Origin of the sequence: Corynebacterium sp. KPL1824 (assembly GCF_000478095.1) — a bacterium.
GTDB lineage: Bacteria > Actinomycetota > Actinomycetes > Mycobacteriales > Mycobacteriaceae > Corynebacterium > Corynebacterium accolens.
Map to the genome: position 1 here is coordinate 790,025 of NZ_KI515750.1, position 52,473 is coordinate 842,497.

General features: G+C 60.9%; 53 protein-coding genes, 3 tRNA genes and 3 pseudogenes (1 of these 59 running past the window's edge). 18 read left to right on the forward strand and 41 right to left on the reverse strand.

Annotated features, from left to right (window positions below; all coding sequences use genetic code 11):
- Window positions 1-461, reverse strand: partial view of an MsnO8 family LLM class oxidoreductase gene (locus HMPREF1267_RS09960; RefSeq protein ID WP_023016993.1) — the beginning only. It extends 484 nt beyond the left edge of the window; 461 of the gene's 945 nt are visible here — the first part of the coding sequence; the start codon lies at window positions 459-461; the stop codon falls past the left edge of the window.
- Between the two features lie 20 nt (window positions 462-481).
- Window positions 482-1,687, reverse strand: coding sequence for an Ig-like domain-containing protein (locus HMPREF1267_RS09965; RefSeq protein ID WP_023016992.1), 1,206 nt, complete (start codon window positions 1,685-1,687; stop codon window positions 482-484).
- Between the two features lie 209 nt (window positions 1,688-1,896).
- Between HMPREF1267_RS09965 and HMPREF1267_RS09970 the strand changes: the two genes are divergently transcribed.
- Window positions 1,897-1,969 (forward strand) — tRNA-Lys (locus HMPREF1267_RS09970).
- 104 nt (window positions 1,970-2,073) lie between these two features.
- Here the strand turns inward: HMPREF1267_RS09970 and HMPREF1267_RS09975 are convergent.
- From HMPREF1267_RS09975 to HMPREF1267_RS09995, 5 genes are all read right to left on the reverse strand, one after another.
- The gene (locus tag HMPREF1267_RS09975) at window positions 2,074-2,841 is read right to left on the reverse strand and encodes an ABC transporter ATP-binding protein (RefSeq protein WP_023016991.1); all 768 of its coding nucleotides are present in this window, start codon (window positions 2,839-2,841) and stop codon (window positions 2,074-2,076) included.
- Window positions 2,832-3,887 (reverse strand): iron ABC transporter permease, encoded by a 1,056-nt coding sequence (locus tag HMPREF1267_RS09980; RefSeq protein WP_005277826.1) that lies wholly within the window; start codon window positions 3,885-3,887, stop codon window positions 2,832-2,834. Before HMPREF1267_RS09980 ends, HMPREF1267_RS09975 begins: the two co-directional genes overlap by 10 nt.
- Entirely contained in the window at window positions 3,887-5,053 is a 1,167-nt protein-coding gene (locus HMPREF1267_RS09985) for an ABC transporter substrate-binding protein (RefSeq protein WP_023029170.1), read from the reverse strand. Before HMPREF1267_RS09985 ends, HMPREF1267_RS09980 begins: the two co-directional genes overlap by 1 nt.
- An 83-nt stretch (window positions 5,054-5,136) precedes the next feature.
- Window positions 5,137-6,414, reverse strand: coding sequence for a glutaminase (locus tag HMPREF1267_RS09990; RefSeq protein WP_005284487.1), 1,278 nt, complete (start codon window positions 6,412-6,414; stop codon window positions 5,137-5,139).
- Window positions 6,415-6,472: 58 nt separating this feature from the next.
- Window positions 6,473-6,751: a DUF3618 domain-containing protein gene (locus HMPREF1267_RS09995; protein WP_005277817.1), complete on the reverse strand. Its 279-nt coding sequence runs from the start codon at window positions 6,749-6,751 to the stop codon at window positions 6,473-6,475.
- Window positions 6,752-6,848: 97 nt separating this feature from the next.
- Here HMPREF1267_RS09995 and bcp point away from each other — a divergent pair, with 97 nt between their 5' ends.
- From bcp to HMPREF1267_RS10010, 3 genes are all read left to right on the forward strand, one after another.
- Window positions 6,849-7,316 carry a thioredoxin-dependent thiol peroxidase gene (gene bcp, locus HMPREF1267_RS10000; protein WP_023016989.1) on the forward strand — a complete coding sequence of 156 codons (468 nt, stop codon included), beginning with the start codon at window positions 6,849-6,851 and terminating at the stop codon, window positions 7,314-7,316.
- A 4-nt stretch (window positions 7,317-7,320) separates the two neighbouring features.
- On the forward strand, window positions 7,321-7,938 hold the full coding sequence (locus HMPREF1267_RS10005; protein ID WP_023029171.1) for a TetR/AcrR family transcriptional regulator: 618 nt from the start codon (window positions 7,321-7,323) through the stop codon (window positions 7,936-7,938).
- An 84-nt stretch (window positions 7,939-8,022) separates the two neighbouring features.
- Entirely contained in the window at window positions 8,023-9,009 is a 987-nt protein-coding gene (locus HMPREF1267_RS10010; protein ID WP_023029172.1) for an HNH endonuclease signature motif containing protein, read from the forward strand.
- A gap of 21 nt (window positions 9,010-9,030) precedes the next feature.
- Here HMPREF1267_RS10010 and bioD read toward each other — a convergent pair whose 3' ends face one another.
- Both bioD and HMPREF1267_RS10020 read right to left on the reverse strand, forming a co-directional pair.
- The gene (bioD, locus tag HMPREF1267_RS10015) at window positions 9,031-9,705 is read right to left on the reverse strand and encodes a dethiobiotin synthase (protein WP_023029173.1); all 675 of its coding nucleotides are present in this window, start codon (window positions 9,703-9,705) and stop codon (window positions 9,031-9,033) included.
- Window positions 9,702-10,976, reverse strand: coding sequence for an adenosylmethionine--8-amino-7-oxononanoate transaminase (locus HMPREF1267_RS10020; RefSeq protein WP_084539246.1), 1,275 nt, complete (start codon window positions 10,974-10,976; stop codon window positions 9,702-9,704). Before HMPREF1267_RS10020 ends, bioD begins: the two co-directional genes overlap by 4 nt.
- A 41-nt stretch (window positions 10,977-11,017) precedes the next feature.
- Between HMPREF1267_RS10020 and HMPREF1267_RS10025 the strand changes: the two are divergent.
- A pseudogene (locus tag HMPREF1267_RS10025) lies at window positions 11,018-12,402 on the forward strand (peptide MFS transporter).
- 4 nt (window positions 12,403-12,406) lie between these two features.
- Here the strand turns inward: HMPREF1267_RS10025 and HMPREF1267_RS10030 are convergent.
- The 5 genes from HMPREF1267_RS10030 to pflB are packed head-to-tail and all read right to left on the reverse strand — an operon-like array spanning window position 12,407 to window position 17,853.
- Entirely contained in the window at window positions 12,407-13,312 is a 906-nt protein-coding gene (locus HMPREF1267_RS10030; RefSeq protein ID WP_023029176.1) for an SPFH domain-containing protein, read from the reverse strand.
- A gap of 56 nt (window positions 13,313-13,368) precedes the next feature.
- The gene (locus HMPREF1267_RS10035) at window positions 13,369-14,607 is read right to left on the reverse strand and encodes an alpha/beta fold hydrolase (protein WP_034667220.1); all 1,239 of its coding nucleotides are present in this window, start codon (window positions 14,605-14,607) and stop codon (window positions 13,369-13,371) included.
- A gap of 11 nt (window positions 14,608-14,618) precedes the next feature.
- Entirely contained in the window at window positions 14,619-15,488 is an 870-nt protein-coding gene (gene pflA, locus HMPREF1267_RS10040; RefSeq protein ID WP_023029178.1) for a pyruvate formate-lyase-activating protein, read from the reverse strand.
- Between the two features lie 2 nt (window positions 15,489-15,490).
- Window positions 15,491-15,742: an autonomous glycyl radical cofactor GrcA2 gene (gene grcA2, locus HMPREF1267_RS13495; protein ID WP_005284503.1), complete on the reverse strand. Its 252-nt coding sequence runs from the start codon at window positions 15,740-15,742 to the stop codon at window positions 15,491-15,493.
- A 23-nt stretch (window positions 15,743-15,765) separates the two neighbouring features.
- Complete coding sequence (gene pflB / locus HMPREF1267_RS10050) at window positions 15,766-17,853, reverse strand: formate C-acetyltransferase (RefSeq protein WP_005277782.1); 2,088 nt, start codon at window positions 17,851-17,853, stop codon at window positions 15,766-15,768.
- 311 nt (window positions 17,854-18,164) lie between these two features.
- Between pflB and HMPREF1267_RS10055 the strand changes: the two genes are divergently transcribed.
- Complete coding sequence (locus HMPREF1267_RS10055) at window positions 18,165-20,072, forward strand: solute carrier family 23 protein (protein WP_023029179.1); 1,908 nt, start codon at window positions 18,165-18,167, stop codon at window positions 20,070-20,072.
- Window positions 20,073-20,124: 52 nt separating this feature from the next.
- Here HMPREF1267_RS10055 and HMPREF1267_RS10060 read toward each other — a convergent pair.
- Window positions 20,125-20,206, reverse strand: a tRNA-Leu gene (locus HMPREF1267_RS10060).
- A 96-nt stretch (window positions 20,207-20,302) separates the two neighbouring features.
- On the opposite strand from HMPREF1267_RS10060, the gene HMPREF1267_RS10065 reads away from it, so the two are divergent.
- Both HMPREF1267_RS10065 and HMPREF1267_RS10070 read left to right on the forward strand, forming a co-directional pair.
- Complete coding sequence (locus tag HMPREF1267_RS10065) at window positions 20,303-20,821, forward strand: hypothetical protein (protein ID WP_023016980.1); 519 nt, start codon at window positions 20,303-20,305, stop codon at window positions 20,819-20,821.
- Window positions 20,822-20,824: 3 nt separating this feature from the next.
- Window positions 20,825-21,175: a DUF3817 domain-containing protein gene (locus tag HMPREF1267_RS10070; protein WP_023016979.1), complete on the forward strand. Its 351-nt coding sequence runs from the start codon at window positions 20,825-20,827 to the stop codon at window positions 21,173-21,175.
- Here the strand turns inward: HMPREF1267_RS10070 and rdgB are convergent, their stop codons facing one another.
- The 8 genes from rdgB to clpS all read right to left on the reverse strand — a co-directional run bounded on the left by rdgB (window position 21,176) and on the right by clpS (window position 26,560).
- Complete coding sequence (gene rdgB / locus HMPREF1267_RS10075) at window positions 21,176-21,778, reverse strand: RdgB/HAM1 family non-canonical purine NTP pyrophosphatase (RefSeq protein ID WP_023016978.1); 603 nt, start codon at window positions 21,776-21,778, stop codon at window positions 21,176-21,178.
- Window positions 21,772-22,500, reverse strand: coding sequence for a ribonuclease PH (gene rph / locus HMPREF1267_RS10080; RefSeq protein WP_005277773.1), 729 nt, complete (start codon window positions 22,498-22,500; stop codon window positions 21,772-21,774). Before rph ends, rdgB begins: the two co-directional genes overlap by 7 nt.
- A 15-nt stretch (window positions 22,501-22,515) precedes the next feature.
- Window positions 22,516-23,277 (reverse strand): MBL fold metallo-hydrolase, encoded by a 762-nt coding sequence (locus HMPREF1267_RS10085; RefSeq protein ID WP_023016977.1) that lies wholly within the window; start codon window positions 23,275-23,277, stop codon window positions 22,516-22,518.
- Between the two features lie 76 nt (window positions 23,278-23,353).
- On the reverse strand, window positions 23,354-24,133 hold the full coding sequence (gene murI, locus HMPREF1267_RS10090) for a glutamate racemase (protein WP_023016976.1): 780 nt from the start codon (window positions 24,131-24,133) through the stop codon (window positions 23,354-23,356).
- Window positions 24,133-24,765 carry a rhomboid family intramembrane serine protease gene (locus HMPREF1267_RS10095; protein WP_034654209.1) on the reverse strand — a complete coding sequence of 211 codons (633 nt, stop codon included), beginning with the start codon at window positions 24,763-24,765 and terminating at the stop codon, window positions 24,133-24,135. The genes murI and HMPREF1267_RS10095 overlap by 1 nt, the downstream gene beginning before the upstream one ends.
- A gap of 13 nt (window positions 24,766-24,778) precedes the next feature.
- Complete coding sequence (locus tag HMPREF1267_RS10100) at window positions 24,779-25,693, reverse strand: P1 family peptidase (protein ID WP_023016974.1); 915 nt, start codon at window positions 25,691-25,693, stop codon at window positions 24,779-24,781.
- Entirely contained in the window at window positions 25,693-26,229 is a 537-nt protein-coding gene (locus tag HMPREF1267_RS10105) for a DUF2017 domain-containing protein (protein ID WP_023029180.1), read from the reverse strand. The genes HMPREF1267_RS10100 and HMPREF1267_RS10105 overlap by 1 nt, the downstream gene beginning before the upstream one ends.
- A 4-nt stretch (window positions 26,230-26,233) precedes the next feature.
- Window positions 26,234-26,560, reverse strand: a complete 327-nt coding sequence (clpS, locus tag HMPREF1267_RS10110; RefSeq protein ID WP_005277757.1) for an ATP-dependent Clp protease adapter ClpS — start codon at window positions 26,558-26,560, stop codon at window positions 26,234-26,236.
- Between the two features lie 116 nt (window positions 26,561-26,676).
- Between clpS and HMPREF1267_RS10115 the strand changes: the two genes are divergently transcribed.
- Window positions 26,677-28,005 (forward strand): nicotinate phosphoribosyltransferase, encoded by a 1,329-nt coding sequence (locus HMPREF1267_RS10115; protein WP_005284538.1) that lies wholly within the window; start codon window positions 26,677-26,679, stop codon window positions 28,003-28,005.
- Between the two features lie 18 nt (window positions 28,006-28,023).
- Window positions 28,024-29,988 carry an ATP-dependent DNA helicase gene (locus tag HMPREF1267_RS10120; protein WP_023029181.1) on the forward strand — a complete coding sequence of 655 codons (1,965 nt, stop codon included), beginning with the start codon at window positions 28,024-28,026 and terminating at the stop codon, window positions 29,986-29,988.
- Here HMPREF1267_RS10120 and HMPREF1267_RS10125 read toward each other — a convergent pair.
- The 4 genes from HMPREF1267_RS10125 to nrdF form a co-directional block, all read right to left on the reverse strand.
- The gene (locus HMPREF1267_RS10125; RefSeq protein ID WP_023029182.1) at window positions 29,954-30,676 is read right to left on the reverse strand and encodes a peptidyl-tRNA hydrolase; all 723 of its coding nucleotides are present in this window, start codon (window positions 30,674-30,676) and stop codon (window positions 29,954-29,956) included. The two genes, HMPREF1267_RS10120 and HMPREF1267_RS10125, sit on opposite strands and share 35 nt — an antisense overlap.
- On the reverse strand, window positions 30,669-31,775 hold the full coding sequence (serB, locus tag HMPREF1267_RS10130) for a phosphoserine phosphatase SerB (RefSeq protein WP_023029183.1): 1,107 nt from the start codon (window positions 31,773-31,775) through the stop codon (window positions 30,669-30,671). The genes HMPREF1267_RS10125 and serB overlap by 8 nt, the downstream gene beginning before the upstream one ends.
- 81 nt (window positions 31,776-31,856) lie before the next feature.
- Complete coding sequence (gene ctaD, locus HMPREF1267_RS10135) at window positions 31,857-33,551, reverse strand: cytochrome c oxidase subunit I (protein ID WP_005277744.1); 1,695 nt, start codon at window positions 33,549-33,551, stop codon at window positions 31,857-31,859.
- Window positions 33,552-33,873: 322 nt separating this feature from the next.
- Window positions 33,874-34,863: a class 1b ribonucleoside-diphosphate reductase subunit beta gene (gene nrdF, locus HMPREF1267_RS10140; protein ID WP_023016968.1), complete on the reverse strand. Its 990-nt coding sequence runs from the start codon at window positions 34,861-34,863 to the stop codon at window positions 33,874-33,876.
- A gap of 130 nt (window positions 34,864-34,993) precedes the next feature.
- On the opposite strand from nrdF, the gene HMPREF1267_RS10145 reads away from it, so the two are divergent.
- On the forward strand, window positions 34,994-35,680 hold the full coding sequence (locus tag HMPREF1267_RS10145; RefSeq protein ID WP_023016967.1) for a FadR/GntR family transcriptional regulator: 687 nt from the start codon (window positions 34,994-34,996) through the stop codon (window positions 35,678-35,680).
- Here the strand turns inward: HMPREF1267_RS10145 and nrdE are convergent.
- The 5 genes from nrdE to HMPREF1267_RS10170 form a co-directional block, all read right to left on the reverse strand.
- Window positions 35,677-37,839, reverse strand: coding sequence for a class 1b ribonucleoside-diphosphate reductase subunit alpha (gene nrdE / locus HMPREF1267_RS10150; protein ID WP_023029184.1), 2,163 nt, complete (start codon window positions 37,837-37,839; stop codon window positions 35,677-35,679). The two genes, HMPREF1267_RS10145 and nrdE, sit on opposite strands and share 4 nt — an antisense overlap.
- A gap of 54 nt (window positions 37,840-37,893) precedes the next feature.
- Complete coding sequence (nrdI, locus tag HMPREF1267_RS10155) at window positions 37,894-38,325, reverse strand: class Ib ribonucleoside-diphosphate reductase assembly flavoprotein NrdI (RefSeq protein ID WP_005277734.1); 432 nt, start codon at window positions 38,323-38,325, stop codon at window positions 37,894-37,896.
- A 24-nt stretch (window positions 38,326-38,349) separates the two neighbouring features.
- Window positions 38,350-38,589, reverse strand: coding sequence for a glutaredoxin-like protein NrdH (gene nrdH / locus HMPREF1267_RS10160; protein ID WP_023029185.1), 240 nt, complete (start codon window positions 38,587-38,589; stop codon window positions 38,350-38,352).
- A gap of 369 nt (window positions 38,590-38,958) precedes the next feature.
- Entirely contained in the window at window positions 38,959-39,081 is a 123-nt protein-coding gene (ykgO, locus tag HMPREF1267_RS10165) for a type B 50S ribosomal protein L36 (RefSeq protein WP_003847162.1), read from the reverse strand.
- A 127-nt stretch (window positions 39,082-39,208) separates the two neighbouring features.
- Entirely contained in the window at window positions 39,209-40,558 is a 1,350-nt protein-coding gene (locus tag HMPREF1267_RS10170) for a sugar porter family MFS transporter (protein ID WP_023029186.1), read from the reverse strand.
- Window positions 40,559-40,585: 27 nt separating this feature from the next.
- Between HMPREF1267_RS10170 and nadE the strand changes: the two genes are divergently transcribed.
- Window positions 40,586-41,407: an ammonia-dependent NAD(+) synthetase gene (nadE, locus tag HMPREF1267_RS10175; protein WP_023029187.1), complete on the forward strand. Its 822-nt coding sequence runs from the start codon at window positions 40,586-40,588 to the stop codon at window positions 41,405-41,407.
- On the opposite strand, the gene HMPREF1267_RS10180 is transcribed toward nadE, so the two are convergent.
- Entirely contained in the window at window positions 41,404-42,141 is a 738-nt protein-coding gene (locus HMPREF1267_RS10180; RefSeq protein ID WP_005284563.1) for a fructosamine kinase family protein, read from the reverse strand. The two genes, nadE and HMPREF1267_RS10180, sit on opposite strands and share 4 nt — an antisense overlap.
- A 114-nt stretch (window positions 42,142-42,255) precedes the next feature.
- Here HMPREF1267_RS10180 and HMPREF1267_RS10185 point away from each other — a divergent pair, with 114 nt between their 5' ends.
- The gene (locus HMPREF1267_RS10185) at window positions 42,256-43,053 is read left to right on the forward strand and encodes a GDSL-type esterase/lipase family protein (RefSeq protein WP_023016962.1); all 798 of its coding nucleotides are present in this window, start codon (window positions 42,256-42,258) and stop codon (window positions 43,051-43,053) included.
- Between the two features lie 48 nt (window positions 43,054-43,101).
- Here the strand turns inward: HMPREF1267_RS10185 and HMPREF1267_RS10190 are convergent.
- The 3 genes from HMPREF1267_RS10190 to HMPREF1267_RS10200 all read right to left on the reverse strand — a co-directional run bounded on the left by HMPREF1267_RS10190 (window position 43,102) and on the right by HMPREF1267_RS10200 (window position 44,476).
- Window positions 43,102-43,174: transfer RNA gene (locus HMPREF1267_RS10190), tRNA-Ala, on the reverse strand.
- A 76-nt stretch (window positions 43,175-43,250) separates the two neighbouring features.
- Window positions 43,251-43,976 (reverse strand): thioredoxin domain-containing protein, encoded by a 726-nt coding sequence (locus HMPREF1267_RS10195; protein WP_023029188.1) that lies wholly within the window; start codon window positions 43,974-43,976, stop codon window positions 43,251-43,253.
- 53 nt (window positions 43,977-44,029) lie between these two features.
- The gene (locus tag HMPREF1267_RS10200; protein ID WP_156906126.1) at window positions 44,030-44,476 is read right to left on the reverse strand and encodes a MauE/DoxX family redox-associated membrane protein; all 447 of its coding nucleotides are present in this window, start codon (window positions 44,474-44,476) and stop codon (window positions 44,030-44,032) included.
- 85 nt (window positions 44,477-44,561) lie between these two features.
- On the opposite strand from HMPREF1267_RS10200, the gene HMPREF1267_RS10205 reads away from it, so the two are divergent.
- From HMPREF1267_RS10205 to HMPREF1267_RS13500, 3 genes are read left to right on the forward strand one after another with little or no spacing between them, the layout of a single operon-like run.
- Complete coding sequence (locus HMPREF1267_RS10205; RefSeq protein WP_023029190.1) at window positions 44,562-44,864, forward strand: fluoride efflux transporter family protein; 303 nt, start codon at window positions 44,562-44,564, stop codon at window positions 44,862-44,864.
- Window positions 44,861-45,220 carry a CrcB family protein gene (locus tag HMPREF1267_RS10210; protein WP_023029191.1) on the forward strand — a complete coding sequence of 120 codons (360 nt, stop codon included), beginning with the start codon at window positions 44,861-44,863 and terminating at the stop codon, window positions 45,218-45,220. The genes HMPREF1267_RS10205 and HMPREF1267_RS10210 overlap by 4 nt, the downstream gene beginning before the upstream one ends.
- Before the next feature lie 53 nt (window positions 45,221-45,273).
- Window positions 45,274-45,396: a hypothetical protein gene (locus tag HMPREF1267_RS13500; RefSeq protein ID WP_005284578.1), complete on the forward strand. Its 123-nt coding sequence runs from the start codon at window positions 45,274-45,276 to the stop codon at window positions 45,394-45,396.
- Between the two features lie 3 nt (window positions 45,397-45,399).
- Here HMPREF1267_RS13500 and HMPREF1267_RS10215 read toward each other — a convergent pair whose 3' ends face one another.
- Both HMPREF1267_RS10215 and HMPREF1267_RS10220 read right to left on the reverse strand, forming a co-directional pair.
- On the reverse strand, window positions 45,400-47,940 hold the full coding sequence (locus HMPREF1267_RS10215; RefSeq protein WP_034667224.1) for an ABC transporter permease: 2,541 nt from the start codon (window positions 47,938-47,940) through the stop codon (window positions 45,400-45,402).
- Complete coding sequence (locus tag HMPREF1267_RS10220) at window positions 47,941-48,669, reverse strand: ABC transporter ATP-binding protein (RefSeq protein WP_023023749.1); 729 nt, start codon at window positions 48,667-48,669, stop codon at window positions 47,941-47,943.
- A gap of 106 nt (window positions 48,670-48,775) precedes the next feature.
- On the opposite strand from HMPREF1267_RS10220, the pseudogene HMPREF1267_RS12825 reads away from it, so the two are divergent.
- A pseudogene (locus HMPREF1267_RS12825) lies at window positions 48,776-49,335 on the forward strand (zinc-binding dehydrogenase).
- 255 nt (window positions 49,336-49,590) lie between these two features.
- On the opposite strand, the gene HMPREF1267_RS10230 reads toward HMPREF1267_RS12825, so the two are convergent.
- Window positions 49,591-50,487 carry a LysR family transcriptional regulator gene (locus HMPREF1267_RS10230; protein WP_034654218.1) on the reverse strand — a complete coding sequence of 299 codons (897 nt, stop codon included), beginning with the start codon at window positions 50,485-50,487 and terminating at the stop codon, window positions 49,591-49,593.
- A gap of 70 nt (window positions 50,488-50,557) precedes the next feature.
- Here HMPREF1267_RS10230 and HMPREF1267_RS10235 point away from each other — a divergent pair, with 70 nt between their 5' ends.
- On the forward strand, window positions 50,558-51,592 hold the full coding sequence (locus HMPREF1267_RS10235) for a YeiH family protein (protein WP_005277667.1): 1,035 nt from the start codon (window positions 50,558-50,560) through the stop codon (window positions 51,590-51,592).
- A gap of 369 nt (window positions 51,593-51,961) precedes the next feature.
- Here the strand turns inward: HMPREF1267_RS10235 and HMPREF1267_RS10240 are convergent, their stop codons facing one another.
- Together HMPREF1267_RS10240 and HMPREF1267_RS12830 are read right to left on the reverse strand one after the other, a co-directional pair.
- On the reverse strand, window positions 51,962-52,201 hold the full coding sequence (locus HMPREF1267_RS10240; protein ID WP_005277664.1) for a helix-turn-helix domain-containing protein: 240 nt from the start codon (window positions 52,199-52,201) through the stop codon (window positions 51,962-51,964).
- 64 nt (window positions 52,202-52,265) lie between these two features.
- A pseudogene (locus HMPREF1267_RS12830) lies at window positions 52,266-52,473 on the reverse strand (integrase core domain-containing protein); the annotation flags it as partial.

A 52,473-nucleotide genomic window follows, 5' to 3' on the forward strand; every position in this document is an offset into this window, starting at 1 on the left:
GAGTACTCGGGCCTCACCGTGACCGCCTCCTCGCCGCGCAGGTACCCCAATAGGGCCTCCACCTCGTTCTCGAACTGCTGCTTGAGCTCCAGCGGATCGCCCTGGCGCAGGGCCTTGCGCACCGGCGCCGTAAAGCCCACCGAGGAGCCCAGTCCGATATCGATCCTGCCCGGGTACAGCGCCTCCAGAAGGTTGATTTGTTCCGCGACAAGAAACGGCGGGTGGTTGAGCAGCATGATGCCTGCGGTCCCCACGCGAATGCGCTGCGTGCGCGCCGCTACGTGCGCGGCCAACATGCCCGGCTGGCCCGCTGGGATGCCCGGCACGCCGTGGTGCTCGGCCAGGAAAAACCTGCGAAACCCCAGCCGCTCCACATGCTGCGCATGCTCGGCTATCCCATCGAGCGTGCCCGCCGCCCCGCGGTCCAAAATAGAAAAGCGCATGGCCACCACTGTAGCCATGCGCCTAAAGGTTGTGCGGATTATTGATTAGCGTCCGCGTTGCCCTTGGACCATTCCTCCCAGGACAGGTTCCAGTCGCCCAAGCCATCCATGGGATTGAGCGTCTCGCCATAGGTATTGAATACGCGGACGATATCGCCGCGCTTGACGGTGTTCTGGAACCACTGCGCTGCCTCTGGCGTGACGTTGATGCAGCCGTGGGAGGTATTGGAGTTACCCTGCGCCCACACGGACCACGGCGCAGAGTGCACGTAAATGCCCGAATAAGACATCTGGGTAGCCCAGTCCACCTCGGTGCTATACCCGCCCGCATCGTGCGGCAACCCGAAGGTCTCAGAATCCATCAAGAGCGACTGGTGCTGATCTCCAATGACATAGCGCCCGTTCGGGGTGTCGTATTGGTAGTCGCGGCCCAGCGAAACCGGAATGGTGCGCAGGAGCTCCTTATTCTTGTAGACCTTCATGGTCTTGGTGGCGTTATCCACCAGCGCGACGGTGCGATCCCCAATGGTGAAATCCGTCCCCGTATTTTCCCCGCCGTAGATTCCGCCACCGAGGTCCTTGCCGTACTGATCGACCTTGACCTCAACCTTGGTGCCCGGCTCCCAATACTCCTTGGGTCGCCAGCGCACCTCTTGGTTATTCACCCAGTAGAACGCGCCTTCTACCTCTGGGTTGGTCTTAACCGTAATCGTGTCCTCTGCCGCCTTGCGATCGGTGATATAGGTACCGAAATTGACGCCGATGACCTGGCCCACGCCCACCTCGGAGCCCGGGATAGGCGTCATCGCCACCTGGGCGACGCCCGCCGCCTGAGACGTAGAAAAGCTCAGGTTCTTCTTATTGCCGTCCTTATCGGAGGCAACGATGGAATAGGTGTGGTTATAGCCAAGATCCTCGGCCGTAGTCCACTTCTTGCCGTCCTCAGAAAGCTTTTCTTCAACTTCCACGCCCAGCTCATTGGTCATGGTCACGCTCTTGAGCTCGGTGGTGGATTCCACGGTGACGGGCTTGGATGGATCGACGTCTTCTGCCCCATCCTTCACGGAAGCCGAAAGCTTCGACTTTTCTTTCTGCTCAGATTTCTCTGCTGAGCTCGAGGTAGTTTCCTTATCCTCCGGGCGGTTTTCAGCGGCGGAATCAACGGAGCACGAGGCTACTACCAGGGAAATGCACGCAATGCTCGCAGCAGCAATGCGGCGGGAATTAGAGAGGGAGTTAATCACTAAGTAGACCTTAGAAACACAGTAGTTCTTTCAAGACCAATCCAGATTATCGCCTTGCCACCCCAAATACCAGAAACAAGCGCACCATTGTCCAAACTGTTATACTCCCCCGAAAACACGCTATGACCAGGCGATTTTACAGTTTTTCAACCGGGGTGCTAAAGTTTCTACTCGTTGCACAGAGAGCCGCACGGCAGGACGTCAACACTGCGCCATTAGCTCAATTGGCAGAGCAACTGACTCTTAATCAGTGGGTTCGGGGTTCGATTCCCTGATGGCGCACAACAGCGAAATCGCGAGGTATATGCCTCGCGATTTTTTCGTTTTCAAAGTTCGCTTTCAAAGCTAGCAAAAAGGCCGAGCATCTCGCTCGGCCTTTGCTTGTTTTACTGCTTATTCACGCGCTGGGGCGCGACGACGGGAACACCGCGGTGCTCCACGATGTCTGCCTCTACCCCATAGACGCTTTCCACCAGCTCGCACGTGAGCACGTCTCCAGGCGCGCCCTGGGCGCGAATATGGCCCGATTTCAGCACCACCAGCTGGTCACACATGCGCGCGGCCAGGTTGATGTCGTGAATGGCCACCAGCCCCAGGCTGCCTTCCCGCCTAGCCTTCTCGCGCACCTCCTCGAGGACGAAGAACTGGCGATGCAGGTCGAGCGCGGACGTCGGCTCGTCCAAGAGCATCAGGCCCGGGTTGCCCACCAGCATCTGCGCCACGGCCACGAGCTGGCGCTGGCCGCCAGATAGCTCGTTGAGGTAGCGCGAGGCAATGGCATCCAGCCCCATCGCGTGCAGCACCTCGGCGCTGCGGGTGATGGGATCCTCGCATGCTTCCCGACGCGCCGCGATAAGCACCGTCTCAAACGCCCGCAGCGCCGCGGTGCTGGGCAGGTCCTGCGGGACGTAGCCGATGAGTTGGCGGCGGCGCTTGCCCCGCGGGCTTTCGCCATCCACCAGAAAATCCACCTCGCCCTTGTACCCGCGATGCACGCCGGCAAGGGACTTGATCAGCGTGGTCTTGCCGGAGGCGTTGGGCCCTAGCAGGCCAACCAACTGGCCGCCTTGCAGCGTATCCACGTCGACCGCTTCGAGCACGGTGTGCTTGCCGTAGGCCGCGCTTATGCCGCGCAGGGTAAGTTCTACGTCCACAGCGCCCTCCTTCGAGTCATCACGATGGCGATAAAGAACGGCACACCCAAAAGCGAGGTCACGATACCAATCGGGATGGCCAGACCCGGCTTAATCATCAAGCTCGCCGCGTGCGCCGCGCACATCACGGCCGCACCTGCGGCCATGGAGGCGGGCACGAAATAGCGCTGGTCCTCGCCCACCAGCATGCGGGCGATGTGCGGACCTACCAGACCGATGAAGCCGATGATGCCGGCGAAGGCCACCGTCGTTGCCGCCACGAGGGAAACCACGATGAGCACCACCACGCGCAGCCGGGCGGTATTAATGCCCATGGCGGCAGCGCGGGCATCGCCAAGCCGCAAGGCCGTAAGCCGCCACGACAGCGCCCACAAAATGGGCAGGGCAACCAGCAGCACGCCCGCAAGCACGCCGTTGGCAACCCAGTTGGCGCGCGTGAGCGAACCCATGGACCAAAAGACGATCTGCTGCAGCGCCTCGGCCGAAGACTGGTATTGGATAAGCGCGAGCATGGCCTGGAAGAAAAAGACCAAACCAATGCCCAGCAGCACCATGGTTTCTGCCTTCGCGCCGCGGATGATGGCCGCCACGACGATGATCGCCGTCGCCACCGCCGCCGACAGCCACGCCACCAGCGCCAGGTTGAACTGCGGCTGGGTCAGCAGCTGCCACTTCAGCACGATGGAACTAGCACCACCGAAAGCCGCTGCGGCGGAAATGCCGAGCGTAAACGGCTCCGCCAGCGGGTTATTCAAGATGGTCTGCATCTCCGCGCCGGCCAGCGAGAGGCTGACGCCGATGAGCAGGGCCATGACGGCCATCGGCAAGCGCAGCTTCCACAGCACCGTATGCGTCTGGTCATCCAGGCTCGAAGGATTGACGATGCCTCTGATGACCTCGCCGGGGCTGATGTCGATGGCGCCGACGAAGTTGCTGACCACAAACGCCACCGCCGCGATGAGGCACAGGCCCGCGACGATGCTAATGCGCTGCCAGGTGAGCTTTTTGTGTTGCTGCGTAAGGGCAGCTACCTCCCCGCTTACCATTAATTCGTGCTAAAGAAGGTTCCCTCGCCAGCAACCGGCGAGTACTTTTCTTGCGCTTGCATCCACTCCTTGTCGACGTCCATATCCTCATACGCCTCCGGGTTGATCCACTTCGCGATCTGCAGCAGCGCTAGGTAGTTGAACGGCGAGTTGTAGAACTGGTGCCACATGCCATGCAGCTTGTGCTCCTTGACCGCACGCAGGTTCTCGAATCCTGGCTGGTTGCTCGGCAGCTTGGCGATGCTCGCCTCTGCCTCATCTTCGCCGATGCCATAGCCCACCGCGGCGTAGCCGACGGGGTTGCCCTCATCGTCCTTCTTCTCGGACCAGTCGCCGCCGGTCGCAATCACCATGTCTGGGTCCGCCTCGAGGACCTTTTCTGGGGTGATGGCTCCAACCTCGCCCGGAATGATGCCATCGGCTACGTTCTCACCGCCGGCTTCGTTCACCAACTGCGCGATATTGGAGTCATTCCAAGAGCCACAGCAGTCCATGACGCCGGCCGCGCGCCAGACGAAGGTCTTGGGCTTATCCTTTACCTTGTCCGCGCGCTCCTTAACCAGGTCCACGGTCTTTTGCCACTCTTTGTTGAATTCCTCGGCGCGCTCTTCTTTGCCGAAGATCTCGCCGAAGATTTCCATGGACTTGGTGGTGTTTTCCAGCGGCTTGGCGCGGAAATCGGTCACGGCGTACTTAAGGCCCGCCTGGTCCATCTTTTCGGTCAGGCCCGCCTCTTGTGAGGCGTCGTACTGGTCCTTGGACAGCACGATGAGATCCGGGTCCAGGCTCACCAGGTTTTCCACGGTGACATCGCCCTTGCTGATGGCGCCGACTTCCGGAAGTTCAGTGACCTTGGGCAGCTTTTCTTCCAAGATGTTGTAGTAGTCCGGCACGTTCTTCTTCAGGTCAGATCCGATGCCCACGACCTTATCCAGTGGGTTCTCGGTGTTGAGGATGCCGGTGGCGAAGAGAGAGCGACCTTCGCCCAACAGGACGCGCTCGGGGGCCTTGTCGAGTTCTACGTCGCGGCCCGCGAGGTCGGTGAAGGACAGGGCAGCATCGTCGCTGCCACTGCTATTAGTCGTTTCTTCGGCGGTGCTGCAGCCTGCCAATGCAGCGGCGGAGGCCGCCACTACGGCGATTACCTTGGGAAATCTATATGCCATTTTAAATCCTTGGTCGGTCGGAATCCTCGATACGAGGACACGTGCGAGCTTATCCTAACCTAACCAAGTAAGGTGGCTCAAACCTAAACGGCTTCCTCGCTGAGGGCATAATCTTCCGGCTCGCCCTTGGGCACCTCGGTGCCGTCCGCCATGGTGCGATCTTCCAATTCGCCATCCGGATCCACGATGGCGATATCGAAGCCGGCCTCGCGGATGCGCCGGAGGCCTTCCTTCAGCATGCGCCGGCCCATCCGGTTGGATCCGGTGATATGAGATAGCTCCAGCACCACCGTGCCCTCGCCGAATTCGCATTCGGTGAGCTGATGCAAGATGGTCTCCGCTGCGTTGAAATTGATAAGCCCCTGCAGGAAGATCACCGTGAGGTCGTCCTCGGTTTCCATCCTGCGCACCGGGTGCACGCCGTAGCGCTCATCCGTGGACATCAAGTGCAGCCCCATATCCTTCGAAAGCAAGGTCAAGGCATCCACTCCGCGGACGGAATTGCCCTCCTTATTAAGCCGCGGCGAGAAGGTCGCGACCCCCAATTGGCCGGGCAGGGTGCCCAGCAGGCCACCCGAAACGCCGGACTTCGCTGGGATTCCGACCTCGGCCATCCATCGCCCAGCGCCGTCGTACATGCCCGCAGAGCTCATGACAGAAAGCGTCAGGCGGCAGACATCGGCATCGAGGATCTTCTCCCCCGTCACCGGCTGCGTGCCACCATTGGCCAGGGTGGCAGACATCACGGCGAGGTCGCGCACCGTGACCTTAATCGAGCACTGCTCCACATAGGTCGAGACCGCATCGTGGGCCTCGTCCTGGATGATGTCGTAATTGCGCAGCATATGCGCCAAAGACAGGTTCCTATCGGAGACCTGCAGCTCGGAATCGCGCACCTTTTCATCAATCTTCAACTCGCGGCCCGCCAGCCGCGAAAAGTAGCTGCGCAACTGTTCTACGCGCTCGGCCGGATCCGAATCCACGCCGTTAATCAGCTGCGTTACCGCAATCGCGCCCGCATTGATCATCGGGTTCACCGGCCGGTGGTCATAGCGGTTCAGCGAAAGTTCGTTGAAGGCCTCGCCAGATGGCTCCATACCAACGATCTCACGCACCGCATCCAAGCCGAGCTCCTGCAGCGCTAGAGCATACGCAAAGGGCTTCGACACGGACTGCAAGGTAAATTCCACCTCTGCATCGCCAGCGGAATACACGTGCCCCGTCGTGGTGCAGATGGCCACGCCGAGGTAGTCCGGTTCCGCCTTCGCGAGCTCGGGAATATAGTCCGCCACCGCGCCGCTGCGGTTTCCTCGCACCTGGGTCAAAATTTCCTGCAAATAAAAAGGAATTGGAGTTTTCATCGCAACTTAGCATACGAAAAAAGCCCCCACGGCGCGCGTGGGGGTAAGGCAGGGAAAATTAGTGGCGCTCAGACAGCAAGCGCTGCAATTCCTTCAGGTCGCTCTTGCGGCGGCGCGAGCGGAACACGGAATAGGCAATCAGCCCAGCAACGGCCGCGCCGACGCCACCGAGCACCAACTGCACGTTGCGGTCCTGCAACTTTTCGGTGGCGGCGTTCTTGGCGTCATCGACGAGGTTTTGCGGCTTGCTGCGATCCGCAATTTCATCCAGGGTGCTAGCCAGCTGGCGCCGGGTGCGTTCGATATCGCGTTGAATATCTTCAATATTGCGTGCCACGGAATTCTCCTCTTAGCTTAAGTTTCGCTCTTAACGAGCTTATCTTACCGTGCAGGGCCTCCCCCGCGCAGGCCGGGGAGCACGTAAAGTAGGTCCCATGACTGAAACTCGTTTGAACGTAGGAGATACTGCCCCAGCTTTTGCGCTTGCCGATGCCACCGGCAACACCATTTCCCTTTCCGATTACGCAGGCCAGCGCGTGTTAGTGTACTTCTACCCGCGCGCCAATACGCCGGGCTGCACCAAGGAAGCCTGCGATTTTCGCGATTCCTTAGCAGAGCTCAATGCCCTCAATATCGCGGTGGTAGGCATCTCCCCCGATAAGCCCGAGGCGCTGGCGAAGTTCCGCGATGACCACGATCTCAACTTCCCGCTGCTTTCTGATCCGGATAAGTCCGTCATGACCGCGTATGGCGCCTTCGGGGAGAAGAAGAACTACGGCAAGGTGGTCCAGGGCGTTATCCGTTCCACTTTCCTCGTGGAGCCGGATGGCACCATCGGCCAGACCCACTACAATGTGAAGGCCACTGGACACGTCGCGCGCGTGATGAAGGGCCTCGAGTAAGCCGGTGGAGGAGATCCTCGTCCCGCGGCGTCGGCCAGCGCAGGCGCGCAGCCGGGAGCGCTTTTCTCGCATTGTGCAGGCGGCGCGCGCCGTGCTTGTCGATGTCGGCTTCGAATCCTTCACCTTCGATGAAGTCGCCCACCGCGCCGAGGTTCCCATCGGCACGCTGTATCAGTTCTTTGCCAATAAATACGTGCTCATCTGCGAGCTCGACCGGCAAGATACCGCCACCAGCCTAGCCGAAATCGAGCGCTTTTCGCGCCTCGTGCCGGCCCCGCAGTGGCCGGATGTCTTGGATGAATTCATCGACCACCTCGCGCGGATGTGGCGCGAGGACCCTTCCCGGCGCGCCGTTTGGCACGCCATCCAATCCACCCCAGCGACGCGGGCGACGGCGGCCGATACCGAGCTGCAGCTCTTGGAGCCGCTCGCCGAGATCCTCCGCCCCCTTGCCACCGAGCACAGCGATGCGCAACGCATTGAGCTGGCGCGCTTCCTTATCCACACCGTGGTCTCGCTGCTTAATTACGCCATTTCGGGCGATCCAGACAAGTTCGATTCCGTGGTCATGGAACTAAAGCGCATGCTGATTTCGTACCTCTTTGCGGTGACCGCGGGATAAGTTTGTAGACGTTTATACAAGTTATCCACAGGCGGGCGCTGGGCGCGATTGGCGCCGCGGTAGCGCGCGCCTAGATTTGCAGGCATGAACGCACTGCAGGCCTATGCCACCCAGATTTCCTCGGCGATGGATATCCTCGCCGAGGCCCACGGCATGCCTGAAAGCGCCCTCGTTGAGCTCGGATTGCCGGATGTCGAGGCCCTCGAGCTGCTTGCCCTAGCGGAGGTTTATTTCGGCACCACTTCCTTTAGCCGCAAGCAGCGCCTTGCCGCCGCAGGCGCGCGCCACCACGATTTGGTGACGCTGAAGCTCATCGAGAAGTACGCTACCCGCGCGGCCACCAAGCGCGCCGCGTGGAATTTGCGCGTAGAGCTGTGCCGGCAACACGGACCAGCCTCCGAGATTGCCCGGCTTGCTAAAAAGCGCCTGCGCGAATGGCGCCCGCGCCGCCGGCCGCCGCGCGAGGGCGTACAACTCCTGCGCCGCCCGGAAGGCCCGTGGACGATGCGCATTACCGCGCCCTCGTCCTTCCTCGCGGATCTCGATTCCGCCCTCGACCCCGAAAACCCACTCGCATCCTTCCGCGAACTCATCCGCGGCGAGGGCGCTGCCACGGTACAGACCACGACGAACGTGATTATCCCGCTCAACGCGCTGGATCAAATACTGGAAGGCGATGGCGACGAGGTCACGCTTCGGCTGACCAACGGCTCGACCATCACCGGCGCGCAGCTCGTCGAGCGCACCTTCAGCGAGCACGGGCTAGCCACGCTAATCCACCCGGTAAAGGGCCCGGTCAACCTGTATCGGACCTCGCGCTTTGCCTCAGAAAAGCAGCGGCTGATGGCCGCCGCCGAAAACCCCACCTGCCCGTGGCCGCCGTGCAATCACCCGGCGGATAAGTCTCAGATCCACCACCTGCAGGCGTGGAAGCACGGCGGGATGACCAACGCGGACAACCTCACCGTGTGCTGCCCGTACCACAACGGGGTGAACCAAGACGATCCGAACGCCCCGCCCTTGCGCGGCCGCCTTGCCCGGGTAAACGGCAAGGTCCGCTGGATCCGCTAGCGCTGCCTCACCGAGGTAGCGCTACTCGGCGTGCGCAAGCAACTGCGCGCACACATCACCGGGAAAGAGCGCCCGGGCCATCCGGGCGAAGTCCTCCCGGCCCAGCGCACCCGCGCCCTCTGGCACGCTGCCCCACAACCGGCAGCCCGTGACCGCCGGAAGCTCATCCACGTTCATCTTCGTCGCCAAGTCCGGCTCTGCGCACAAGCTTCCGCCGATAAGCCCCATCACGTTAATCCCGCGCCGCTGCGCCTCGCGGACGGTAAGCTCGGCGGCGTTGAGGCTACCGAGGCCGAGGGAGGTGACGATGAGGAGGTTGGTGGCGACATCGGCAAGCGTGTAGTCGTCTGCCAAACGCACCAGCAGCCCGCCGGCGCCTTCCACCAGCACCACACGGCCTAGTGCGTCCAGCCCCGCTACCCAGTCCCGGAGCTCCTCTTTGCTCGGCGGAGTCATGCCCGCCCGGCGCGCCGAGAGATTCGGTGCTAGCGGTTCGGGAAAGCGCGCCATCTCCATAACCTCGACCCCGGCCAGGGCCCGCACCGTCGCCGCATCGCCGCTATTATCCGGCTCGCCGGTCTGCAGGGGCTTGGCATAGACAACCTCGCGCCCGCTCTGGGCAAAGGCGCTGGCGAGCGCCGCCGTGGCCACCGTCTTTCCCACGTCGGTATTGGTGCCGGTAATAAAGAGGATCATCGCTTTCCTCCTGCCACCGCAGCGCGCACTCCGCGGCAAATCTGCGCGACCTCGTCCTCGGTGCTGATAAACGGCGGCATGGTGTAGATGAGGCGGCCGAACGGGCGCAGCCACACGCCCTGGTCCACCGCCGCATCCGTGGCGCCTGACATATCGACGTCGCGCTCCATCTCCACCACGCCGATAGCGCCCAGGACGCGCACGTCTGCCACGCCCGGCTCGTCCTCCAACCCGGCAAGCCCGGCGCGCAGCTGCTTCTCGATGCCCGCAACCTGCCCCCGCCACGTTCCCTCCAGGATCATGGAGGTCGCCTCTGCAGATACCGCACAGGCCAGGGGGTTGGCCATAAAGGTCGGGCCGTGCATCAGCGCGCGCGGGTGCATGCCCTCGGCAACCCGGGCGGTGGCAAGCGTGGCGGCCATCGTCATGAAACCACCGGTCATCGCCTTGCCCACGCACATAATATCCGGAATTACACCCGCCGCCTGGGTAGTAAAGAGGTCCCCGGTGCGCCCAAACCCCGTGGCGATTTCATCCGCGATCAGCACGATTCCGTGGCGGTCGCAGATTTCGCGCGCCCCGCGCACCAACTCGTGGTCGTGGAAGCGCATGCCGCCGGCGCCTTGGACGACGGGCTCGATGATCAGGGCCGCGACCTCGTCGGTAATGCAGCCCTCCAGTTCGCGCAGGTAGTCCTCGCGCGCTTTCTCGCTCGCCCCGCGCGTGGGCGGTGCCGGGGCGAAAACCTGCTGCGCCAGGGTGCCGGTCCACATCGAGTGCATGCCACCATCGGGATCGCACACGCTCATCGCGGCAAAGGTATCGCCGTGATAGCCCGAGCGCCAGGTCAGCATCTTGGTGCGCTCCGGATGACTGATCCCCTGCTGGTATTGCAGGGCCATCTTGATGGCGACCTCCACCGAAACCGATCCCGAGTCCGCATAAAAGACCTGCGCGAAGTCGTGGCGCGTGAGCTCCATGAGATTGACCGTCAGCCGCGCCGCCGGCTCGTGCGTGAGCCCGCCGAACATCACGTGGCTCATGCGATCGATCTGCTCCTTGGCGGCCGCGGTAAGCCGCGGGTGGCTGTGCCCGTGGGCGGCGGCCCACCAGGAGGACATGGCGTCGATGAGCTGGGGGCCATCGGCAAGCGTGAGGTGGACGCCCGCGGCCGACTCCACGACGCGCGTGGGCGCGCCGGGCTCGGCGTAGGGGTGCCAGATGTGGTGGGCATCGATTGTCGCTATGTCATTAGTAGAAATATCCACCAAATTAGATCTAGCACACACGCTCGGCCGCTATAGTCCTTTTTATGAAAGTTCTTGAACGGCGTTCAATTCGCCGCGTACCCGTGGTTTTGCCGGCGGTTGCGGGCATCGAGATGTGGGAGCGCTTCAGCTTTTATGGCATGCAAGCCATCCTCGCGTACTAACCTCCGGCGGGCTTGGCATGGAGCAAACGCAGGCCACCGCGCTCGTCGGCGCGTACGGCAGCCTGCTCTATCTTTTCACGTTTGTGGGTGGCTGGGTCAGCGACCGGCTCTTGGGCGCCGAGCGCACCCTGCTTACCGGCGCCGGGCTGTTGGTGTGCGGGCACTTTGCCCTCTCGCTCGTCCCCGGCACGGCGGGGCTCATCATCGGGCTCTTGCCGCTCGCGCTTGGCTCGGGGCTGCTCAAGACCGCCGCGATAACGATTCTGGGCGCAGCTTTTCCCGCCGAGGCCGGCGCGCGCGACGGGGCCTTTCAGATTTTCTACCTCTGCATCAATGTCGGCGCGCTTTTTGGCCCCATGCTGACAGGCTGGCTAGCCGAGGAATACGGCTACCACGCCGGATTCTTCGCCGCAGCGGTGCTCATGTGCTGCGGGTGTGCCACCTACGGCGCGCTGCGGAAAAAGATAGATGTGCCATCGCGCCCGCCTCACCCCACCCAGGCCCCAGGCAAGGCAGGTCTGGTCGCGCTGGCGGCGCTTGTAGCCGGCGTGCTGCTCGTCATCACCGTCTCCCCAGGCACGCTGACCGTGCTGCTTCTTATCGCCACGGTAGCGGCCGCGGCGGGGCTTTTTGCCAGCATGCTGCGATCCCCGCAGGTCACCGCGGATGAGCGGCGCCGCATCCTGGATTTCATTCCGCTCTTCGCCTGCTCGACGGCCTACTGGACCCTGCAACCACAAATTTACGGCGTGCTCGCGGTCTATTCGGATCAGCGCCTCAACCGATCCATCGGCGGATTCGAGATCCCGCCAGCGTGGACGCAATCACTCAACCCGCTATTTATCCTGCTGCTCTCGCTGCCGTTGGCGGCGGGCATGACGCGCTGGGCCAACTCGCGGCGCGCGCTCATGGGCTGCGGCATCATCTTCGCCGGTGCAGGCATGTTCCTCCTGCCGCCCTTTGTCGGCGGCGGGGAAAATTCCACGCCGTTCCTCGTGCTAGCGGGCACCATCTTTTTGATGTCTCTCGGCGAGCTCTTCATCGGCCCAGTGGGCATGGCCGCATCCGCCGCCCACGCGCCGCGGGCCTATGCCACCCGCTTTTCCGCGCTGTACTTCCTCACCATGGCCATCGGCACCTCGCTGGCCGGTTCGATGTCGCAGCTATACGATCCCACCTCGGCATCCGCCGAAACGACCTACCTTCTCATCATGGGCGGCGTCCCCGTCATCCTGGGGCTGGTGCTCCTCCTGCGGCGCAGGTAGGCTCCTATCGCCCGGCGGACTCGTCGAGCGCGCGGTCGGCCATCAGCACGTCGCGCATGCCGCTGAATAGGTCGCCCATGCCCTGCGGATTGGACGGCATGTAGAGCACGGAGGCTTGGCCGTTATTCGAGACATCGACCATCGCATCGAGGTACTGCGATACCAGCATGAGGACCTCGGGGGATTCCTGGACCCCGGCATCGCGCAGTAGCTCGTATTGCTGGGCGATGCCCTCTACAATCTCCTTGCGCTGCTCGGCAACGCCCCTACCCTGCAGCTTCTTTGCCTCCGCAGCACCCTCGGCTTCTTTGACCACGCGAATCTTTTCCGCCTCCGCCTGGGCGATGGCCGCCTCGCGCTCGCGCTGCGCCGCGTTAATGGAGTTCATGGATTCACGCACGCGGGAATCCGGGCGGATATCGGTTACCAGCGTATTGACGAAGTTCCAGCCGTATTCGGCCATATTATCCCGCAGTGAGGCCGCCACGTTCTGCGCGATGGTGTCCTTGGAAGAAAAGGACTCATCCAAGCCCATATTCGCCACCGACGAGCGCACATTATATTGCACATAGGCCACGATCTGCTGCTCGTGGTTGGACAGCATATAAAAGGCCTCGCGCTCGCGGCCCTCTACGACCTCGTACTGCACCGCGACCGGGATTTGGACGAAGACATTGTCCTTCGTCTTGGTTTCTACCATCACGTCTAGCTGGCGCACCTGCAGCGAAATCTTATCGCGCACGCGGTCAATCCAGGGCATCTTGAAGTGCAAGCCCGCGTGGGCGACCGTCTGGAATTTACCCAAACGCTCCAAGATCGCCGCCTCGCGGGTACGCACGATGTAGTACCCATCGAATACGGTGCCGAGAATCAGCAAGATGATGACGCCGATGATGATTAAGCTCAACATTTCCTCTCCCTAACTACGTGTGTGAAATTAATTTTCGCACAGGCAGAAAGCGTTCGCTAGTGGTCATCGATAAGTGCAAAAAGCTTGCCCATCACCTCCGCACCGTTCTCGCCGATGCCATTGTGCTGGTACTCATTCGTCACCCACGGCCGCAGATCGCCCAAGTGCGCGGCGGTGGCCAAGGATTCTTCCAGGGGAACGAAGATATCGTCGAGGTAGATGGCGGCGGCGGTGGTGGGGGCATCGGCAAGCGCATAAGGCGCAGTAAATTCCCGCTCCGCCAAGCCGTGCGCACCCTCCTTGAATGCTTGCAGCGCCGGGTCCTCGTCGAACTGCCACGGGAAAATATGCTCGCCGGTCAGCCAGGTGCCGGACTCGGCAAACTCCGGGAACTCCTCCCGCACGCGGTGTGCCGACCACTGCGTCGCCGCCTGCCCGCCGCTGCCGGCATAAATGGACTCGTGGATCGCCGCATAAAGCGGGGCCTCCGCAAAGCTCACGCGCTCGCCGATACCCCACAGGAAATCATCCCGCAGCACCTTCTCTCCCCGCACGGTGCGGAAGGGCTCTTCCAGGAGGTAGGCCAGGCCGTCGAAGCCGGTGCCCCGCCCCAACTCGGTGCCAATGGTGCGAAAACGCAGCGAGGACAGCCGCTCGCCGGTATGCAGGCGCTCATCTGAATTATCGAGGTGGTCGATGATTTCCTCGATGCGGCGCTGCACCCAGGGGAATTCGCGGTAGAAGCGCTCCTGGCGGGCCTTGAGCTTGCTAAAGGTCGCGCGGTAGAGGTGATCCGCACCCTGCAGCGTGGGGATACCGCCGGTGAAAAACGCGTGCTTGACCGACTCTGGAGCTTGGGACAGGTACGCGGTGATGCAAAAGCCGCCGAAGGACTGGCCGAACAGGGACCAAGTCTCCAGCCCCAGGTGCTCGCGCAGGCGCTCGGCATCGCGCACGATATTGTCTTGGCGCAGCAAAGCCAGGTGGTCGGCGCTGCGCTCTTCTGCGGGGCTTAGCCTATCGATGCGGTGCGAGCGCCCCGTGCCGCGCTGATCGAGGAGGATGACGCGGTAGCGCTCGAGCGCCTTGCCGATAAGCCCCGTCGGCTTGACCGGCCGCGGGGCCGGAAAACCCGGGCCGCCCTGCAGGTACAAAAGCGCCGGCAGGTCCTCGCCTCCTGGCGGGATGATTTCACGGGCATAGAGATCAAAAGTCCCGCGCGGATTGTCATAATCCCACGGGACTTCAAGGGTGTGTTCAATAATATCGTGGCCGAAGCGGCGGTAGTGAGTCATGCCCACCCAGGTTAGTAGACCTCCAGGCCCTTTGCGCGGAAAACGTCGCGGACTTTTTCCACGTCCTCCGGTTTCGGCGGCTTGGTATCTGCCAAGTGGTAGGTCATATCGAGCCCCTCCCACTTGTCCTTGCCCATATTGTGGAAGGGCAAGACCTCGACGCGCTCCACATTGGACTTCCACCGCGCCACAATGGAGGCGACGTTTTCGACGTTCTCGGCCGAATCCGTCAGGCCCGGCACGACGACGAAGCGAATCCACACCGGCTTGCCTATCGCGTTGAGGCGGTCACCAAAATCGAGCGTGGGCTGCAGCTGGCGCCTCGTTACGCGCTGATAGGTTTCCTCGTCGCCCGACTTCACGTCCAGCAGCACAAGATCGATATTGTCCAGGTCCTCATCGCGCAGGCGCGAGCCTAAGAAGCCTGAGGTATCGATGGTGGTGTGGATGCCGGCGTCGTGGACCTCCTTAAGCACGCGGCGGGTAAACGCAATCTGGAAGAGGGGCTCACCACCGGAGATGGTCAGGCCACCACCGGAGGCCTGGAAGATGGGCTTGTAGCGCTTGATGCGTTTGACCACATCGTCGACCCGCTCCAAGGTGCTGGTCTTCATCTCCATGGTGTCCGGGTTATGGCAATACTGGCAGCGCAGGGGGCAGCCGGACATGAACATGGTCATGCGGGTGCCCGGGCCGTCGACGGCGGTTACCAGCTCCCAAGAGTGCACGAGGGCGATATCGCCGGTGCGGCGCGCCTCCATGAGCTCGGGGCGGGTAATCTCATCGAGTTCGTGGTCGGTTCCCAGGCCCGCGGCAACACCGCGAACGCGCTCGCCGGATTCCGGCGACAGGGTGACCACACCAGTAATGCCATCAGCCATGATTATGAACCCTGGTGGAAGGTGCGGGAAATGACGTCAAGCTGCTGCTCCTTTGTGAGCTTGACAAAGTTGACCGCGTAGCCAGAGACGCGAACGGTGAGGTTCGGGTACTTCTCTGGGTGCTCGACGGCATCTTCCAGCGTGGACTTGTCCAGCACGTTGATGTTGGCGTGGTACAGGCCAGAGTTCATCTTGTGCTCGTCGCGGCTGGCCTTCATGTCTGAAAGGCGTTCTGCATAGGTTGGGGTTGCCATGATGGTTCTCCTTGTCGTGATTCTTATTGTTCCATGATGAAGCCGGCATCCAGCACGCCCACCAGGTTGGTGATGCGCTCTTCTGGGGTGCGGCCCAATCCGGACGGGGTGATGGTATTGGTCAGCGAGATGCCGTCCAGGGCATCCTTGTAATCCAACTTGCCCACCGACAGCATGGAGGCGACCATGCCGTGGTTATCCGCGCCGTTTTCTGGGTTAGCACCCGGGGAGAAGGGGGTGCCGGCCTTGTGGCCCGACGGGAAGGAACCTGTTGCCTTGCCGTAAACCACGTTGGAGGTAATGGTCAGCACGGACTGGGTGGGGATGGCGTTGCGGTACATCGGGATGGCCTTAATCTTTTCCATCACGGTGTGCACGATGGTGGCGGCGATATCATCGGCGCGGTCATCGTCGTTGCCGTAGAACGGGAATTCGCCTTCGGTGATGTAATCCGTAATCAGGCCGGTCTCATCCCGGACCGGGGTGACCTTGGCGTACTTGATGGCGGATAGCGAATCGGCGACGATGGAAAGCCCCGCGATGCCGCAGCCCATGGAGCGGATGATATTGGAATCATGCAGCGCCATTTCCACGGCCTCGTAGGCGTACTTATCGTGCGAGTAGTGGATGATGTTCAGTGCCTCGACGTAGGTGCCAACCACCCAGTCCAGCATCTCCTCGTACTTTTGCCAGACCTCGTCGAAATCCAACGGGCCATCGCCTTGAATCGGCTCGTAGCCTTCGACGATTTGCTTGCCGGAGACCTCATCCCGGCCGCCGTTCATAGCATAGAGCAGGGCCTTGGCGGCATTGACGCGGGCGCCGAAGAACTGCATCTGCTTGCCCACTTCCATCGGGGACACGCAGCAGGCAATCGCCGCGTCATCGCCCCACTCGTCGCGAATCTGGCGATCAGACTCGTACTGGATGGAGGAGGTTTCAATGGAGATGTGCGCGCAGAATTCCTTGTAGCCTGCGGGCAGCTCCGGATCCCAGAAAATGGTGATATTCGGCTCCGGTGATGGCCCCAAGTTGATCAGGGTCTGCAGGAGGCGGAAGGAAGTCTTGGTGACCATGTGGCGGCCATCGCTGCCGAAGCCGGCATCGGACCAGGTGGCCCAGTACGGGTCGCCGGAGAAAATCTGGTCATAGTCGATGGTGCGCAGGAAGCGGACGATGCGCAGCTTCAGCACGAGCGCGTCGATGATTTCCTGTGCCTGCTCCTCGGTGATGATGCCAGCGGCTAGGTCGCGCTCGAAGTAGCAGTCGAAGAACGCAGACAGGCGGCCGATGGACATGGCGGCACCATCCTGGGACTTGATGGAGGCGAGGTAGCCAAAGTAGGTCCACTGCACGGCCTCGTGTGCGGTGCGCGCCGGCTCGGAGATGTCAAAACCGTAGGACTCGGCCATCGCCTTGAGCTTCTTCAGGGCCTTGATCTGCTCGGAGTGCTCCTCGCGGTAGCGGGCCCAGTGCTCGGAAAAGCCGGCATCGGCAATGGCATCGCGGGCCTCAATCTTTTCTTGGATGAGGAAGTCCACGCCGTACAGCGCCACGCGGCGGTAATCGCCGATGATGCGGCCGCGGCCATAGGCATCGGGCAGGCCGGTGATGATGTGTGATGAACGGGCGGCGCGAATGCGCGGGGTGTAGATATCGAAGACCGCATCATTGTGGGTCTTGCGGTAGCGGGTGAAGATCTTCTCCACCTCGGGGTCTACCTCTTTACCTGCCTCGCCGATGGCCTGCTTAACCATGCGCCAGCCACCGAACGGCATCATCGCGCGCTTAAGCGGCGTATCGGTTTGTAGGCCGACGATGACGTCATCGTCTTCTGAGATGTAGCCGGCCGGGAAGGCATCGATATCGGTCGGGGTGTGCGTATCGACATCGTAAATGCGCTTTTCGCGCTCGACTGACAGGTAGTCCTTTTCCAGGGTGTCCCACACGCGCAGCGTCTTATCGGTGGGGCCAGCGAGGAAGCTGGAATCGCCGTCATAAGGCGTGTAGTTGCGCTGGATGAAATCGCGGACGTTGATGCCCTCGGTCCAAGGGCCGGGCGCAAAACCTTCCCACCCTTGATACTGCTGGGGCTTAGTTGCGGTAGTCATAATTCCCTTCTTCTGGGTCAAATTTCCCGGGGCACATGCCGCCTTTTTCTTCCCGCAGCATCAAGCCCCGTCACCTCTCCATTGTCGGCCCGATTCGCGAAATTAACAACCATAAACATCGCCGTGAGCACCAGTTATAAACCGGTCATCATACTTTGCTGGTAGCCCGATTTATATAAACCTCCCGTACGTTTTTGTTCGGGGGCAATCTAGCCCCGATCGTGGCTTTGCTCACGTACACTTTGGCGCCGACCTGCGTGTACCTCTACTGTTAAGGCGGTCAGCTTCGCTTCCGTAACAAGGAGGACTTCGTGGCGTCCCAGCCCAAGCACCCCGTAGACATCGTTCCCCCCGCGCCGAAACTCGCCGCCCTTGGGCTGCAGCACGTCCTCGCGTTTTATGCCGGGGCGGTCATCGTCCCGCTGCTCATCGCCAGCTCGTTGAACCTGGACGCGGAAACTACCATCCACCTCATCAATGCCGACCTTTTAACCTGCGGCATTGCGACGATCATTCAGTCGGTGGGCATCGGCAAGCATATTGGCGTGCGCCTGCCCATCGTGCAGGGCGTGACCACGACGGCGGTATCGCCCATCATCGCGATTGGCCTGGGCGCCACCGACGGCGAGGGCGGGGTGGCATCGCTGCCCACGATTTACGGCGCCATCATCGTCGCGGGCCTTTTTACCTTCTTCGCCGCGCCGGTCTTTGGCAAGGTGCTGCGCTTCTTCCCGCCGGTGGTTACCGGTTCGGTGCTGCTGGTGATGGGTACCTCACTGCTGGCGGTATCGGCCAATGACTTTGTCAATTATGCCGAGGGCGTGCCGGCCACGCGCGATTTGCTCTATGGCTTTGGCACGCTGGCGGTCATCATTATGGTGCAGCGTTTTTCCTCCGGCTTCGTGGGCACGTTGGCGGTGCTCATCGGCTTGGTCCTGGGCACGGGCGTGGCGCTCGCGCTTGGCGATGCCTCCTTTAGCGAAGTCTCCTCCTCCCCCGCCCTCGGCATTACGACGCCGTTTTATTTCGGCATGCCGAAATTCGACCTCGTGGCGATCTTCTCGCTGATTATCGTCATGATCATCACGATGGTGGAAACGACCGGCGATGTATTTGCCACCGGCGAAATCGTCAAAAAGCGCATCCGCCGCGATGATGTGGTGCGCGCCATCCGCGCCGATGGCGTTTCCACCCTGGTGGGCGGCGTCATGAATTCCTTCCCCTATACCTGCTTTGCGCAAAACGTGGGCCTGGTGCGCCTGACCAATGTGAAATCGCGCTGGGTGGCCGTGGCGGCCGCGGGGTTCATGATCGTGCTGGGCCTGTTGCCGAAGGCCGGCGCGGTGGTTGCCGCGATTCCGTCGCCGGTGCTCGGCGGCGCATCGCTCGCGCTTTTTGCCAACGTGGCGTGGGTAGGCCTGCAGACCATCGCAAAGTCGGATCTCAGCGATGGCCGCAACTCCGTCATCGTCACCTCCGCGCTGGGCCTGGCCATGCTGGTGACCTTCAAGCCGGAGGTTGCCACTGCCTTCCCGGAGTGGGCGCAGACCTTCGTTTCTTCTGGCATGTCCATCGGCGCGATTACCGCCATTCTGCTCAACTTGTTGTTCTTCCACACCGGCAGCGCGAGCACGCAGGTCTCGCGCGCCGATGGCAAGGGCGTGAGCCTGAACGAGCTGAACGAGGCCTCGCGGGAGGAGTTCACCGCCGCGCTGCGCCCGCTCTTTAATAATGAGACCTGGCCGCTGGATCTGGCCTGGCAGTCCCGGCCGTTTAGCGATGTCAACGAGCTGCGCGCCGCCATCCAGGTTGCCGTGCTGACCGCGGATGCTGAACGCCGCGATGCGCTCATCCACGACTACCCCGCGATGGACGAGCTGCTTTTGACCTCGGCCGATGAGGCGGCGAATATTTCCGCCGACCGCGGCTCGCTGGGGCTCAGCGATCTCGATGACGTGCAAACCGAGCGCATTACCGAGCTGTCCGCCGCCTACCGCGAGCGCTTTGGCATGCCCTTTGTCGCATACCTCGATACCAATGACACGGTGGAGCGCGTCATCGATGCCGGCGTGCGGCGCCTGGCCAATTCCGATGCGCAGGAATATCGCATTGCTCTCAGCGAAATCGTCGAGATCGCCAATGACCGCTTCGATATCCTGCTTGCCGATGCCAACCCCGTCCGCTCCTCCTGGGACCGCAAGTTCACCGAGGTAGATTAGGATCCGCAAAAGCACCGCAGTTCTTCAAGCAAGTACTGCGGTGCTTTTCTTGTGCGCCCGGTGAGACTTGAACTCACACGTCATAAGACACTAGAACCTAAATCTAGCGCGTCTGCCAATTCCGCCACGGGCGCGAGCAACGTTGAATAGTGTACACGGCGGGCTGATAAACAAGAAACCAGGGGCATTCCGTATTGCGGCGGCGGATAGGTAGGCTGGGTGAGGTGAGTATGCACGAGGATCAGAAGAAACGGCGCGTGAAGGTGCGGTGGTGGCACATCGCCCTCGTCATATTTTTCGTGGTGCTTTTCCTCTTCCTCGCCTATTGGCAGTGGACGCGCTTCCGCTCCGGCTCGGGCACTTTCCAAAACTTGGGCTATGCCTTTCAGTGGCCTCTTTTTGCGGTATTCGTGGTCTATGCTTATCGCACCACCCTGCGCTATGAAAATGAGCGCCTTGCCGCGGAAAACGAAGCCCGCGAGATGGATTCGCTGCAGGCCTCAAAAAACGCCTCTGAAAATGTCGGCTCAGAATCTGGTTCGATAGGCGGAGATTCGGCAGCTGGTTCGGAGGCCGGTAGCTCGATGGGCCGCGGGTCGGCGGAGAAGACCGCCATCGATGAGGATTTCTTGCCGCAGCGCCCGCAGCTGAATGTGGAAGAGTTTAATGCGTTGAATCAGCCTCGGCGCCGCCGCGGCTCCCCCGCAGAGGGGCGCGGCGAAGGCCCGACAGATAAAAGGAGAAAATAAATCATGACAAACCAGGTACACCCAGACCGCAAGGCGCGCATCCGTGGCCCGCTGAAGTTCTTTTCCATCGCGGCCACGGTGACCGGTATCTTCCTGATCATCCTGGTCATCCGCATGTTCTTCCAGTACGTCATGGGCGCAGAAATCCCGGAATGGGCGACCTACATCGCCATCGTGCACGGCATCGCGTACATGATCTATCTGCTGTCCATCCTGATTCTGGGCCCGCGTGCGCTGTGGCCCGCCGGCAAGCTGATTACCACCGCGCTCGCCGGCGTGGTGCCCTTCCTGTCCTTCTGGATGGAGCACAAGCGCCGCAAGGAAATCGAGGAGCAATTCCAGCTCAACGCTTAATTAGCTGGCCAGCTCTGCGATAAGCGGGACCAGCTGGGAAAGGGCGCGGCCGCGGTGCGAGACCGCGTTCTTTTCTGCGGGCGACATTTCCGCCGCAGAACGCGACTCGCCCTCTGGCTGGAAGAGCGGGTCGTATCCAAAACCATTGGCGCCGCGCGGCTCGCGCAGCAGCTTGCCTTCCCAGCGGCCCTCGGCCACGCGCTCTGTGCCTTCGGGGGTCACGAGGGCGCACACGGAGACAAAGGCGGCGGCGCGCCGGTCATCCGGTACATCCGCCATCTGCGCCAAGACCAGGTCATTATTGGCATGGTCATTGCCGTGCTGGCCGGACCACCGAGCGGAAAGCACGCCGGGCATGCCGTTGAGCTCCTCGATGGCCAGCCCGGAATCATCCGCGATGGTCACCAGGCCCGTGGCGGCGGCGCCGGCGCGGGCCTTGATGAGCGCGTTATCGGCAAAGGTGCGGCCGTCTTCGATGGGCTCTGGGTAGGCTTCGACCTCAGAAAGCAGGCGCAGTTCCACGCCCTCGATGCCCGCCTCGGACAAGATACGATCGAGCTCGGCCAGCTTCTTCGGATTGCCGGAGGCGACGAGGATTACCATCCCAGCGCCGCTTTCTGCGCCGCGATGAGCTCGCTGCAGCCCTTCTGGGCCACATCCAGCATCCCGTTGAGCTGCTCGCGGCCGAAGAGGCCGTGCTCACCGGTGCCCTGGATTTCTACGAAGTCGCCGGATTCCTGCATCACCACGTTAAGGTCTACCTCGGCGCGGGAATCTTCCTCATAGGGCAAATCCAAGCAGATTTCGCCGTCGATGATGCCCACGGAGACCGCGGCGATGGGATCGAGGAGCGGCTCGCCGGGGACAACGCCTTCGGATTTGAGGTGGGCGATGGCATCGGCAAGCGCGACGTAGGCGCCCGTGATAGAGGCGGTGCGGGTGCCGCCATCGGCCTGCAGCACGTCGCAATCGAGCTGGATGGTGTTTTCTCCCAGCTCCTCCAAGTCCACGGCGGCACGCAGGGAGCGACCGACCAGGCGGGAAATCTCATGGGTGCGGCCCTTGACCTTGCCGCGCATGGACTCGCGCGGCATACGGTCGTGGGTGGCGGATGGCAGCATGGCGTACTCGGCGGTCAGCCAGCCCTCGCCGGAATCGCGCTTGAAACGCGGCACCCCGAGTTCGACGGAGGCGGTGCACATCACGCGGGTATTGCCAAATTCCACCAAGACGGATCCAGCCGGGTTGGTGGTGAAATTGCGGGTAATGCGGACGCTGCGCATTTGGTCGAGCGCGCGCCCATCGGCACGAGTAAATTCAGTCATGCCCTCCAGCGTAACTTAGAACTGCATGCCCGCAGTACCCAGCACGATTTCGCCGTCGAATTCCTCTCGTGCCGCCGCCACGGTGGCCTCAGCATCGCCCCAGGGCTGGATGTGGATTAGTACCAGCGTGCCAACGCCCGCTTCCCGCGCCGCGCGCCCCGCTTCCGCGCCCGACATGTGCATGCCGGGTGCCATGCCCTCGGAGGAAGCACCCCAGGTGGCCTCGCAGAGGAAGAGATCGGCGCCCCGGGCGGCATCGACAAGCGCGGGCGTATAAGACGTATCGCCGGAATAGGTAATGGTCTTGCCGGTCTTGGCGTGCTCGATGCGCAGCGCATAGGCCTCAACCGGGTGATTGACGGGGAAGGGGGTGATAAAGACGTCATCGACAAGCTGGCGCTCCCCCGCCACCCACGGGCTAAACGCCAAGGTATCGGACATATCGTCGATCCCATTTACCTCGTCAGAGGACAGGCGGCCTAGGTGCGTCGGCGTGGCGGAGGGGCCGAAGCAGAAGTTACGCGAGGCCGCCGGGGCGGTGGGATGGAAGCGGCGCCACACCATGAGGGAGGGAAAATCCGCGCAGTGATCCGCGTGCAGGTGGCTAAAGGCCACGTGAGCATCGCACGGATCCTGCAGTTGAGCTAGCTGGCCCAGCGTGCCCGAGCCCATATCCAGGATGATGGACGGTGCATTGTCGAAGGACACGACATAGCCGGAGGCAGGATTGTCTGCGGTGGGTACGCTACCGGAGCAGCCTAGGATGGTCAGCTTCATGGAACCAATAGTTCCATGAATCCGGCCCAAATGCTGGTACCGCGCGCAAAAGGGGGGGGAAGGAATTTCAGCTTCCTTAGCCGATCTGCGGGCCCAAAAAGCGCGTGGCCAGCTGGGCGAAGACCTCTGGATCACCGGTGGATTCGAAGGAATGGACCGGCTGGTTGCCCTCGGGGGCGAGCATGTCCGTTTCCGTGAGCAGGCGCATGACGTCCTTGGTGGTTTCCTCTGAGGAGGTCACCAGGGACACGTTTTCGCCCATGGCGAGCTGGATGATGCCGGTAAGCAGCGGGTAGTGCGTGCATCCCAGGACCAAGGTGTCCACGCCCTGGGCCTGCAGGGGCGCAAGGTAGCCCTCGGCGACGCCGAGGATCTGGCGGCCCGCGGTAATCCCGCGCTCGACAAAGGGAACGAAGTCCGGGCAGGCCGCGGCTACCACCTCGACATTGGGGTTGACCGCGAACAGGTCCTGGTACGCGCCGGATTTGATGGTGCCCTCAGTGCCGATGACGCCGATCTTGCCATTGCGCGTGGTGGACATGGCGCGGCGCACGGCCGGGCGGATGACCTCCAGGATGGGGATATCATAGCGCTCGCGGGCATCGTGCAGGAAGGCCGCGGTGGCGGTATTGCAGGCGATGACCAGCATCTTGCAGCCGCGTTCTACCAGCTCATCGGCGATATCCTGGGAAAAGGCCCGCACCTGCGAGATGGGCCGCGGGCCGTAGGGGCCGTGGGCGGTATCACCCTTATAGATAACGGATTCTTGCGGCAGCTGCTCCATTACCGCGCGGGCCACGGTCAGCCCGCCGACGCCCGAGTCAAAGATGCCGATGGGAGACGACGCGTTGGGCATTATTTCCTCCCTGCCTTTGCGGGGTTATCGGAAGTGATGAACATGCCGGCCGCTACACCGCCCAGGGCGCCGAAGAGGTGGCCTTGCCAGCTAATGCCCTCGGCAACGGGCAGCACGCCCCAAATCAGCCCGGAATAGGAAAAGCCCAGGATGATGCCCAAAATGATCTGCAGCAGGGAGCGATTGAAGATGCCGCGCACCACGAGGTAGGCCAGCCAACCATAGACCAGCCCGGACGCGCCGATATGCGAGGTACCGGCCCCGCCCAAGAACCACGTTCCAAGGCCCGCTACCACGGTGGTGATCAAGGTGACCTCCCACCACACCCGGCGCCCGGACAAGCCGATGAGGAAGCAAAACAGGGCACCCGGCAACGAGTTGGACATCAAGTGCTCCAGGCTGCCGTGCAAGAGCGGCGCCGTGATGATGCCCCACAGGCCATCCACGTCGAGCGGGCGGATGCCGTAGTTAGACAGCCCGCCGCCGAAGACGACGGCGTTAATCAAGTGGACCGACCACTCCACCGCGAGGAAGCCCAATGCCAGGGATAGGCCGGTGCTGATGCGGCCGCGGCCGCGGTTGGTCGTGTTAGTCGGCGCCGGCTGATTTCGCGAAGTTCCACCCATAGTCATAATGGGCAATATCTTAGCCGAGCAAGTCGCGATACGCGCGAAGCCCCAGGCCAGGGCGTGCGGCGGTGACCGCGGTGACGATGGCCTCCTCCACTACGTCGGCCGCCGCGGCGCACAGCTGGACCATATCCACCTCGGCGGGTTCCTGCGCTGTGGACAGGGCGAAAATGGTATCTCCGTCCAGCGGCGAATGCGCGGGGCGAACGGCGCGCGCAATCCCGTCGTGGGCCGTCATGGCGAGGCGTTGGGCTTGGGCGGTGGTGACGGGGGCATCGGTAAGCACGGCCCCAATCGTCGTATTCAGCTTCGCCGCGGGGTGCGGCAGCTCGCGGTAGGCGTCCGCGTTGACCGGCGTGCGGCCCGGCGCGCCGTAGAGGTGGCCGGAGCGCGGGTCGATGACCTCGCCCACGGGATTGGCCACCATCGCGGCGCTGACCTCGTAGTTTCCCACCTTGCGGGTGGCCAGGCCGAAGCCGCCGCGCAGCTTGCCCGCCGTGGCGCCGACGCCCGCGCCGACAGTGCCCACCGTCTCGTCGTGGCCGGCCATGGCCGCCCGCAGCGCCGCCGCCCCATCCTCCGGTCCCGGGCGGGAGGGGCCGACCAGCAGATCGAAAATCACCGCCGCCGGCACGATGGGCACACGTGGGCCGGGCTTGTCCTCGCCAAAGACGGGGAAACCCACCCCGTGGGCTTCCAATTCGCGCATGACGCCGTCAGCGGCCGCCAAGCCGAAGGCGGACCCGCCCGCGAGCACGATGGCGTGGACGCGCTCAACGGTATTGTGCGGTTGCAAGAGATCGGTCTCGCGCGTACCGGGCCCGCCGCCGCGCACATCCACGCTGGCTAGCGCGCCCTTCGGGCCGCAGTAGAGCACGGTGGCGCCAGTGTCCTCGCCGGAAAAATGGCCAATGCTAATGCCGTCAATCATTAATCCATCAACACTTCCAGCAGGGAATCCTGGCAATAGGCCAGCCATTCCACCAAGGTATCGCGGTCCGTCATGAGGTTTTCGTCGGTCGCGTCCCCGGCCGCGACGTATAAGCGTAGGTCATTGAGGCCGGCCACGAAGGCTTGGGCTTCCTGCTCCGAAATGGAGACCTCTACCCCGCCGGTGGGGCCGAGCGCATTGCCGATGACCTGCAGGTTCTGCAGCTTCGCCCGCGCGATGTCGTTTTCGTGCAGCGAGCGCAAAAGCGAGGCATCGCCGTCGTATTCCTCATCGCCGGGCTTTTGGAAGTCCGGAAACAGCCGCGCCAAGGAGGGATCTTCGGGGGCCTCGGTGTGGCCGGTGGGCATGTCCAGCATTTCCGCGAGCTCGTCTTTCGGCGCGGATTGGGCGCGGCCGATAATCGCCTCAGAGACGGTGGCGGTGAGGTTGCCGATGACCTCGCGCTCCATGGGCTCGAATACCGCCGTGATTTTGGACCCGCGCATCAGCGATTTCTTCTTTTTCCACGGTTGCATCTATCTACCCTGCCTGTTGCATCGTCGCCCACAGACCCGCGATCTGGAGCTTTTTAACGTCCGCCTCAACCTTGTCCTTTTCGCCGCTGGACACGGCGGCCTTGCCTTCCGTGTGGACCTGCATCATCAGCTCGTTGGCCCGCTTTTTGTCGTAGCCCAAAACGGTTTGGAATACGTAGGACACGTAGCTCATCAAATTGACGGGATCGTCCCAGACGATGCACATCCACGGCAGGTTCTCGCTCGCGGCCACATCAACTTCGATTCCTTCATCCAAGTCGGGCGTGGCCATGGGAGAGCTCATACGGACTTCGGGGTGTTGCGGCTTCATGCCTTATAGCCTAATCATTTTTCGCTGGCATTTTGGGAATTGGGTCTCCCCGCAGCTCACTAGGGTGGCCGCCGGGTATGCTGAAAGCTTCTTAACCTGTGAGTAGTATCAGGCTCATGAATGACATAGCACGCTCTATCGATCGCTCCACCGCTTTGCTCACGGATAAATACGAGCTCACCATGCTGCAGGCTGCGCTTCGCGATGGCACCGCCCACCGCAACGTGACCTGCGAGGTCTTTTCCCGCCGCCTGCCCAATGAGCGTCGCTACGGCGTCGTCGCCGGCACCGACCGCGTTTTGCGCGCGGTAGAGGACTTCCGCTTCTCCCCCGAGCAGCTGGAACAGATGGATTTCCTGGATGAAGATACCCGACAATACCTGCGCGACTGGCGCTTTTCCGGGCAGATCGATGGCTACCGCGAGGGCGAGCTGTATTTTCCCAACTCTCCTATCTTGACGGTGCGCGGCACCTTTGGTGAGTGCGTGGTGCTCGAAACCATCGTGCTGTCTATCTTGAATGCCGATTCCGCCGTCGCCTCTGCCGCATCCCGCATGGTCACCGCCGCCGATGGCCGCCCCATTTTGGAGATGGGCAGCCGCCGCACCCACGAGTACGCGGCCGTAACCGCCGCCCGCGCTGCCTACCTCGCCGGGTTTACCGCCACCTCCAATCTGGAGGCCGGCTTCCGCTACGGCATCCCGGTATCTGGCACCGCCGCCCACGCCTGGACCTTGGCGCACACGAACCCGGATGGCACGAGCAATGAGGAGGCGGCCTTCCGCGCGCAAATCGATACCCTGGGCATCGATACCACCCTGCTGGTGGATACCTATGACATCACCAAGGGCGTCGACACCGCCGTCAAGGTCGGTGGCCCGGAGCTTGGCGGGGTGCGCATCGATTCCGGTGACTTGGGTGCGGTGACCCGGCGCGTGCGCAAGCAGCTCGATGAGCTGGGCAATCACAATACCAATATCGTTGTTTCCTCCGATTTGGACGAGTTTGCCATTGCGGGTCTGCGCGGCGATCCCGTCGATGTCTACGGCGTGGGCACCTCCGTGGTCACCGGCTCTGGTGCCCCGACTGCGGGCATGGTCTACAAGGTCGTCGAGGTCGACGGGGTCCCGGTGGCCAAGCGCTCGTCGTCCAAGCAATCGGTGGGCGGGGCCAAGCGCGCGCTGCGCACCTACCGGTCCTCCGGCGTGGCGGTAGAAGAGGTCGTCTACCCCTTTGCCGCAGACGCGCCGGATACGGGCCAGCTCACCACCCGCGAGTTGACCATTCCCTTGATGCGCGATGGGCACATCGTAGAGGACCTGCCCGATCTTGAGGCCTCCCGCACCTACTTGAACGAGGCCCGCAAGACCCTGCCGTGGGAGGGCCTGGCGCTTTCGCGCGACGATGCCGCCGTGCCCACGCGAATGGTGGGCTTTAAGGACTAGGTCGCTAGACTGTGTGGGGTGAGTGACCCCGCAGATGAGCCCCTAAACCACGACACGGAAACGCTGCTAGGCGCGGCGGTGGATGCGCTCGGCGGCTCCCGCCGCGAAGGCCAGGTTCGCATGGCCAACGCGGTATCCAAGGCCTTGGAATCCGAGCGACACCTCGCCGTTCAGGCGGGCACGGGTACGGGTAAATCCTTGGCCTACCTGGTTCCGGCCATCCGGCATGCGATGAACTCGGGTTCCACCGTCGTCGTCTCCACGGCCACGCTGGCGCTGCAGCGACAGTTGGTAGAGCGCGACCTCCCGCGGCTGACGGAGGCGCTAGCCGATGTCATGGAGCGCACCCCCACCTTCGCCATCATGAAGGGCCGCAATAATTACGTATGCCTGAATAAGATCGCGGCCACACCGGATGACCCGGAGGCTCTTATCGATGAGTCCGATATCTCCTACCGCGGCAAGGCCGTGCGCCGCATCCACGACTGGGCGCAGGAGACCGAAACCGGCGACAGGGACGATTTAGACTTCGGCGTGCCGGATTTGGTGTGGCGGGCGGTATCGGTGACCTCGAATGAGTGCTTGGGGGCTGGGCGCTGCCCGCACGGTGCGGATTGCTTCGCCGAAGAGGCCCGCAGGGCGGCTGCCGATGTCGATATCATCGTCACCAACCACGCCATGCTCGCGATCGATGCCATCTCTGAGGCCAATATCCTGCCCGAACACGATGTGGCGATCATCGACGAGGCCCACGAGCTCGATGGACGCATTACCTCCGTGTCCACCGCGGAGATTACCTCCCGCGCCATCAAAATGGCGGCAAACCGGGCAAAGTCGCTGGGCAATGCCGGAAACCTGGCGGATTTGGCCGATGAGTTCGATGATCTGTTGCGCGTCCAGGAGCCCGGCCGGTGGACGGACTTGGATGAGACCTCGCAAGCGCACTTGCGCGCGCTTGCTGATGAGTTTTTGCGCGTCAAATCCCTCATCTCCCGCGCCCCAGAAGGCGAGGCCAACGATGACCCCGAAAAGAACGCCGAGCGCCAAAACCTCAGCAATCACCTCACGGACTTGGCCGAAGCGATCGGGCGAATTCTGGAAGTCTTCGCCACCGATGACCCTGCCGCGCAGGACGATGTCGTGTGGCTGGAGGGCACCGATACGCTCGCCGTCGCGCCGCTGTCTATCGCGCATATGCTGCGCGAGAACCTATTTGGGGAGCAAACGGTGGTGCTCACCTCGGCCACGCTGGCCCTGGGCGGGCGATTCGACGCCATGGCGGCACAATGGGGCCTGCCGTCCGGCACGTATGACACGCTCGATGCAGGAACGCCCTTTGACCCGGCGAAATCCGGCATCTTATATACCGCCAAACACCTTCCGGCGCCGGGGCGCGATGGCCTGTCCACCGAAACCTTGGAGGAAATATACGAGCTCATCATGGCCGCCGGCGGGCGCACGCTGGGGTTATTCTCCTCGCGTAGGGCGGCAGAAGAAGCCGCGGAGGCCTTGGCGCCGCGATTGCCGTTTGATTTGTATGTGCAGGGCGAAGATGCCATCGGCACGCTGGTGGACAAGTTCTCCACGAAGGAAAACTCCTGCCTGTTTGGCACGTTAACCCTCTGGCAGGGCGTGGATGTGCCGGGGCCATCGTGTTCGCTGGTCCTCATTGACCGCATCCCCTTTCCGCGGCCCGATAACCCGCTGCTGCAGGCCCGATCCCAGGCAGCCGATGCCGCCGGCCGCTCCGGGTTCATGGAGGTCTCCGCCAATCACGCGGCCTTGCTTATGGCGCAGGGATCCGGGCGACTTTTGCGCCACGTGACGGACCGCGGGGTCGTCGCCGTGCTGGATAACCGGCTGGAATACAAGCGCTATGGCGCATTCCTCAAGGCGTCCATGCCGCGGTTCTGGCAAACCACGAACCCGGAGACGGTGCGCGGGGCGCTTAAGCGATTGGTCGCCGCAGCGCACACACGGTAGCCGAGTCCGGGGCGATCTCGGTAAACCCAGCGTCGATGATGACCACCGCGTCCTCCTGCGCGCATGCGGTGCGAAATACCTCCGCGTCCACCTCGCGTACGGAAAGCGGGAAGCCCTCTGCTGCCCAGGCGGCGGCTTCCTCTTGGCTCATGGCGGCGGCGAGCATCATCGAGCCGTGGCCCACTTGGGCGGCGGCCTTGCCCGCGGTCATAGCGAGGCTGCGGTCGACGTAGATAATGGGGGCATCGGCAAGCGGAGGCCCTGGCTCGTCCATCGCGAGATCCGTATGACCGATCTGTAGCTTGCTGATTAGCGGGTCCACCTCCCCCACCGCCGAGGGCGCAAAGGCACGCGCGCGGTCATCCACGGTGACGCCAGGAAGCAGCTGCACATCGCGCCACGCCTTATTGCGCGCGCGGCGGGCGATCTTGCGGATGCGGTGGCCGTACCACTGCGCGAGCGCCGCGGCGAAGGCACCGTCCTCACCGGCGCGGTCATCCAGACAGGTGGCCACCACGGCGCGAGCGGCCGCGGCGAGCACCTCGCTGCGTGCAGGGGGATCCTGCTTGGGCAGGTGGAGGGCTATCTGCATCGCTTGCACGGTAGACGGATCCGCCGGGTCTTCGTGGGAATCACGGGCGGTGCAGGCGGCGACGAGGCGCTGATGGGCTATCTCGAACTTAGACATCGGCAATCCCCAGCATCGGTAGGACGGCGTCGAGGCGGCGCGGGGTGATGCAGGCATTAGCGGCCTCGCGCAACGCTGGCTTCGAGTCAAAGGCAATACCCAACCCGGCAGCGGTGACCATGGCGATGTCATTGGCGCCATCGCCCACCGCGACGGTGGACTCCATGCCGATTCCGGAATCGGCGGCGAATTCGCGCAGAAAGTCCTCCTTGGCCTGGCGGTCGACCACCTGCCCGATAACCTTGCCGGTCAACTTGCCATCGCGGATTTCCAGGGTATTGGCCCGCACGTAGTCGAGCTGGAGGTCTGTGGCCAGGCCCTCGAGTACCTGAATAAAGCCGCCCGAGACCACGGCGGTGCGGTGGCCCAAACGGTGGAGGGTTCCGATCGCTTCCCTAGCACCGGGCGTGAGCTCGATATCGCGGGCGACCTCATCGATGATGGAGGCATCTAGGCCCTCCAGCACCGCGACGCGCTCGCGCAGGGACTCCTCGAAGTCCAATTCGCCACGCATGGCGCGCTCGGTCACCGCGGCCACCTCTGCTTCCTTGCCCGCGTGGGCGGCGAGCATCTCGATAACCTCGCCTTCAATCAGCGTCGAATCGCAGTCGAAGCACACCAAGCGCTTGCCCCGATTGCTCAGGCTCTCGAGGGAGATATCAATGCCGCGGTCCTCGGCAACCTCCCGCAGCGCCCGCCGCGCCGAGTCTGCGTCTTCGAGCGTCACGGTAAGTTCCACCGCGGAAAGGGAATCCAATGCTATCCGGCGCATGCGAAACGTCTCCCCTTTCACGGTCTCCTGCACCGCGCTAATGTCCTCGGCGGTAATCTCCGCGCCGATGATCGCGACGGCATAGCTTGGCGCAACGGACACCTCGTGTCCGAAGGGCGCCATGGCCTCGCGCACTCGTTCTTCTAGGGCAGCGTTACCGCACTGCGCGGTGAGGGCGAGGTGATTGGAGGGGGTGGCGAGGTGGACATCGGCAAGCGGGGCAGAGAAATCAGCCAACGCGGTAAAGAAAGCGGCGGCCGCCCCAGGCTCGTCCGGTCCGAAGCTAGTAATGGTCGTGGTTTCAGCTTGAATATTCACACCGGCCATTATCCCACAAACGCCAAAGCCGCCCTCCCTACCTCTGAGAGGCTGGGGAAGGCGGCTGTAGTCAGGAGTTAAAGTGCGGGCTTAGTGCTTGCCCACGTGAGCTTCCTCGCGCATGCGCTCAACCATGTGCGGGTAGTGCAGCTCGAATGCCGGACGCTCAGAGCGGATACGTGGCAGGGAGGTGAAGTTGTGGCCCGGAGGCGGGCAGGAGGTTGCCCACTCCAGGGAGTTACCGTAGCCCCATGGGTCATCCACGGTAACGACCTCACCGTAGCGCCAGGACTTGAAGACGTTCCAGACCAGCGGGATAACGGAAGCGCCGAGGACGAAGGAGAAGATGGTGGAAATCTGGTTGAAGACCGTGAAGCCATCAGACTCGAGGTAGTCGGCGTAGCGACGCGGCATACCCATGTTGCCGACCCAGTGCTGAATCAGGAAGGTGCCGTGGAAGCCGATGAAGGTCAACCAGAAGTGAATCTTGCCCAGGCGCTCGTCCAGCATGCGGCCGGTCATCTTCGGGAACCAGAAGTACAGGCCACCGAATGCGGAGAACACAACCGTACCGAACAGGGTGTAGTGGAAGTGCGCAATCAGGAAGTAGGACTCAGCCAAGTGGAAGTCCAGCGCCGGAGCGGCGAGCATGACACCGGTCATACCGCCGAAGAGGAAGGTAGCCATGAAGCCCATGGCCCAAATCATCGGGGTATCCCAGGTGATGTGGCCCTTCCACATGGTGCCGACCCAGTTGAAGAACTTCACACCGGTAGGCACTGCAATCAGGAACGTCATGAACGAGAAGAACGGCAGCAGGATGGCGCCGGTGACGAACAGGTGGTGTGCCCAGACGGCCATGGACAGCGAGCCGATGGCCAGGATGGCGAAGACCAAGCCGATGTAACCGAAGACCGGCTTGCGGGAGAAGACCGGGACGATCTCGGAGACAACGCCGAAGAACGGCAGCGCGAGGACGTAGACCTCAGGGTGGCCGAAGAACCAGAACAGGTGCTGCCACAGGATGGCACCGCCGTTAGCGGAATCGTAGATGTGGCCGCCCAGCTTGCGGTCATACAGCACGCCCAAGGCGGCTGCGGTCAGCAGCGGGAAGATCATCAGCACGATGGCGGAAGCGGTGAAGATACCCCAGCAGAAGACCGGCATGCGGAACATGGTCATGCCCGGTGCGCGCAGGGTCAGGATGGTGGTGATCATGTTGATGGCGGAGGCAATGGTACCGACACCGGTAGCACCCACACCGACGATCCACATATCGGCGCCGATACCGGGGGTATGTACGCCATCGGCAAGCGGCATGTACATGGTCCAGCCGAAGTCAGCCGCACCACCAGGGGTGATAAAGCCCAGCAGCATGACGACACCGCCGAGCAGGGTAACCCAGAAACCAAAGGCGTTCAGACGCGGGAAGGCCACGTCCGGCGCGCCGATCTGGAGAGGCAGGATGTAGTTACCAAAGCCCCAGACAACTGGCGTAGCAAACAGCAGCAGCATCACAGTGCCGTGCATGGTGAACAGCTGGTTGAACTGCTCATTGGACAGGAACTGCAGACCCGGGGTGAAAAGCTCCGCACGGATCAGCAATGCCATAAAGCCACCGAGGAAGAAGAAGCTGAAGGCCATGATCAAGTACATGATGCCCAGCTGCTTGTGGTCGGTGGTGGTTAAAAATACCCAAGCCTTTGAACCGGTCTTTTCCCTACCGGTTGGCTCTGGACGTGTGGGAGCGACGTAATCGTCGACCCGTGGCGCCACAGCGGTCATAGAATCCTCCTGAATAACAAAGTGTCAGCGGACTGGGTCCACCTACACCTAGGTTTACCTCGATTATATTAGGACATTTTCCCCTGTTCTTGCCAGCTTCCCTTAAAGGTCTGCCAGCTTGGGGGTATTCCCTCAATAACCACAACCGTCACATAGCCCCTGCACGTGGGGCGGGCATCATTTAAGGCCTACGTTCTCTCACCCAGGTTGTGGTGTCGCATGTCACAGCGTGCGCCAGATACGCAGGTCAAAAACCGAAAAACGCACCCCCGCTCGTTATCAACCTTTCGGTTGAGGTTAAAGCGAGGGTGCGCGGGAAAGGTTAGAAGTCCCAGTCGTCATCCGTGGTGTCCTCGGCCTTGCCGATGACATAGGACGAACCCGAACCGGAGAAGAAGTCATGGTTCTCATCGGCATTGGGCGAAAGAGAAGACAAGATGGCCGGCGAGACGCGGGTCTCATCGGCCGGGAAGAGGCCCTCAAAGCCCAAGTTATTCAGGGCCTTATTGGCGTTGTAGCGCAGGAAGCGCTTGACGTCTTCGGTCCAGCCCAGCTCGTCGTAGAGATCCTCGGTGTAGTCGATCTCGTTGTCATAGAGCTCGAAGGCCAGGTCGAAGGTGTAGTCCTTCAATTCTTCCTGGCGCTTTTCATCCAGCTTCTTGTATTCCTGCTGGAATTTATAGCCAATGTAGTAGCCGTGCACGGCCTCATCGCGGATGATCAGCCGGATGATATCGGCGGTATTGGTCAGCTTCGCGCGGGAAGAGAAGTACATCGGCAGATAGAAGCCGGAGTAGAACAAGAAGGACTCCAGCAGCGTGGAGGCCACCTTCTTCTTCAACGGATCATCGCCGTTGTAGTAGGACAAGATGATCTTCGCCTTCTTCTGCAGGTTCTCGTTCTCCTCGGACCAGCGGAAGGCGTCATTGATCATCGGCGTGGAGGCCAAGGTCATAAAGATATTGGAATAGGACTTGGCGTGCACCGACTCCATGAAGGCAATATTGGTATATACCGCTTCCTCGTGCAGGGTCTGCGAATCCGGCAGCAGGGAGATCGCGCCCACCGTGCCCTGGATGGTATCCAGCAGCGTCAGGCCGGTGAAGACCCGCATGGTGGTTTCTTTTTCTTTTTCCGTCAGCGTCTTCCAGCTGGGGAGGTCATTAGAGACTGGGACCTTTTCCGGGAGCCAGAAATTACCGGTCAACCGCTCCCATACCTCGAGGTCTTTGTCATCGGGGATGGTATTCCAGTTGATAGCTTTTACCGGGCTGTCATGACTAGCAACGTAGTCATCGTATTCGTGCGACACGCGATGTCACTCCAATGCTTCACTGTGTAGAATTTCGAGTCCCAGCATACCCAATGCCGCCCCGCCTCAGCCCGCCGCACCGCGCCTATATTAAAAGCGCAGTGCACAGCCAGGAAAGGACGCCCTCACCATGGCAGAAACCACTCCCCTTTTAGGCCCTGTAGTAGACCAACTGGGCACGGATATAGTCAGCGGGGACATGGCGGAAGGCACGCGGTTTCGCCTTGGGGACATCGAAAAGCGTTTTGGCATCTCCCGCACCGTGGCGCGCGAGGCCATGCGCACCCTCGAGCATCTAGGGATGGTTTCCTCTGGGCGCCGGGTGGGCCTCAAGGTGCTGCCGCGCGGTAGCTGGGCGGTCTATGATCCCGCCGTTATTTCGTGGCGGCTGGGCCACGATAGAACGCGCGTGGAACAGGTCGCGCGCCTCAACGAGCTGCGCCTTGGCATCGAACCGGTGGCGGCGCAGCTTGCCGCGCGCAATGCCAGCCCACAGCAGCGCCGCGAATTGCTGCGGCTAGCAGGAAGGCTCAGCGAGCTCGAGACCACCCCTTCCCCACGGGTGGGCGAAGAACTCGAAACCGACCTGCAATTCCATACCCTCATCCTGGAGGCCTCCGGCAATGAGATGATCGCCGCGCTGGCGCCTGCGTTGTTGGCCATCTTGAAGGGCAAGTCCGTCTTTGGTTCCCGCAAGCGGGATCCGATTCGCGGCACGACGCAGCTACATATGGATTTAGCGCGGGAGATTGACGCGGGCGAAGCCGAAGCCGCCGAGCGTACCTCCCGCGCTATCCTGGACCGCGCCCGCGCTTAGAGCATGCAGGAAACGCAGCCCTCGATCTCGGTGCCTTCCAGTGCCATCTGGCGCACGCGGATGTAGTACAAGGTCTTAATACCCTTGCGCCAAGCGTAAATCTGCGCCTTATTCACATCGCGGGTGGTGGCGGTGTCCTTGAAGAACAGCGTCAGCGATAGCCCCTGGTCCACGTACTTCGTGGCCTCAGCGTAGGTATCAACGATCTTCTCGTAGCCAATCTCGTAGGAGTCCTTGAAGTACTCCAAGTTGTCGTTATCCATATGCGCTGCCGGGTAGTACACGCGGCCGATCTTGCCCTCCTTGCGGATTTCAATCTTGGAGGCGATCGGGTGGATGGACGAGGTGGAATTGTTGATATAGGAAATCGAGCCCGTCGGCGGCACCGCCTGCAGGTTGCGGTTGTAGAGGCCGTACTTGGCGACGTCCTCCTTCAGCTCCGCCCAGTCCTCTGCGGTGGGGGTGTAGATCGAGGAGGCATCGAAAAGAGCCTTGACCTTCTCCGTGCGCGGCTGGAACTCCGCCGGATCGTAGGAGTCAAAGAACTCGCCGCTGGCGTAGTCGGATTCGGGGAACTCGGTGAAGGTCGTGCCGCGCTCGCGGGCGATCTTATTGGAGGCGCGCAGGGCGGCGTACATGATGGCCGCGAAGTAGGCGTTGGTGAAGTCCAAGCCCTCCTCGGATCCGTACTCGATGTGCTCGCGACCCAAATAACCGTGCAGGTTCATCTGACCCAGGCCGATGGCGTGCGAGTCATCGTTGCCCTTGCGCACGGATGGAACGGAATCGATGGAGGTCTTATCCGCCACGGAGGTCAACCCGCGAATCGCGGTCTCCACCGTTTGGGAGAAGTCCGGCGAATCCATAGTCATGGCGATATTCAGCGAACCTAGGTTGCAGGAAATATCGTTGCCCACCTGGTCATAAGAAAGATCCGGGTTGAGCTCGGAGGGGGAATTGACCTGCAGGATCTCCGAGCACAGGTTGGACATATTAATCCGGGAGGTTTTGACCGGGTTGGCGCGGTTTACCGTATCTTCATACATGATGTACGGGTAGCCGGACTCGAATTGCAGCTCCGCCACGGTTTGGAAGAAGTGGCGCGCGTTGATCTTCTTCTTCCGGATGCGCGGGTCCTCGACCATTTCTTCGTAGTGCTCGGTAACGGAGATATCGCCGAAGGCCTTGCCATAGACGCGCTCGACGTCGTACGGCGAGAACAGGTACATATCGTCGTTGTTCTTGGCTAGCTCGAAGGTGATATCCGGGATCACCACGCCCAAGGACAGGGTCTTAATGCGGATCTTTTCATCCGCGTTCTCGCGCTTGGTGTCGAGGAAGTTCATGATGTCCGGGTGGTGGGCGTTGAGGTAGACCGCGCCCGCGCCCTGGCGCGCACCGAGCTGGTTGGCGTAGGAGAATGCATCCTCCAGCATCTTCATCACTGGGATGACGCCGGAAGACTGGTTCTCGATGTGCTTGATCGGCGCGCCGGATTCGCGGATATTGGACAGCAGCAGGGCCACGCCGCCGCCGCGCTTGGACAGCTGCAGCGCGGAGTTGATGGAACGGCCGATGGATTCCATATTGTCTTCGATGCGGAGCAGGAAGCAGGAAACCAATTCGCCGCGCTGCTGCTTGCCGGCATTTAGGAAGGTCGGCGTGGCGGGCTGGAAGCGGCCAGTCATGATTTCATCGACGAGATGCTCTGCTAGTTCGGCATCGCCATCGCCAAGGAAAAGCGCGGTCATGGAAACCCGGTCCTCAAAGCGCTCCAAGTACCGGCGGCCGTCGAAGGTCTTCAGCGTATAGCTGGTGTAGTACTTATAGGCGCCAAGGAAGGACTTAAAGCGGAACTTATAAGAGTAGGCGCGCTTGAATAGGGACTTGATGAACTCGAAGTCATAAGCCTCAATGACCGCTGGGTCATAGTACTTATTGCGCACCAGGTAATCGATCTTTTCTTCCAAGTCGTGGAAGTAGACCGTGTTCTGATTAACGTGCTGCAAGAAGAACTGATTGGCGGCCTCGCGGTCCTTATCAAATTGAATCTTGCCGTCTCCGTCGTAGAGATTCAGCATGGCGTTGAGCGCGTGGTAATCCAGTTGCTCTTCCTGCGATACTGGCTCTGCTACGGTCTTTCCCAATTGCGTACTCACAGCTGACGCGGCCTTTCTTAAAATCAGGATTCTATTAGGTGTGTCGCACCGCGGCTAGGCTGCCTCATCCAGTCCCAACTGGGAAGCATTAGCCAGCAGGCCTTCGCGACAAATTTTTATATCTTCATCGTTTCCGAGCAACTCGAAACGATATACATAGGGCACCTTACATTTGGCGCTGATGACGTCACCAGCCTTGCCAAAATCGGCGCCGAAGTTGCTATTTCCTCCGGCGATAACCGCCCGAATAAAACTGCGGTTGTGCTCATTATTAAGGAATCTAATTACCTGCACCGGTACGGGCCGGGAGTTTTGGTGGCTAATGGAGGCTCCCCCGCCGTAGGTGGGGCACACCAAGACGAAAGGCTCGTTGACCACTAGCGGCTCATCGGTGCGGCGCAAAGGGATTCGCGCGCTAGGAAAACCTAGCTTCTGCACGAACCGGTGCGTATTTTCCGTAGTAGAGGAAAAATACACGACCAACATGACGGCACCTCCCTCCTCGGCTACTTACGCAGAGGCGGCTAGCGCGGCAAGGTTCTTGATGCGGTCAGGGCGGAAGCCGGACCAGTGCTCGCCGTTGGCTTCCACGACGGGTGCCTGGACGTAGCCCAGAGCCATAATGTAGTCACGGGCTTCATCGTCCACGGTGACATCTACCACGTTGAAATCCAGACCCGCGCGATCAAGGGCCTTCTTGGTGGCGTTGCACTGAACGCAAGCGGGCTTGGTGTAGACGGTGATAGACATAATAACTCCCTAAAATCCTTTTGCGAGATAGCTTTTGCTCGTAGAAAGCGGAGGTTCTGACCCCTTTTCGGGCCACTTCCTGCACCGCTCTGAGCGACACCAACGACACTATACTTTGGGGGAATTGACCGCAACTGACACAACATATAGTAGTTACACCCATGATATTCCCAGGAGGGCCAGGGGCGAGACCCCACATGTTGACCACCCCGGCACCCAACCGTGAAACTACACGCCTGACATTCCTGCGGGTTTACCTTCTGTTCACCTAAACATGTGGCAAAGTTCACATTCCGGCGTCGAGGCGTAGAAACGAAAAATCCGCCCCGCTCCGAACGCTCGGAGGAGGCGGACTTTCTTAAGTTTCAATTAGCCCTGACGAGCCTTGAAACGGGGATCCTTCTTGTTGATCACGAAGACCTTACCGTGGCGGCGAATAACCTGGGCGCCCGGCTTCTTCTTCAGCGACCGAAGGGACTTACGGACCTTCATCGGGCGCTCCTTTCGTTATGCGCAATCTACATGCGGTTGAGTAAATAAAGCACGGACTGGGAATCCCCAGCCATGACACGAGGAATAATTTTACCCCACGCGGCCATTAAGACCAAAACACTAGGGCTTAACGGGGTGCGGATTCCCGCGAGTAGCGGGTTTTCATCTCCTCGCCTACCTCATCCAGGCTACGTCCCATGGTCTCTGGTACCAAAATGCGGGTGTAGCCGATGGCGATGAGCCCCAGCACGCCGAAGACGCCAAAGGCCACCGGGCCGGTGAGCCACTCCACCAGCGGCAGGAAGTACTGGGCCACGGCCCAGTTGGTGGCCCACAGCGAGAGCCCAGCGATGCCCATGCCGAGGCCACGCACCTGCAGGGGCACGAGCTCAGAGATAAGCAACCAGGTCGTCGGCGAGACCGCTGCTTGCTGGAAGGCAATGAACGAGGCCATAAAGACCAGCGAGACCATCGCCATCGTGGTGGAATCGGCGGCGTGCGAGTACGCCACGGACAAGATGAAGAGCGAAATCACGTTGCCGGTCAGGCCGATAAGCAGCAGGCGCTTGCGGCCGATGCGGTCGACCACCTTGAGGCCCACCCAGCAGGCGATGACGGAGACCACACCAATGACAATCGAGGTATAGACCGAGTTGGTGGTAGAAATCCCCACCTGGCTCATCATGGTGGGCGCGAAGTAGACGATGGCATTAACGCCGGTAATCTGCTGGGTCAGGCCCATCAGCATGGCGAGCAATACCGTCACCTGCATCCAGCGATTGGCCTTCAGTGCCTTCCACTCGGAGCCGCTGGAACGGCGCGCCGTTTCTTGGGAGGTAAGCTCTGCCAGATCCATCCCGGCGCGGCCTGCAACCTCACGGGCCCGCGACATCTTGTCGTGCGTGGCCAGCCAGACTGGGGTCTCTGGCAAGAAGAGCATGCCCACGGCGAGGGCCGCGCCCGGTACGGCCGCAAGCCCCAGCATCCATTCCCAGCTTTCCGTGGGCGCGAGGGCAGAATTTACAAGGTAGGCCAAGAGCTGGCCTACCACGATCAGCAGGGTATTCAGGGAGACCATGCGCCCGCGAATCTTGGCCGGCACCATCTCTGAGATATACATGGGCGAGACAATGGATACCGCACCAACGGCAAAGCCCAGGAAGGTACGGGCCGTGGCCAGCATGGTCACCGATCCAGCCAGCGCGCACCAGATGGAGCCCAAAACGAAAATGATGCCGCCGGCAATCAGCGTAAAGCGGCGGCCAAACCGGTCCGCGATGCGGCCTGCGGTCAACGCGCCCACCGCGGCACCCACCAGCAGCATGGAGGTCACCCAGCCCTCTTGGTGGGCGGTCATATTAAATTCCGGGGTGATATACAGCAAAGCACCGGACATCACGCCGGTGTCGTATCCAAATAATAAACCGCCAAGGGCGGCAATTCCTGCAACTACCTTGACATAACTTTCTTTATTCACAGCACGCAATTGTGTCAGGAGACTACGATGAACGTCATGTCACCCGATGCCGAAAACTTGCAACAATCCATCATAAAACAGCTGGATGTACGCCCCTTTATCGATCCAGAAGAGGAAATTGCCCGTCGCGTGGATTTCCTCGTGGAATACTTGAAAATGACCCATGCCAAAGGCTACGTGCTAGGCATTTCCGGCGGCCAGGATTCCACCTTGGCGGGAAAACTCACCCAGCTAGCAGTAGAGCGGGTAGAAGGCGCCGAATTTTGGGCCGTGCGCCTGCCCCACGGCACGCAGGCGGATGAGGATGATGCCCAAATCGCCCTCGATTTCATCCAGCCCGATCACCGGCTCACCGTTGATATTCAACCGGCCACCGCGGCGCTAAGCCACGAGGTCGCCCGTGCGGTAGGCCAAGATTCCTTGAACGATTTCAACCGCGGCAATGCCAAGGCGCGCCTGCGCATGACCGCGCAATATGCCATCGCCGGCGAGGTGGGCGCGCTCGTTGTGGGCACGGACCACGCCGCCGAAAACGTCACCGCGTTCTACACCAAGTGGGGCGATGGCGCGGCAGACCTACTCCCTCTGGCCGGGCTGAATAAGCGCCAAGGCGCGGCTTTGCTCAAGCACCTGGGCGCGCCAGAGTCCACCTGGTCCAAGGTCCCTACCGCGGATTTGGAAGACGATAAGCCGCAGCTTCCCGATGAAGAGGCGCTCGGCGTTACCTACGCCCACATCGATGACTACTTAGAGGGCAAGGCGGTTCCCGATGCCGCCCGCGAGCGCATCGAGGCCCTGTGGCACCGCGGCATCCACAAGCGCCAGATGCCGCAAGGGCCAACCGCCTAGGCCAGCGCCTCCAGCGTGGCAAGAGCCGCGCGCTCCAGCGGCCGGTTATACGCCGAGCCGTGGGTCAGCGCGTGCACGGCCAGCGGGTGCAGTTGGTGCATGGGAATCCAGGTTTCAATATCTTTCGGCGCCCCATAGCCGCGGAAGATTTCTTCTATATAGGGCGCGCCGAATAGCGCCAGCATGCCCAAATCAGTGTGCGGGTGCCCGCCGTGGGCTGCGGGATCGATCATGATGCCACCCTGGGCATCGAAAAGCAGGTTGCCCGCCCACAGGTCACCGTGGATGCGCGCGGGCGCCACGTCCCAGCTACGGGCGGCAATGGCATCGCAGGCCCGCTTGACCAGGTCCCGCTGCGCGGTACTGATTCCGGCCGGCTCCGCAAAGGGCAGCACGCGCTGCTGGGTATAAAATTCACCCCAGTCATCGGTGGGCGTGCACTCCTGTTCAATGGTGCCGATGAAGTTTTTGCCTTCCCATCCCTCCGGCGCGCTGCCAAAAGCCTGCGCCCCAGCGCGGTGCACGCGCGCGAGCTCCGCACCAAATTTTCGCGCGGCCTCTGGGGTAGGCGCTACCTCGTCAATGCGCTTGGTTACGATTTCCTTCCCGTCCGCGCGCACGACGGTGACTACCGCATCCGTGGCTTCCGCCAGCCACCGCAATCCGGCGGCTTCGGCGCCTGCTTGATCTTCATCGCGTACTCGCTTCGAGAAAGTCTGCATGACCGCCAGCATAACGATCTTCGCTGCTCCATTTTTGCTTGTCCCCGAAAACCTTTAGGATCATCGTGGCCTTAATCATCCCCTATCAGTGTGGCTTCCGTCCCTGCGGAAGCCTTGAGGTACACCATGAAAAACTTCAGTAAACTTGCCGCGATTGCCGCTTGCACTGCCGCACTCGTGGGAGGCAGCACCGTCGCTACCGCGGCTGTTCCCGGCAATACGGTCTTGACTGGCGATAGCGTCGTCGCCAACCCTAATTTCCTTGATTACGCGCAAAACCGCGCCGGTATAAAAGCAAACACCAAGGTCGGTTGCATTACCGATAACTCCATCGCCAACGAAATGACGCGGGTATCCGGTGCGCATGTGGATCAGTACCAGTGCGCCGGCGCATCCTTTGGCACCGGCGGCCAGCACATCGATGACACCCTGCGCACGGCCGCCCGCAACGGCGATCTCAATCCCGAGACTAGGAATGTTGTCATCCATGCCGGCGCCAATGACACCTACCCGCACAAGGACAATATCGCGGCTTCCGAGCACTTCCTGCGCACCGGCATGCGCAGCGCCATCGATGTCGCCCACCACTTTGCGCCGAATGCGAAGGTAACCATCGTGGGCTACCCGCGGGTATCCAATAACAACTCCGCGTGCCTGACCTCTGCCACCATCCCGATTCCGGCTAGCAGGGTTGCTTCTACCGAAGAGCGCCTGCAAAACACCCTGCGCGAGGTAGCTGAGCAGAACGGCGCTTCCTTCTTGGATGCCCACCCGATATCCACGGGCCACGATAACTGCTCTCCTGACCGCTGGTGGGTCAACCTAGTAGACCCGCTGCCACCGGCGCCAGGTAACCTGCCGCTGCACCTCAACGCCAACGGCACCCACGCGCTGGGCGAGCTCATCGGCCACTCGCTGAAGTAAGAAAAAGAGTCTCGAGAAGCTATCTAGCCTCTCGAGACTCTTAATTTGTGGAGCTAACGGGATTCGAACCCGTGACCCCCACACTGCCAGTGTGGTGCGCTACCAGCTGCGCCATAGCCCCATATACGAGGTGCAACCCTGTGGGCCGCAACTCGTATGAATATACATGGCAAGTATTTAACTCACCAAATCGCCTGCTACTTGGTGGCGATGTCTACCCAGTCATTCAAGGACTCGCCGGATTCACGGTCCGGAATATCCTTGCCATCCTGGACAATGCGCGGCGAGGAAACCGAGCCGGTTGCCTTATTCAGCTTATCGTAGTTGGCCTTGGCCACCTTATTGCCCTGCTTGATATCCACGTTCTTGATGGAATCAACCACGTCATCCTCGGCGCCGAGTTCCTTGGCTTGGTCAGCGATGTCCTCGATATCCCACTTAGTGGCGATGCTCTGCTGGTTCTTCATCATGTAGTCGCGCAAATTCCAGTAGGTCTTTACGTCGCCAGACTTAGCCAGCTCTGACATGGCTGCGACGGCCTTGGTGGAGTAACCGTCCTCGTTTTCGACATCCTCGCCGTCTAGGAAGTTCAGCGTGCGCACGTGGACAATCAGCTTGCCGTCCTCAATCGCCTGCTTCATGTCCTCATCGGTGTTTTCCGCCAGATCCGCGCAGTGGGGGCAGGAGAAGTCTTCGTACAGGTCTACCTCTGGAGTATCGTCATCGGCCGCATCGGACTTCAGGGTAATCGCGTTGTCCTTATAGTCCATGGACATGTTGACGTCTTGCACCTCGATTTCATTGGCCTGCTTACCATTCCACACGATGTAGCCAATGACCACAGCGATAATGACGAGGAGGACGCCGACGCCCCAGATGAAACCATTGCCAGACTTGGCATTCGGGTCACTTACTTTGCTCATTTAAACCTTGCCTGTTGATACTTTCGGACTCTTGCAACCTACTGTGCCCACCGCTACGGGTGGAGCGCAAATTTCGTGAACGGACGTTTGATGGTCCATGCGGTAAGGGCGAGGAAGGCGGCATCGCGAAGCAGCGTCAGCCCATAGTTCATGCCGGGCTCCGCAGTAGCGTCACCGGCGCCAAAGCACCCGCAATCGATATCCAGCCCACGCAGCCATGCCTGGAGGATGCCAACCATGAAAAGCACCATGATCACGGCCGCAACCTTGGAGGATTCACGGAGGAAAATCCCCAGCAGAAGCAGCATTCCGCCCACTAGCTCCAGCGGGCCAATGAGCTGGGCCAAATACCCAGACCATTCCGGCGTGAAAATCTCATAGGCCTTGATGGATTGCATGGTATCCAGCGGGTGCGCCATCTTTTCTACGCCAGCGATGATCCACACCGCGGCCATGCCAAAGCGGGCGATAAAGCTCACCAGATCAAACGTCTTATTCACGCCGATTAGTTTAGCGTTTAACCTCCCCTTTTCAGATACATTGCCCTGTGCTTTTCCTGAGACTTCGCCCACTATGATGTAGCCCATGCCGCACTCCCTCATCATCGGTTCCGGTGCCGCGCTCGGTGCCGGCGCCCGCTATCTCTTAACCATCGCTCTCGGCGACGGAATGCTCCCGCTCCTCATCCTTAATATCGTCGGCAGCGCGCTGATGGGATATACCCGCCCAGGGCCCTTCTGGGGCACCGGATTCTTGGGCGGTTTTACCAGTTTCGCCGGTTTTGCTTTCTTCACCGCGGACTCCCACTGGAGCATCGCCCTGGCCTATGTCGCGGCCACGCTCGTGGGCTGCACCGCCGCCTACCTCGCTGGGGATAAGCTGCGATGAACCTGCTCTTCGTCCTTATCGGCGGCTTTTTCGGCGGCGCGGCGCGCTACGGCTTTACCCGCCTGCTGCCCTCGCCGTATTGCACCTTCGCATCCAATATCCTGGGTTCCTTGGTCTTCGGCCTGGCGGTGGGCTTTGCGCAGCTTGCCGATGCCCCCTTCGCCCATCCCCTCTTCGCCCTCGGCCTCGCCGGCGGCCTATCCACCTGGTCCACCATGGCGAAAGAGCTAGGGGAAATGGTCAAGCAGCGGCACTGGTGGCCGCTGTGTAAGTACCTATTTTGGACCATCGGGATCGGCGTGGTCCTAGCCTGGCGCGGGGTGATGTGGGCCGAACTTATCTATCACGGAATCTAAGTACACAATTCCCAACTCGCCCCTAGCTACAGTGACCCCTACGATTTCTCTGCGTGCACTTCTTCCTGTACTTGGATCCGGCGGCAAAGAAGTTCCAGCCCGAAGCGCACCCATGGTTCCTGTGCTACGACGACGAGCTGAAACTTCTTAATATCAGTCAAGGCCTAGATGCCTAAGCCTTAATCCGCAATCGCCTCCAGCGGCGGCGTCTTTGCCGCGCGTTGCGATGGCCATACCGCTGCGATGACGCCCACAACCGCGGATCCCAGCAGCATGATCACCAGCACGCCCCACGGAACCTCGGCACCGCCAAGGCCTTGGTCATTCAGGATCTCGATGAAGGACCAGCCCAAGCCGAGGCCGATGAGGATGCCCATGATTGCGCCAAAGAGCGAAATCTGCACCGACTCCAGCGTGATCATCCGGCGGATTTGGCGGCGCTGCGTACCCACCGCACGCAACATGCCAATCTCCTGGCGGCGCTCGATAACACCCAAGGTCAAGGTGTTGACAATGCCCAGCACGGCAATGATCACGGCGAGTGCGAGAAGACCATAGAGGATAGCCAGCATCCGGTCGATGGCGCCAGCGGCCTGACCCGCGTATTCCTTACCAGTATTGACCTGCACCACCACGAGGTCCTTGACGGCATCCTCGAGGTTCTGGCGTAGCTCTTCCTTGTCGTAGCCTTCTTTACCTAATACGCCCACCATCTGCACGGAGAATTCTCCGTCAGCGGCAACTTCTTCTGCCACGTCCTGCGAAACCACCATATTTTGAATGGTCTCGATGGGCTCAAAGGTACCGACCAGTTTGGCTTCCGCAGTCTTGCCCGGCTTGCTGCCGGTAACCTCGTAGGTCTCTCCTACCTTCCAGCCATTTTCTTTGGCAAAGTCTTCCGTGGCGGCAAAGCCACCTTCAATATTGGCATCGCCTTCCACCATGTTCATCGCCATCATCGATGTGGGGTCAGCATCCACCGTCACGGTAAACAAACCACCGGCAAAGTCCAAGGAGGCCTGACCATCCACTGCGACCGGTGCCGACCCGACGGTAATGACCTTATCCACACCTTCTGCCTCTGCGGCACGCTTGCCGGTTTCCTTCGGCGTCGGGAAGTTTCCTGAGCTAGGACCGGACAAAATATAGTCCGACGTAATAGTTTGGTCCAAACTATCCGAGATGGAAGCCTTCATCGTCTGCCCCAGCATGCCAATGCTCGTTACCAGCGCCACACCCAAGGTCAGGGCAAAGGCCGTGGCGGCAGTGCGGCGCGGGTTACGCCGCGAGTTGGTAGCGGCCAGCTTGCCGATGGACCCGAAAGGCGCCCCAATAGCCTTGCCCAGCGTTGGTACTAGCGGCAAAGAGAGCGCCGGTCCTGCCAAGAAGAAGCCGATAATCACCCCGACGGCGCCGAGGCCGACGAGGATGGCGCGGACGTTCGTTTCGGCATCGCTAAGCACGCCCGCAAACGCCGCAATAATGCCGCCGATCATGAGGATCGCACCGAAAATCGTCCGGACCTTCAGCGAAGAACCGGAGGCCGACTCCGTCGTGCGCATCGCTTCAACCGGCTCCACGGCACCCGCGCGCCGCGCCGGAGCCCATGCGGAGACCACAGTGACAATCGTGCCCAAAATGATCGGAACTACCACGGCGGAAACGCTCAGGCCCAGGCCACCGCCAATGTCCATACCGTTGGCGCCCATAACCGCCTTGATCACGGCGACCAATCCCACGCCGGCAACGACACCGACGATGGATCCCAGAACGCCCACGATGACGGATTCCACCACAACGGAATTGGTGATCTGGCGGCGCGACGCGCCCAAAGCACGCAAGAGCGCGAACTCCTTGATGCGCTGGGCCACGATCATGGAGAACGTATTGGCAATAATAAAGGTGCCCACCAACAAGGCGATCAGACCAAAGGCAACGAGGAAGTAGTTCACGAACTTCAATGCCTCGGTCATTGCCTCACTGGTCTGCTCTGCAAGGCGCTCACCTGACTCGGCTTTGATGTCGAATTTGTCATTGAGGTCATCGACAAGCGCATTCGCATCCACACCATCGGCGGCAGAGACCTTCAGCTGGGAGGGATCACCAAAGCGTTCTAGGTAATCCGACTCGTCCATGCGCAGTTCGATGCTATCGCCCTGCTCCACCGGCGGCTCCACGATGCCCGTGACCTTAACCTCATCCTGGCTATCCGGATGGACTACCAGAAGCTTCTGGCCAACGGAGATATCGTATTTCTCCGCTGCAGAAGAATTGATCGTCACCTCATCTTTGGCCTTTGGCTCATCGCCTTCAGTGAGTTCGCTCGCGCCACCGACCGTTTTATCCGCGGGATAGTATGGCACGAGGCTCGCAGTACCGCTTTGGGTTTGGAAAGCCTCCGAGTTTTCATCGGCTACAACCACAGTCTGCGAGTCAGCTACGTTGATGTTTTTAACGTCGTCATCATCAAGCAGCTGCTTGCGCAGCCCTTCATCCAGCTTCTGGTCACTGTCATCGTTCTCACTGACCACCGCGTCTACCCCGCGGAACTGGTTATCCACCGCAGAATCAAAAGTGGCCTTCAATGAGTTAGTGAACATGAAAGAGCCTGCAATAAAGGCGGTGCCCAAGACCACCGCCAAAATTGTCAGGCCAAGGCGCAATTTATGCGCCAAAATATTGCGCACGGATACCCTGCGCATTGCGTTTCCGCGTGCCATTTAACCCTCAATCTCTGCCATTACATTGTGAATGGCCTCCATCGTTGGATCCTGCAGTTCATTAACGAGCTTGCCATCAGCAAGGAAAACAACACGATCGGCGTACGACGCCGCCTTAGCATCGTGCGTCACAATGACCACAGTCTGGTTATCCTGGTCCACCGCAGTGCGCAGAATATCCAATACCTCGGCCGAAGAATTGGAATCCAAGTTACCCGTAGGCTCATCGCCAAAAATAATCTCCGGCCGCGACACTAAGGCGCGAGCACAGGCGACACGCTGCTGCTGACCACCAGACAGCTCAGCCGGGCGGTGCTCCAAACGCTCCGCCAGCCCCAGGCGACGGGTGACTTCTTCAAACCATTGCTTGTCGACGTCCTTGCCCGCGATATCAGTCGGCAGCGTGATGTTTTCCGCAGCCGTCAAGGTAGGGACCAAGTTGAAGGACTGGAAAATAAATCCTAAGCGGTCACGACGCAACGCCGTAATTTCCTTGTCATTGAGGTGCGACATATCGGTATCACCGATAAACGCCGAACCAGAGCTAGCAGAGTCCAACCCTGCCATCGTGTGCATCAACGTGGACTTGCCCGAGCCCGAAGGGCCCATAATGGCCGTGAATTGGTTCTTTCCAAACTCAATGGAAACGTGATCAAGGGCGATAACCGCCGTATCATCGCTTCCGTATTGCTTAAACAAGTCAACGGCGCGCGCCGCGGCATCAGTCATAAAGCGTGTTCTCCTTGTAAATGGGAAATTACCTTTCTACATAGTAACCCGCCTGGTCGCAGTGTCCCATCATCCCATGGGCTGATTTGGGGGCCAGTTCAATTTTTTGGCGGGTGGGGCGTCCTTTTCGTTTGGAAGCCAAACCTGCAGTTCAGCGCCCGTTGACGGGTCGCTCTTCATTGCTGGTGGCTCGGGGGCGATCGGCACGGTCGCCATCCAACTTGCACGCCAACGCGGATGGCACGTTGCCGCATCCGCGTCGAAACCCAATCACGACTACATGCTTTCGCTCGGCGCGCACAAGGTAGTTGACTACGGCAACCCCCATTGGCGCGAGCAGATCCTGGAGTGGATGCCCAATGGCGTCGACGCTGTCTTGGCGGTGCAACCGGGCACCTCGGCGGAAAGTTTGCCCGTCGTGAAGGACGGTGGAACATTGGTGTCGATCTCCGGAGATGCACACATCTCCGAACGTGGCATACACATAACGGGGCCCCCTATCAAATGGACGTTCTCGATGATTTGGTGCAACTCATGGAGCAGATCGCCGCAGGGGAGATTCATTTGGAGCTTGAGCAGGTTTATCCGTTTGCAGATGCCCTGGCTACCCTGGCGAAAGTACAGACCCGGAGGGCTCGAGGCAAACTCGTGCTCAGACGAGAGTAAAGCACATGGCCGAGGAACCATGCGGATTCAAGAAGGTGCTGCCTTGCCGAATTCTCAGCCGGTCCGGGTTATTTACAACTCTCTACCCCGTATTTAATTCATGGCTTGCGGGTAAGAGGCGGACGATGTTGAGCCGGAAGGGTTGGCATGTCAGACCGCCCAAGGCACGGGCACTGCTTGGGGCTCGGGACTACAGGGGGAGCATCTTGTACGGATGCTGATGACTTCTTCGAAGACGGGACTTGCTGCCACCGGCTACGGTTTGGCAGCGGCCACAGCGACCAGTTCGGCCGCGACTCCTGTCAATCGTCGAGGTCCTGACCAGACGGCCGTCAGGGGGCGGCTGATCCCTTGACCCTCAAAGGGAACGCGCAACAGGTCCCCGCTCTCGAGCTGGCTACGAAGGGCGAGTTCGCTCAGGACAGCAGGACCCGCCCCGGAAGCAACAGCAACGCGCACCGCGGCGTTGCTGGCAAGCACCTGCATCGGCTCGACAGTGACGGCCCCAGCCAACACCTCTTGCAGCGCCTCGCGGGTACCTGAGCCAGGCTCCCTGACAACCAAGGGGGTTTCCGCCAGCTCTTGCAAACCGATCCTGCTCGTACGGTTCGCCCATTCATGGTTGGGAGCGACAACTACCAGCAACTCATCCTCTTGGACGACCCGGGCATTCAACCGCATGGGAACGTTCGGGGTCTCAACGAAACCCAGTTGAAGAATGCCCCTTTGCACTTCTTGGAGAACCTGCGCCGAATTCAGCACCTGCACCTCGATGCGGACCGGCGGCAATCGACGTTTCAACTCTGTCAGCCAGACCGGTAGCAGGGTTTCTGCGATGGTCATGCTGGCCCCCACACGAAGTTCCAACGTTTCGTTGCTGCGGCTAGACCGTGACCAATCGTTGAAGCGTTGCCCGGCATCAAGTAGTTCACGGGCTTGAACAGCCAGCAACAACCCCAGTGCCGTCGGTTCCGAACCGCGGGGGCTGCGCTCAAGCAAAGCCGTTTTCATCCCCGTCTCCAGCTCCGCGATGGCTCGGCTTGCGTTGGGCTGCGCCATCCCCACTTTCCGTGCGCCTGCCCCCACGCTGCCTTCGTCCACCACGGCAACGAAGAGTTCCAGTACTTGAAGGTTCGGCCAAGCTTCGCTCATATCAAAAGCATATACCATGATGCGAAATTGCCGTCTAGCGGGCTGACGGGGATCAGTGAAGTATGGAAGTATGTCAACGCAAATACAACAGACAGATCCCATAACAGCCCGCCGCGGCTCCTACGCACTGAAAAAATATTCCCCCGGGTTGCTTTTGTGTGCGGTCGCTGTGGCAATCGCGATGACCGTTAACGTCTTCCTTCCCGGTGTCAGCCCACTGATCGTCGCGATCGTGCTCGGCATCGCCCTGACCAACGTGGTTCGCCTACCCGAGTCCACGGCACCGGGACTGACGCTGGCTTCCAAGAAGCTGCTCCGATTGGGAATCGTCTTCCTGGGCCTGCAACTGGTGCTCTCAGACATTGTCTCCCTCGGTGCGCCCATGCTCGTGGTCATCGTGTGCATCGTGGCCGGAGGCATTTTCGGAACCATCCTGATCGGGCGGCTGATGAAGATGCGTTCCGCCCAGGTTCTGCTCATAGCATGTGGTTTCTCTATTTGCGGCGCCGCCGCTGTGGCCGGAGTCGAAGGGGTCACCGACTCAGACGAAGAGGACGTGGTCACCGCCGTGGCCTTGGTGGTCATCTTCGGCACACTCATGATTCCGGCGATTCCCTTGCTCGGCCAGCTGCTGGGCATGGAGCCTGAACTCAACGGCATGTGGGCCGGTGGCTCCATCCACGAGATCGCTCAGGTTGTCGCCGCCGGAGGAATAATCGGCGGCGGGGCGCTGGCTGTCGCCGTCATCGTCAAACTCGCCCGCGTCCTGCTGCTCGCCCCGATCGTCGCGATTTTGAGCATTCGCCAACGCCGGTCAGGAAACGTCAAACCCGATGAAAAGCGTCCTGCGATCGTCCCACTGTTCATCATTGGCTTCCTGGTCATGATCGTGCTCCGTTCCACACTGGACCTGCCCGAGGGCCTCATCCACGCAGGAAGCCTCGCGCAAACGGCTTTGTTGTCCGCCGCAATGTTTGGACTGGGATGTGGGGTGAAGATCCGCAACCTCATCCGGGTCGGAGCCCGACCCTTCATCCTGGCCGCAGCCTCAACCATTCTCGTCACAGGCATCGCACTTGCAGGCATCGAACTCGTCCACCTCTGATAGGGAACCACATCCTGCAGTCTCCGCCCAAGCTGATACCTCGTCCGCCCACCACATGACCTTTTAGGAAGGAACCTGACTTGACATTTCTCACCGGTCCAGCTCCGATTATCGTCGGCGTCGACAGCTCCGATTCTTCAAGGTGGGGGCGCCCTTTCTCTTTATTCGGTGAACGTTGCCCAGGCGGAGAAAGTGCAGGTAAAACCACACGCTAGCGAGACCTGGGGGCGTGCCTTCGCCAGCCCTTGTAAAAGCCGCCCACGAGGGGAAATGTGCGTAAGGCTACCTGTAGGCGTGCCTGGAACCGTAAATGTCCTGCCATGTGGCAAGCGCCGTGGGGCGTATATTCACCCGCCCCCATCGCCGCATCTATGCGTTCTTCAACGCCCGATACACAGTAGGGCGAGTGACTCCGAATTCCCGTGCCAAGGCTGCTTTCGACTCCCCTGCCATTGTGCGCTGCTTAATCTCCGCTACTTGCTGCGGGCTAAGAGCAGGCTTGCGGCCTTTGTACTTTCCTGCCTTTTTCGCCAGCGCAATCCCCTCTGCTTGGCGTTCGCGGATAATGGCCCGCTCAAACTCCGCAAACGAACCTAAAATGCCTAGCATTAAATCCGCGCGTGGATCTGTGGTGTCTTTCGCATGAAGCGTCCTGGGTTTAGTTCCGCTTCTTTTACGGCCCTGTGTTGATGGGCTGGGTGAGATAGTACTCGGTTTCTACTTCCTGTGGGGGTGGCGTAGTCCAAAGCTTCATGAAGCCGCTTGGTGTTCCACCAATGCACCCACCGCAAGGTGGCCAGTTCGACTTCTCCGACCGACGTCCACGGGCCTTGGGCATGAATCAGTTCAGCCTTGTAGAGACCGTTGACTGTTTCGGCTAG

Coding starts and splice junctions, on each gene's coding strand:
- HMPREF1267_RS10210 (WP_023029191.1), top strand. CDS start 44,861: ATGAACCTGCTCTTCGTCCTTATCGGCGGCTTTTTCGGCGGCGCGGCG.
- ctaD (WP_005277744.1), bottom strand. CDS start 33,551: ATGACCGCTGTGGCGCCACGGGTCGACGATTACGTCGCTCCCACACGT.
- HMPREF1267_RS10010 (WP_023029172.1), top strand. CDS start 8,023: ATGAACGCACTGCAGGCCTATGCCACCCAGATTTCCTCGGCGATGGAT.
- grcA2 (WP_005284503.1), bottom strand. CDS start 15,742: ATGGCAACCCCAACCTATGCAGAACGCCTTTCAGACATGAAGGCCAGC.
- nadE (WP_023029187.1), top strand. CDS start 40,586: ATGAACGTCATGTCACCCGATGCCGAAAACTTGCAACAATCCATCATA.
- HMPREF1267_RS10095 (WP_034654209.1), bottom strand. CDS start 24,765: ATGACTATGGGTGGAACTTCGCGAAATCAGCCGGCGCCGACTAACACG.
- HMPREF1267_RS10230 (WP_034654218.1), bottom strand. CDS start 50,487: ATGAGCGAAGCTTGGCCGAACCTTCAAGTACTGGAACTCTTCGTTGCC.
- HMPREF1267_RS10100 (WP_023016974.1), bottom strand. CDS start 25,693: ATGATTGACGGCATTAGCATTGGCCATTTTTCCGGCGAGGACACTGGC.
- HMPREF1267_RS10195 (WP_023029188.1), bottom strand. CDS start 43,976: ATGAGCAAAGTAAGTGACCCGAATGCCAAGTCTGGCAATGGTTTCATC.
- HMPREF1267_RS10205 (WP_023029190.1), top strand. CDS start 44,562: ATGCCGCACTCCCTCATCATCGGTTCCGGTGCCGCGCTCGGTGCCGGC.
- HMPREF1267_RS10030 (WP_023029176.1), bottom strand. CDS start 13,312: ATGTTGAGCTTAATCATCATCGGCGTCATCATCTTGCTGATTCTCGGC.
- rdgB (WP_023016978.1), bottom strand. CDS start 21,778: ATGGTAATCCTCGTCGCCTCCGGCAATCCGAAGAAGCTGGCCGAGCTC.
- HMPREF1267_RS10065 (WP_023016980.1), top strand. CDS start 20,303: ATGCACGAGGATCAGAAGAAACGGCGCGTGAAGGTGCGGTGGTGGCAC.
- HMPREF1267_RS10185 (WP_023016962.1), top strand. CDS start 42,256: ATGAAAAACTTCAGTAAACTTGCCGCGATTGCCGCTTGCACTGCCGCA.
- HMPREF1267_RS10220 (WP_023023749.1), bottom strand. CDS start 48,669: ATGACTGATGCCGCGGCGCGCGCCGTTGACTTGTTTAAGCAATACGGA.
- HMPREF1267_RS10180 (WP_005284563.1), bottom strand. CDS start 42,141: ATGCTGGCGGTCATGCAGACTTTCTCGAAGCGAGTACGCGATGAAGAT.
- nrdH (WP_023029185.1), bottom strand. CDS start 38,589: ATGTCTATCACCGTCTACACCAAGCCCGCTTGCGTTCAGTGCAACGCC.
- nrdI (WP_005277734.1), bottom strand. CDS start 38,325: ATGTTGGTCGTGTATTTTTCCTCTACTACGGAAAATACGCACCGGTTC.
- HMPREF1267_RS10035 (WP_034667220.1), bottom strand. CDS start 14,607: ATGACTCACTACCGCCGCTTCGGCCACGATATTATTGAACACACCCTT.
- HMPREF1267_RS10145 (WP_023016967.1), top strand. CDS start 34,994: ATGGCAGAAACCACTCCCCTTTTAGGCCCTGTAGTAGACCAACTGGGC.
- HMPREF1267_RS10115 (WP_005284538.1), top strand. CDS start 26,677: ATGAATGACATAGCACGCTCTATCGATCGCTCCACCGCTTTGCTCACG.
- HMPREF1267_RS10125 (WP_023029182.1), bottom strand. CDS start 30,676: ATGTCTAAGTTCGAGATAGCCCATCAGCGCCTCGTCGCCGCCTGCACC.
- pflB (WP_005277782.1), bottom strand. CDS start 17,853: ATGACTACCGCAACTAAGCCCCAGCAGTATCAAGGGTGGGAAGGTTTT.
- serB (WP_023029183.1), bottom strand. CDS start 31,775: ATGGCCGGTGTGAATATTCAAGCTGAAACCACGACCATTACTAGCTTC.
- HMPREF1267_RS10085 (WP_023016977.1), bottom strand. CDS start 23,277: ATGAAGCTGACCATCCTAGGCTGCTCCGGTAGCGTACCCACCGCAGAC.
- murI (WP_023016976.1), bottom strand. CDS start 24,133: ATGCCCAACGCGTCGTCTCCCATCGGCATCTTTGACTCGGGCGTCGGC.
- bcp (WP_023016989.1), top strand. CDS start 6,849: ATGACTGAAACTCGTTTGAACGTAGGAGATACTGCCCCAGCTTTTGCG.
- HMPREF1267_RS10235 (WP_005277667.1), top strand. CDS start 50,558: ATGTCAACGCAAATACAACAGACAGATCCCATAACAGCCCGCCGCGGC.
- clpS (WP_005277757.1), bottom strand. CDS start 26,560: ATGAAGCCGCAACACCCCGAAGTCCGTATGAGCTCTCCCATGGCCACG.
- HMPREF1267_RS10215 (WP_034667224.1), bottom strand. CDS start 47,940: ATGGCACGCGGAAACGCAATGCGCAGGGTATCCGTGCGCAATATTTTG.
- bioD (WP_023029173.1), bottom strand. CDS start 9,705: ATGATCCTCTTTATTACCGGCACCAATACCGACGTGGGAAAGACGGTG.
- HMPREF1267_RS09980 (WP_005277826.1), bottom strand. CDS start 3,887: ATGGTAAGCGGGGAGGTAGCTGCCCTTACGCAGCAACACAAAAAGCTC.
- HMPREF1267_RS10240 (WP_005277664.1), bottom strand. CDS start 52,201: ATGCTAGGCATTTTAGGTTCGTTTGCGGAGTTTGAGCGGGCCATTATC.
- HMPREF1267_RS10105 (WP_023029180.1), bottom strand. CDS start 26,229: ATGCAACCGTGGAAAAAGAAGAAATCGCTGATGCGCGGGTCCAAAATC.
- HMPREF1267_RS10070 (WP_023016979.1), top strand. CDS start 20,825: ATGACAAACCAGGTACACCCAGACCGCAAGGCGCGCATCCGTGGCCCG.
- ykgO (WP_003847162.1), bottom strand. CDS start 39,081: ATGAAGGTCCGTAAGTCCCTTCGGTCGCTGAAGAAGAAGCCGGGCGCC.
- rph (WP_005277773.1), bottom strand. CDS start 22,500: ATGACTGAATTTACTCGTGCCGATGGGCGCGCGCTCGACCAAATGCGC.
- HMPREF1267_RS09985 (WP_023029170.1), bottom strand. CDS start 5,053: ATGGCATATAGATTTCCCAAGGTAATCGCCGTAGTGGCGGCCTCCGCC.
- HMPREF1267_RS09990 (WP_005284487.1), bottom strand. CDS start 6,414: ATGAAAACTCCAATTCCTTTTTATTTGCAGGAAATTTTGACCCAGGTG.
- pflA (WP_023029178.1), bottom strand. CDS start 15,488: ATGGCTGATGGCATTACTGGTGTGGTCACCCTGTCGCCGGAATCCGGC.